Below are 57,671 nucleotides of genomic sequence, written 5' to 3' on the forward strand. Positions count from 1 at the left end.
CCGACGGCCCGTTGTCTCAGGATCAGCAGACTCAAGTCAAGACCACGCTGTCGCGCGGCCCGATGTTCTCCGAAGTTCGCTGATTCATGGGCAAAGTCAAGCAACGAACTGGTCTGGGGGCGCTTGCCTCGGCCGGCTCCGACGACGATTTTTCCGTCATCGACGCCATCGGCGGGCCTCGCGGCGTCATCGAATCGATGCTGCCGGGCGTGGTGTTCGTGGTGCTGTTCGTGGCGACCTCGAATCTCAATCTCACCATCGGTGTATCCGCTGTGCTGGCCGTCGTGCAGGTGATCGTCCGGCTCATTCAACGACAGTCCGTCATGGGGGCGCTCAGCGGCCTGCTTGCGGTTGGCATCTGCCTGATTTGGGCATGGCACACGCATCAGGCGCGCGACTACTATATGTTCGGCTTCATCACCAATGCGGTGTATGCGGTGTTGCTGGGTGTTTCCCTGCTTGTCCGCATCCCCGCGCTGGGTGCAATCATCGAGTTCTTCCGTCAGTTGCCCACCGAACATTTCAAGGCATGGCTTGACGGCTGGATGGGTGACAAGGAGCTGAAAAAGGCCTACACCACCATCACATGGCTGTGGCTGGGACTGTTCCTGCTGCGCCTTGCCGTACAGGTGCCGCTGTATGTGACGAACCGTGTGGGTCTGCTTGGAGTGACCCGGTTGCTGATGGGCATTCCGTTCTGGGCGCTGGCCATCTGGGTGAGCTATTTGGTGGTCGCCACGCCAATGCATCGACACAACACGCGCGTTCGCGCCGGTTCCGATGTTTCTGATGACGCCGCCGACGACGACGGCGCGGGGGAGTGAAGTTGTATGCAAGCTGAGGTTCGCATCGAGCGTTATGCCGATCAGGGGCGTTGCGTGGCCCATATCGACGGCCGTGTGGTGTTCGTGCGTTTCGCCCTGCCCGGCGAGTTGGTGCGTATCGCACTCGACGAGCCGCACGACCGCGACGAACGCTTCTGGACGGGCGAAGTCATCGAGGTTCTTGAAGCGAGCGAAGATCGCGTCGAGCCGGCATGGCCTATGGCTGGTCCGGTGGCCTTCGGCGGCGGCGTGGGCGGTGCGGATCTGGTGCATGTCTCGCTGCCGGGGCAAATCAAATGGAAGGCCGTCACCGTCAGCGAACAGATGAGCCGTCTTGGTCACGTGGACGTGACGGTGCCGGTCGAGCGGGTGCCCGGCGACGAGGAGAGTAAAGGCTTCAACTGGCGGACTCGCATCGAGATGATAGCCGACGAGGAGGGGCGACCTTCGATGCGCCGCCGCGGCACGCATGTGCGTGTGCCGATCGACACCATGCCGCTCGCCACGCGCACGCTGCTGGGTGTGGCCGATGCAAACCATGTGTGGAGCGGCGGTTTTGAGCCCGGCTCGCAAATCCGCCTATCGGTCCCTGAACCCCGTTCTTCGGCGCCGAACAATCCCTCCAATTACGCCATTCTCGTCAACGGCGAGATAATCGCCGGTTCACGCCAACTCACCGAGCAAGCCACGGTCGCCGGCCATGAATTCACCTACACGGTCGACGCAAACGGCTTCTGGCAAATGCACCGCGAAGCGCCCGTCATGCTCGCCAACCATGTGATCGACTTGGTGCGCGACGAGCTGCAAGGCGCCGTCTCGGCCGTGATCTGGGATCTGTATTCCGGCTCCGGCCTGTTCACGCTGCCGCTGGCCGCGCTCGCCGCCAAACGCACGCACATGCTGAGCGTGGAAGGCGGCAGCGTCGCAGTCAAAAGCCAGCAGCGCAATCTTCGCGCGCTGGGGCTGAACGACGTGGACGTGCGCTGCTCGGATGTCGCCCGCGCGCTGACCCGCGTCCCGGCGCATCTGTCCCGCCCGGACGTGGTGGTGCTCGACCCGCCCCGCGCCGGCGCACATGCCAAAGTCTGCCGTCAAATCGCAGCCGCCGGCCCGCGTTCGATCATCTATATCGCCTGCGATCCGGCCAGTCTGGCCCGCGACACAGCCACCCTCGCCGAACTCGGCTACACGCTGGCCGACATCCGCGCCTACGACATCTACCCAATGACCCACCACGTCGAGACGGTAGCTTTGTTCCGTCTCGCATAGCCATGTCAGGCGGGCGGAAGTGGCAGCCGCGCGGCTCTCCTGTGTTTCCTGCCTGTCTCGAATTGCGTTGAAACCCGATGCGGCAGATGCTGCAACACCGCCTGAGCCCAATAGCGAGTAGGGGGTAGGGATGGCCGGGAGAGCTGTGGGAGCATATAAGTCCGTATGGAGAATACGGACATTGCAGGTATGTTGTGTATGGTAAGGAGGTAGCAAATGCTGTGGATACAACGCGATGTGTATAAAACGTTAAGGACGGTAAGCGCTGTGACGCTGGCCGCGTTGATGATGGCGGTGGCGGGATGCCATCCGCACGATGTTGCGGTGGGCGACACCCATTCCAATCAGTCGTCTGTTGCCTCAAGCGGAGTGCAACGCGCTGATGTGATGGTAGGCGTGGTTGGCTTGGCTGATGCCACCACTGACAAGTTGCTGCTTGATGCCTACGCGGGCCAGGGTCTCAAAGCCTCGTATGTCTCGACGCGGGATACCGACGATCCGAACCAAACCGCCCAACAGGGCGTGAAGGATCTGGTTGACCGTGTGGTGAGCGCCATCGTCATCGTCGGTTTGGATGCCACTGTCGATGAGCAAGGCTGGAATGAAGCGCTCCAGAAGGCGCGCGATGGCGGTATTCCCGTCATCTTGGTCGAGCCGCTCCACGCGCCTTCGGACGAACGGCTCTATGCCGCCACTTTCACCATTCGTGACGGTTCCATCAATGCGGCTGCTCTCGATAAGGGCACAATGAGTGTTATCAACGATGCCTCCCATAGCCGGCAAATTACGATAAGCGCCAGCTCGTAAATAACCAAATATGGGCGATGCGGTCGGGTGTGCTGTGGTGATAGCGCGCCCGGCCGCATTCGCATTATCGAACCGGAAAGTTCATATGAAGGCGCTAGTGTGGGCAACATGAGCGCAACCGTATCCATGCCCGAAACCGCCGAACAAGGGCTAGACGCCAGCCAAATCGCCGCACGGGTGGAAAGCGGGCGGGTGAACCGCTCGCAAACTTCCACGTCACGCTCGATCAAAGACATCGTCCGCGCGAACGTGTTCACGCTCTTCAACGGGATCATATTCACAGCCATGGTACTGGTGCTTATCACCGGATCATGGAAAGACGCCGTATTCGGCTTCGTCATCCTGGTCAATATGGCCATCGGCATCGTCACCGAGCTCAAGGCCAAGCGCACGCTTGACAGGCTGTCCATTCTCGTCGCGTCGAACTATGTGGTGCGCCGCGAGGGGCGCGACGTCGAAGTCGCGCATAACGACATCGTTCTGGACGATCTGCTGTGGATTCGCTCCGGCGAACAGGTGCCCGCCGACGCGCTGATTGTCGAAACCTGGGGGCTGGAACTCGACGAATCCATGCTCACCGGCGAATCGCGCACCGTGCGCAAAGCTCCCGGAGAGCAGGTGTATTCCGGTTCCACCGCGATTTCAGGCATGGCCCTGGTCAAAGTCATCGCAGTGGGGGAGCACTCGTATGCGGCCACGCTGACGGCTCAGGCCAAGGTATACAAGAAAACCGTCTCCGACCTGAACAAGGGCATCAACACGATTCTGAAATTCATGACCTTCATCGTCGTGCCGCTGTGTGTGCTGCTCGTCTGGTCGCAGGTGCAAACCTTCGGCGGATGGGAGGCGGCGCTCGCCACCGGCAAATGGAGGCAGGCGACGGTTTCCGCCGTGGCCGGCGTGGTGGGCATGATTCCCGAAGGGCTGGTGTTGCTGACCTCGCTGAACTTCGCGGTGGCAGCCATGCGGCTCGCGCGCAAGAACACCTTGGTGCAGGAGTTGGAATCCGTCGAGACGCTCGCGCGCGTCGATTGCCTGAACCTCGACAAGACCGGCACCATCACCGACGGAGGCATTGCGCTGGGGCAGGTAGTGCCGTTGGATGGCAGCAGTGGCGAGACGGCCCAGCGCGCGGCCAAACAGGCATTGTTCGACCTGTCGAACGAGGGCCAACCAAACGGCACCGGCGCGGCCATTCTGGAGGGACTCGGCGAGCAAGGCTTCACTGCCGGTGCGGTGGATGCCCGCATTCCGTTCTCATCGGCGCGCAAATGGAGCTCGATCGTGTGCGGTTCCACCACATGGATCATGGGCGCCCCCGAAGTGATCGTTTCGGCGCTGGACGGCGACCACGCCAGCCTGTTGGAGCAGGTCAATGCATACGCCGACGACGGCAATCGCGTGCTGTTGCTGGTCAAACACGACGGTGAGGTGCCTGGCGACTATGAGACGAACCCGCATCTCGACCCCAGCTCGACCCCTGTGGCGCTGGTGATGTGTTCCGAGCGCATCCGCACCGACGCCGAAGACACGCTCGCGTGGTTCCGCCAGCAGGGCGTGCGATGCCGCGTGATTTCCGGAGACAACCCCGTGACGGTTGGTGCCATCGCCCGCAAGGTCAAACTCACCGGCGAACGCGAGCCGGTGGCGATGGATGCCCGCGAATTGCCCGACGACATCAACGAACTGGCGCGCGTGCTCGAAGGCGTGGACGTGCTCGGTCGCGTATTGCCCAACCAGAAAAAGGCCATCGTCCAGGCTTTGCACACCCAGAACCATGTGGTGGCGATGACGGGCGACGGCGTCAACGACGCCCTGGCCATCAAGGAAGCCGATCTTGGCATCGCCATGGGCAACGCCGCGCCGGCCACCAAGGCCATCGCCCAAGTGGTGCTGGTCGATTCCAAGTTCTCCCACCTGCCCGACGTGGTGGCCCGAGGCCGTCAGGTCATGGCGAATATGGAACGAGTCGCCGGGCTGTTCTTGGTCAAGACGGTGTATTCGGCGCTGATTGCGTTGGGTGTGGTGCTCACGCAGATTCCGTTCCCATACCAGCCTCGCCACATCACCTACATCGGCGCGCTCACCATCGGCATGCCGGCGTTCATTTTGGCCCTGGCGCCGAACACGCGCCGCTATATCCCGGGCTTTTTGAAGCGTGTGATCTATTTCGCCCTGCCAGGCGGCATCGCCACGGGACTGTCGGTGTTGTGCGCCGCATGGTTCCTGCCGGGTGTCATGGGTTGGGATGTGCAGCGTTCGGACGCGCAACTGACCACCTTGCATGGCGTGGTCACCATCATTCTATTCATGATGGGCATCTTCGTGCTGGCCCGCGTTGCCAGCCCGCTCAACAGTTGGCGCGGCATCTTGGTTGCCGCGTTCGCAGCGGCCGGTGTGTTAGGCGCCTGCATCCCGTTCGTGGCGAATTTCTTCGAGCTGATCATTCCCACCGGTGCCGTCCTGATTCCCACGCTGATCGCGCTCGCCGGCTCGGCCGTCTGCTTCGCGGTGTGTCTGGGAATCGCACATTGTCTCATATCGCAATCCGACACGCCAGGGGCGATGTAACCTCCCCGTACCATGTCAAGCGGATAATCACCCACGGACTAACCGCATCACCGTTTCGGAGGAATCATGTCTTTGACGGACAGCCAGCTTGCGACCCTGAATGCCGCCGGCAAGGAATACGACTATTACGCCATAGCGAATCTGCCCGGCATCGACCATCTGCCGTATTCGCTCAAAGTGCTGGTTGAGAATCTGGTGCGTAACATCGACGGCGCGAACATCACCGACGACCACGTCAAGGCGCTGCTCGACTGGGACCCGGCCGCCGAGCCGAGCCATGAAATCCAGTTCACCCCCTCGCGCGTGGTGATGCAGGACTTCACCGGCGTGCCCTGCATCGTCGATCTGGCCACCATGCGCGATGCGGTCAAAGACTTGGGCGGCGATCCTGAGGTCATCAACCCCCAGGTGCAGTCTGACATGGTGATCGACCATTCGGTGCAGATCGACAAATACGGCGTCGCCGATGCCGTCGAACGCAACATGGACATCGAATACCAGCGCAACGGCGAACGCTACCAGTTCCTGCGCTGGGGGCAGCAGGCGTTCAGGAACTTCCGCGTGGTGCCGCCGGGCACCGGCATCATCCATCAGGTCAATATCGAATACCTCGCCAAGGTCGTGATGACCAAGGCTCAGGCCGGCGGCAAGAACTTGGCCTACCTCGATTCCTGCGTCGGCACCGACTCGCACACCACCACTGTCAACGGCCTGGGCGTGCTCGGTTGGGGCGTGGGCGGCATCGAGGCCGAGGCGGCCATGCTCGGCCAGCCCATCTCCATGCTCGTGCCGCGCGTCGTCGGCTTCAAGCTCACCGGCTCCATTCCCGAAGGCGTCACCGCCACCGATGTGGTGCTGACCATCACCGACATGCTTCGTCAGCACGGCGTGGTCGGCAAGTTCGTCGAGTTCTATGGCGAGGGCATTGCCTCCGTGCCGCTGGCCAACCGTGCCACTATCGGCAATATGGGCCCCGAGTTCGGCTCCACCTGCGGCATCTTCCCGATCGACGGCGTTACGCTCGACTATCTGCGTCTGACAGGCCGTTCCGAAGAGCAGGTCGCGCTGGTCGAGGCGTATGCCAAGGCCAACAAGCTCTGGGGTGATACCTCCGATCCGAACTATGTCGAGCCGCAATACTCCGAATATCTCGAATTGGATTTGGGCACGGTCGTGCCGTCCATCGCCGGCCCGAAGCGCCCGCAGGATCGCATCACGCTCGCCGAATCCAAGCAGAAGTTCGCCGAAACGCTGCCGTCGTATGAAACCGACAAAACCGAACAGCAGCCGGTCGCCGTCTCCACCGACTTCCGTGGGGACTTCAACCTGACGAACGGCGACGTGGCTATCGCCTCCATCACCTCCTGCACGAACACCTCCAACCCCTCCGTCATGATCGCCGCCGGGCTTCTCGCGCGCAACGCGCATGCCAAGGGGCTTAGCCCCAAGCCGTGGGTCAAGACCTCGCTGGCACCCGGCTCGCAGGTCGTGGCCGATTATCTGAAAGCCGCCGGCTTGCAGGACGATTTGGATGCGCTTGGCTACCAGTTGGTCGGCTTCGGCTGCGCCACCTGCATCGGCAATTCTGGTCCGTTGCTGCCTGAAATCTCCGAGGCGATCAACGCCAACGACCTGACAGTCACCTCCGTATTGAGCGGCAACCGCAACTTCGAGGGCCGCATCAGCCCGGATGTCAAGATGAACTACCTGGCCTCGCCGCCGTTGGTCATCGCCTACGCGCTCGCCGGCACAATGGACTTCGACTTTGAAACCCAGCCGCTGGGCGTGGGCGCTGACGGCGCTGACGTGTACTTGAAGGACATCTGGCCCACCAACAGCGAGGTCGAAGCCGTGGTGAACGGCACCGTCAGCCGCGAGATGTTCCTGAAGGATTATGCCTCCGTGTTCGACGGCGACCGCCGTTGGAAGGGCCTCGACGTGCCGGAAGGCGAGCTGTTCGCTTGGGACGGGAACTCCACCTACGTGCGCCGCCAGACCTTCTTCGACGGTATGAAGGCGACGCCCGATCCGGTGCAAGACATCCACGGCGCGCGCGTGCTCGCGCTGTTGGGCGATTCGGTGACCACCGACCATATCTCCCCGGCCGGCGCGTTCAAGGCCGACAGCCCCGCGGGCAAATACCTGACGGAGCGAGGCGTCGAGCCGAAGGATTTCAACTCCTACGGCTCCAGGCGCGGCAATCACGAAGTCATGGTGCGCGGCACCTTCGGCAACATCCGCCTGAAGAACCAGCTGCTCGCCTCCGTCGGCGAAGAAGTCACCCCCGGCGGCTTCACCTACGACTTCCTCACGGGCCAGCCCACCACAATCTTCGAGGCGTCGCGTGACTACATTGCCCACGACGTGCCGCTCGTCGTGCTGGCCGGCAAGGAATACGGCACCGGCTCCTCGCGCGACTGGGCCGCCAAAGGCACGCTGATGCTCGGCGTCAAAGCCGTCATCACCGAGAGCTTCGAGCGCATCCACCGTTCCAACCTCATCGGCATGGGCGTCCTCCCGTTGCAGTTCCCCGCTGGCGAATCCTACGAAAGTCTCGGGCTCGACGGCACCGAAGTTTACGACATTTCCGGCATCGATGCCCTCAACAGCGGCACGACCCCCAAGACGGTTCACGTCACCGCCACCCGCGCCGATGGTTCGCTCGTTGACTTTGACGCCATCGTGCGCATCGATACCCCAGGTGAGGCCGACTATTACCGCAACGGAGGGATACTCCAATACGTCCTACGCAACCTCATGAAATAATCGAAGGACGGAGCGTCGGCTGCGTTGCTCCTCGGTCGACGTACCTTCGTACGCCTTCCCTCGGTGCGCCTTGCCGCCGCACGCGTCCTTCGATTATTTAACGGGTTAGGGCGGTGCGCCTTGAAACCGCACGCATCTTTCGGCTATTTGTCAAATAATCGAAAGAAAGATGGAGCGTCGGCTGGGTCGAACCGTTAAGCAGACAGTCCAGTGGACTGTCTGTAGGTGAGGTGAGCGGGCGCGCTATTTTGCGCCCGCGAAGGCTGGCGTAAGCCAGCTCCTCGGTCGGCGTACCTTTGTACGCCTTCCCTCGGTGCGCCTTGCCACCGCACGCGTCCTTCGATTATTTAACGGGTTGGGGTAGTGCGCCTTTTTCTAGTTCCGTTTCAGACCTGCTGTTGCCGATTCCGTTGGATTGAAGGAACCATACGAGACCTCTTCGTATCAAGTCGGCGTAAAATCGAAACTTGAACCGGCGTAAAATCGAAACTCAATCCGGCGTAAAATCGAAAGCGAGGTCATTGTGGGCGCTTTAACCCAGCAAGGATACCGTCCGCGAGTCGTGGATGCGAGGCTTGAAAAGCTATTGCATGCCTTCGGTGCCGTCGAAATCGTAGGACCGAAATGGTGTGGTAAAACATGGACCGCGTTGGCACATGCCGCCAGTGCGGATCGGCTGGATGACGCCGCCACTTACGCCGCTGCGCAGACCGATCCCAATCTTGTGCTCGCTGGTGAGGAACCGCATTTGGTGGACGAGTGGCAGGAGGTGCCCGCGGTATGGGATGCCTCGCGGCGTCATGTGGACGACAATGCCAATCGGAAAGGCCAGCTGATTCTCACTGGCTCAAGCCGACCAAAGGACACGGATCTCATCCATCACAGCGGCACGGGGCGTATCGCCAGACTGCACATGCTGCCCATGAGTTTGGCCGAATCAGGCGACTCCACAGGTGAAGTGAGTCTCAAAGGTCTCTTTGATGGCGAATTCAAACCGGCACGACGGAATACGAGTGTCGCTGATGTGGCCCGCTGGTGTTGCCGAGGCGGGTGGCCGTCAAGCGTGGGGATGGACGACGAATTCGCTCTGGAAACCCCGTCCGACTACATTCGAAGCGTGCTGGAAACCAGCGTTCCTCGCCTCGGCCTCAATCCCGAGATCATGCGTTCACTGATGAAAGCGTTGGCCGTGAACGTTGCGCAATCTCCCTCCTATGAGACCTTGGCGGGAGATATGGCCTATGGTGACGAGAGCCGCACGCCCAGCATTCCGACGGTGAAGAGATACATGGAAGAGCTCGGCCGTCTGTATCTTGTGCATGATTTGAGTGGCTGGGAGCCGCCATTGAGATCCAAAGCGCGTGTGCGCACCAAGCCGAAACGCTATCTGGCCGACCCATCGTTGGCGGCGGCGCTGGTCGGGGCCGCTCCGTCCGTGCTGGAACGCGATACGCAGACGTTGGGAAATCTATTTGAAACGTTGGTGGTGCGCGATCTTTGCGTCTACATGAGCGGCATGTCCGGTGCCGGCAATCGCATCTCATACTATCGCGATGAGAAAGGACTGGAAGTTGATATTATCCTGGAGCTTTCCGACGGGCGTTGGGCTGCCGTTGAAGTCAAGCTCAGCGATTTGAAAGCCACTGACGCGAATGCCGCCAAACTGCTCGCGTTCAAAGACAAGATTTGCGGCAATGCCATGTCCCAGGTTCGTCAGCCGGAGTTCATGGCCTTCGTCGTCGGCCGAGGCGAAATCGCCTATCAGCGCGAGGACGGCATTTTCGTCCTCCCCATCGCAACACTCGGTGCCTAGCAGTGCATATGGCGCGAATACTTGTCACCTGCCTATCCCGAGCTACAGATATTTATTTGGACTAGCTGTAGGCGGCCTTATAGGTTTTAAGCCGCATTTCATCCATTGCAGGGGATATGCTCGTATCATTGTTTTGTGATATGTCCCGTAAAGCTTTGAGGTTGAGAGATGAACGATTCCAACATTGAAGAGTTAAACTTAAACATGTGCAGAACCTCACAACATAACAAAATTTTCGCCTGCGCAGCAGCATTGTTGCTGACTTGCGGTTTGTTCTTGGCAACGCCGATTAAGGCACACGCGACGCAAGTCATAACAAGCATCGACTCAACGATGACAATAACGATGCGACAGTCATCCGATGATGGTTCCACAGACGAAGATGCATCTGGTGACGGATCAACGACCGGTGACTCCACTTCAAGCGATGAAAAAAGTTCAAACGAGAATGTAAAATCATCCGCTGCCTCCTCAAAAAAAGACGGCAGTCTTCCTCGCACAGGCGTCTGTCTCCTTGCAGTCATTGGAATGATTGCATTTTGCGCAGGTTCTGCCTATTGTTTGCTCGAGAGTAAAAAGCGTTCTTTTGTTCAGGGCGCATATGCAAGAAAAACTTCGCGTGGCGTTTACATGCGACCGCAAAACCCAGACGGTGCTAAAAGGCGAGTGATAGTGGTAGCTGTTGCCGCCGTTCTTTTGGCTGGGCTTTGCTTCTGTGCCTTTGTGTTAAAAACAGACGCACTGGCTGAAACAACCGACTCCATGATAAAGTGCGACTCTTCGGTCAAGATTGATGAGTCTGGCAATGTTGTGTCTTCGGGTGTGACTGTCGAAAATAACTCTGCAAAAGTTGTCGGCATCGAAAACGCGGTAGCTCCAACGGAATTGAGCGGCTGGCAAGCAACGTTTGCAAGCCGCACGGTGCCATCAAAGTCAAGCGTGAGTGGCACATGGGACGGAACAACAGTGCCTTCAGACATTGTGGCTGAAGTAAAGTCTAACGGAAGCGCGACGCTTACCTTCCAGCTGGAAGTTACTTATGATAACGAAGACGGCAAAACCGACACCAAGGAGCTTGATTACAGCCTGTTCTCTTTGGAAGAGGGAGAGTGGGTCTATGACAAGACGCAGAAGACTCCAGAAGTCATCTGCACGGGCACGCTCATTAAAGACACAGATTACACTGTTGTCTATGGCGAAAATGTCAACGCTGGCGAAGGCACAGTGACAATCACAGGTATAGGGTCTTATTCTGGGTCAAAAGATTTCAAGTTCACAATCGCAAAAGCGAAATTGACGGTAACAGGTATCAAGGTTAACAGCAAAACCTATGATGGCACAACAAGTGCAACATTTAACTACGATGACATTTCAGTTGCTGGGAAAGTTGCTGGTGACACAGTTTCAGCGACTGCAACAGGCGCTTTCCCGAGTGCAAACGTTGGAACACATGCGCTCGCTTTGACGCTGGCTCCATCGGGAACTGATGCTGGAAATTACGAGATCGACACGACTGCGAGCCAGGCAAGCGCTCAAGGCGTAATTACCCAAAAAACTGTGAAGGTTTCTGGAATTACTGCGTCGAACAAAACTTATGACGGCTCAACTAACGCAACGTTGGATGTCACAGGTTTAACATGGGATGGAATTGAAGAAGGTGACACGCTTTCACTGGTTGCTGCAAATGTGACAGGAGCGTTTGCAAGCAAAAACGCTTCTGATACTGCTCAAACTGTAACAATCGCTTACGGGGAAGGCGCGCTTGGTGGCACAAGTGCCGGGAATTACACCCTTGCAGCAGCGGGCAATGATGGCAGCCAAGAAACAACGAATGCAACAATCAGCAAAGCCGCGCTTACGTTCATATGGGACTACGATGCAACTGTTCCTGAATATGATGGCACGTCACACACGCCCACACTCACTGTGACTGGTGCTGCACCAGGTGAGACCGTTACGCCAACCGTTACATACACCAAGAAAGGTAACACAGCAGCTGTTGCAACACCGAAAGACGCTGCGACCTATGTTGCGACTGCAACAATCACAGCGGCTGAAGAAGTGAATTATTCGCTTCCTGCAAACACAACAGAAGAGTTCGAGATCGCAAAAGCGAAATTGACGGTGAGCGGCATCAAGGTTGACAACAAAACTTACGATGGTACCAAAACGGCAACATTTAATTATGGTGATATGAGTGTCGCTGGAAAGGTTGGCAACGATGAAGTTTCAGCGACTGCAACAGGTGCCTTCCCAAGCGAAAACGTTGGCACACATACGCTCGCTTTGACGCCGGCACTAACAGGAACTGATGCTGGAAATTACGAAATCGACACGACTGCGAGCCAAGCAAGCGCTCAAGGTGAAATCACAAAGGCGACTGTGACGATTGAGTGGAGCAGGACTGATTCGTTTGAATATAACGGAGAAGATCAGAAGCGCGAAGTCACGAAGGTAACAGGTGTAAACAACGAAACGCTTGGCGTTGAGCTTGAAGTTCAGAAGGATGGCGAAGCTGTAAACGAACATAAAAATGTTGGAACGTACGTATCTGTTGCAACTGCTGTTACAGGCGCAACTGCTGTAAATTACGACTTACCAACAGCAGAAACTGCCATTAAACAAAGCTTTGCAATTAACAAAGCAGCCATTACCGTTTCTGGCATTACGGCAAGTAACAAAACCTATGATGGCAACGTAGATGCTAGCCTTGACTACAGCGATGTAGTCCTTGCGGGTTGCGTTGATGCAGACAAGGACAAACTTTTGCTAACAGCTACTGGCGCTTTTGATGACACCGATGGCAAGGGTAAAGACGTTGGCACAAACAAAACGGTCAATATCTCAGGTCTTACCCTATCAGGAGATACAGCAGTTCTTGCAAATTATGAGCTTGCTGCAGCAAGCAGCCAGCAAACAAGCACAAGTGCAAATATCACTGCAAAAGAGGTGACTATAACATGGGAACCAAGTGGTGACGCAAGATATGCATATGACGGCTCGACTCACACCCCAACTGTCACGGTAGGTAACGTTGTTGGTGGTGAAACCATAAGTGCGACGTTTGCCTATAAGGATTCTTCCAGTGTTGCTCTGACTTCTGCTCCCTCAGTAATCGGAGTTTATACTGCCACTGTTACGGGCTTAAGCGGTGCAACCGCTTTTAATTACGCACTTCCTGCAACTGAACTGGAGAAAGAATTTGACATTTTTGAACTCGGCGAATATTGGCTGGCTCCAGCAAACGCACAAGACCCTGAAACGGCCACATGTAAAGGCCAGTCTAAGGTAGATGAGGACATGCAGGTTCTTCACGGAACAATAACTCAAACTTCTACTGGCAAAGACAAAGATGCCGTTACGGCTGAATACACAAACTACATGAATGGTAAAGATGCAGAAGGCAACTCTAAGGAAATGCGCCTCTACACGAAGTGGAATGGCGAAGACGCTGGCAGCGGTGCTAATCAATGGGTTGAATTCCGCATTATCCAAGTGGGCGCACATGACGACGATGGCTCTGCCGTAACTTTTATGGCAACACATTCACTGCCTACCGCTAAGCAGATGAATGACTCTGCAACGAACTCGGGTGGCTGGGCAAGTTCCGCTATGCGCACTTCGGTGTTTGCCGAGGGCGGTTATGTTCAAGCGGGGCTTTCTGGTTTGAAAGACGTTGCCAAAACTATCAACAAAGTGGCTACTTCAGGTAGTCATGGTAGCTGGGTGGAAGGCAGTACTACCCAAGACAAATTCTGGCTCATGTCATATAGCGAGCTTGTTGGTGAAAATACAGCACCAATTACTTCGTATGGTTGGTACAAAAACGAAGGATCACAGTACGACTGGTGCAGGACCAATGCAGTAGCTAACTTTATGACCTCCAACGTTGCTTTTGCGGGTATAGATAAAACTCGTGACGGCAGTTCGTACTCTGTGGGCTACAGCGACGTGGGGTGGTGGTTGCGTTCGCCGAGTGGGATCTTTTCCTACAGCTTCGGTTGCGTGTACACTGACGGCTGCCCGAGCTACTACTCCAGTGCCTCCGACGGTCTTGGCGTTGTCCCTTGCTTTGCTTTGTAAATGTTGAAGTATCATCAATCTTTTTTAGATTGAGTAAAGAGTCGATACAAATCGGCTCTCTCTTTTATGTGGCGGTATTACGGATGCCTGTTTTTAACAGATACGCTAGAAAATAAGTGGAATTAAATAACTTCGAGTGCAGGAAATTCCTGAGAGTCCCAAAACAGCACTAATACTAATCAAAACCACCAAAACTGAATATAACAGCAAAACTAGATTTTAAGGAGGAACAAAATGCCTAAATATGTAAACCCAACAAAAGTAATCACAGGCCCCAATACGCGATGGAGTTATGCGAATGTGTGGGAACCTAAATCTATCATTTAGGTGGCTCGTTCCTATATGTGTACGGCGTTTTCGTTTTGGAGTGGCTTGATTTGGAGTAAGTCCCAAGTGGGGGGGCGCCATCCGTCTGGAGGGGGGCGCCGCTAGGCGTGACTTGGCGACGCTCGTTGCGTAGGGAAGGTTTATGAGACGGAGTGTTGTCCTGAGGTCGTTCGCGGCTATAGTGATGGTGAGAGTACCGACGTGGGAGATATAGATGAACAGGGCATTGATCGTGGTGGATGTGCAGCCGACGTTTTGCGAGGGCGGTGAGCTTGCGGTCGAAGGGGGCAACGCGGTTGCCGAGCGTATCGCGCGATTCGTCGATGCGCATCGTGACGAATATGCGTATATCGCCACCACGCAGGACTGGCATATCAAGCCGGGGTCCCACTGGGCCGCCAATCCCGATTTCGTGGATACGTGGCCTGTGCACGGCAAGGCCGGCACACCGAACGCGAATCTGCATCCCGCCATCGCCCGGTTGGGCATCGAACACCATTTCAAAAAGGGCCAGTATTCGTCGGCCTACTCGGGTTTCGAGGGCATTGAGGACAACACCGACCGCATTCCCACGCGCGAGCAGGTCGAAGCGGATACCTTGGCCGGCAAAACGCTGGCCAACGCGCTGAAAGCCGCCGGCGTGACGCATGTCGACATCATCGGCCTCGCGGAATCCCACTGCGTCAAGGAAACCGCGTTGGACGCAAGAACACTGGGGTTTGAAGCCCGGGTGTTCAAGGATTTGACCGCACCAGTCAGCGAGGAACTGGGCATTGCGGCGCGTCGTGACATGGCACAAGCCGGTGTCGTGCTGGCATAATCGCTCCATGCATCTGAATTGATGTGTTTTACTTGCGAATACAGTGTAGGGGGTCTTGCGCGGCCGACGCCATCGGTGGAAGAATGGGAGCAGGCTCGGAGCCGAGCCGAATCAATCCAACATACGAAGGAGTGTGTCATGCAACCCATTAAGGCTATTCAATTCGGCTGTGGAAAGATGGCGAAATACACGGTTCGTTACATGGTGGAGAACGGCATACAGATTGTCGGTGCCATTGATGTGAACCCCGATGTGGTCGGCATGGATGTCGGCGAATTTGCAGGGGTTGGCACTCTCAATGTGCCGATTCGTTCCGACGCGGAGGCTGTTTTGAACGAATGCGACGCCGATATCGCGGTCGTCACGCTGTTCAGTTTCACTGGCGAAATCGAGAAGATGTGCGAGCAGTGCCTGAGCCGTGGCATCAGTGTCATCACCACCTGCGAGGAGGCCATCTATCCGTGGACCACCGCGCCCGGTGTCACCAATCGCCTTGACGCCATCGCCAAGAGCACCGGTGCCACGATGGTGGGTTCCGGCATGCAGGATATCTTCTGGATCAACATGGTCGCTCAGGTCGCGGCCGGTTGCCATTCCATCACGAAGATTACTGGCGCGGTCAGCTATAACGTCGAGGATTACGGCCTGGCGCTCGCCAAGGCGCACGGCGTCGGCTTGACAGCCGATGAGTTCGAAGCCGAGCTGGCCCATCCCGAAACCATTGTGCCTTCGTATGTCTGGAATTCCAACGAGTCCCTCGCTCAGAAGCTGGGGCTGACCATCAAGAGCCAAACCCAGAAGAGCGTGCCGTACTTCAGCGACGAGGACATGTACAGCGCCACTATGGGCGAGACGGTTCCGGCCGGCAAGTGCATCGGCATGTCCGCGGTCGTGACCACTGAAACCAACCAGGGCATCACGCTGGAAACCGCCTGCATCGGCAAGGTGTACGGCCCCGACGATGGCGACATGTGCGATTGGACGATCGCCGGCGAGCCGAACGTCGAATTCCACGTGGTCAAGCCGGCCACGGTGGAGCATACCTGCGCCACCATCGTCAACCGCATTCCCGACGTGCTCAATGCGCCCGCCGGCTATGTGACGGTCGATCAGCTCGATGAGATCAGCTATATGACCTACCCATCCGCCCTGTACGTCGACTGACGGTAGTCCTAAGCGACAAAGGCCGGCGGTCAAGCCTCATAACGACTTGCCCGCCGGCCTTTACCTGTATTCGTTCATCCGCCCTATTGCATGCCTTGCGTATGTGAGTGTCTACCGCATCTCCCTGTTGAATCCCGCTCATCGATTGCGATATAGCGTTTATGCTATGCTCGGTATATGAAACTCATTGACGAACTCAAAGCCGAGCGTGTCAAGCGCGGGCTGAGCCAGAATACGGTTGCCGAAGCGATGGGCACGACGCAATCCGCGCTTTCGCGCGCCGAACGCAATGGCGGCAACCCCACGCAAGACTTCCTGCAGCGCTACCACAGTGCCCTGCAAGCCATTGGAACCAATGGCAGTGTGCTGGAAATCGCCACGCTGAAAACAATCATTTCCGCTGTTGCCCGTAAATATGGCATCGCGGAGATGTATTTGTACGGTTCGTTCGCCCGTGGTGATGCTCGTCCTGATTCCGACGTGGACTTGCTGTATGTGCTGGAACCGGGGGTGCGGCCCGGAATGATGCACATGCATGATTTCCGGCAGGAACTTGAGCAACAGCTGGGCCGTGAAGTGTCGCTTATCTCCTTGCGATCGTTGGAACGTCATGCGCAAACCAGCCGTGCCAGCCGGCGGTTCTATAACCATATTCAGCCGGATATGGTCAAGGTGGCATGATGAGCGAACATATGCACGCCGATCAGCGATTCCGCGACGACACCAATCTGCTTCGGCTGGCGGAACATCTGCGCAACGCATTGGATGATGCCAGCGAGATGCGTTCGGGTGAGGAACTTGAGATGAACCGGCAGTTGTTCAACTCCGTAAGTATGGAAATGATGCAGGTGCAGGAGTCCGCCCGTCGCCTGTCGGAATCATTCCGTCTCGAACATCCGGAATTGCCCTGGAATGAACTGCGCGCCTTACGCAACGTCATCGTGCATGAATACGATGAAGTCGAAGCCGAGGCGTTATACGAGTCGGCCACTTGCGACACCCGAATCCTGCTCGACAAACTCCAACCCTATGTGGATGCGTTGCGCGATTAGCGAGTGATGCACAAATCGTGTGCACCGCAGCAAAGCGCGTCGGCGTTGGTGCGCTGTTCCTTGATTAGTTCCATGCCGTGAATGGTCAAGCCGGCCACGGTGGAGCATACCTGCGCCACCATCGTCAATCGCATTCCCGACGTACTCAATGCGCCCGCCGGCTATGTGACGGTCGATCAGCTCGATGAGATCAGCTATATGACCTACCCATCCGCCCTGTACGTCGACTGACGGCAGTTGCTTGGGTTTTTAGCGGCAAAGGCCGGTTGCCAAACCATTATGAGGCTCGGCAACCGGCCTTTTATGTATATTCGTTCATCCGCTCACGTGTTTGATGTATGCGAGCGGATGGTGCGTTTCCTTGTTGAGTTTCCACTCATCATTGCGGCATTGGAGCCGAACAACGTCAACGATCTGCTGCGGATCGCGATCGACATGGCGGCGACCGCACTGCCGCTGCCGCTGAAATTGCGTCCTACTGCTCTTAATATGAAGACGGCTGAATAACCTGCGGCATGAAGTGTCTGTCGTCGTAATCCTCGGACCGCGACGACAGACACATAATGCTGCGAAACGGACTATTGACGGGTTACGTTGCGGATCCAACGGTACTTGCGGTAATGAATCAAAGCCGGAACCATCTTGATGCACTCGTCGGTGTTGAGCAGTGCGTATACCGCCAGTACTGGCAGTTTGAATACGAAAGCCGCCAACAGGCCGACCGGTACGACGATGAGCCACATGACAATCGCGTCGCAGACGAGGCCGAATTTCGAATCGCCTCCAGCCGGGAAAATGCCCGCGATGGTCAGGTTGGACATGCACCCGCATGCCGCGTAATACGCGCAGATGAACAGCATGACCGACAGATAATGCGTGGCTTGGGGAGTCAAACCGGCCCACTGCAACACAAGGGGTCGTGCTGCGATGATGAGCAGCCCCGTTCCCACACCGACCAAGGCCACGAGTTTGCAAAACCTGTCGCCCATGATTTTCGCCTCTTTGAACGCATTGCGGCCAAGCAGATTGCCCACCATTATGCCGCCAGCATTGCCCAGGCCGAGACTTAGGCAGACCAGCAGATCCTTGACGATATTGGTGATGGAATTGGCTGCCACTGCGTCCGATCCAAGATGTCCCATGATCACTGTGTACATGGTGAAGCCGCAACCCCACACCAGCTCATTGCCGAGCACGGGGAGGCTATATCGCCAGAAATCCTTTTGCAACGACACATCCGGATGAGTCATCAGTGTCAGTCGCAATCGCGGCCTGCCGTTGCGTGAGGCCACCATGACAGACCATGCCAGTTCGATCGCACGTGAAATCACCGTGGAAATGGCGGCTCCGTAAATCCCAAGTTTCGGCAATCCCAAGTAGCCATAAATCAGTACGGCGTTTAGCGCGACATGTACAATCACACCGACGGTACTCACCATCATGCCGGTTGCGGCGGCACCGACGTTCTTCATCAAACATAGATAAATCTGCGACAAGCCGATGAACAGATAGGAGACCGACGAGATCCTCAGATACTGCGCTCCAATCGTTACCAGCGCGGCATCATTCGTCATGATTGACATCAGCGCGTCCGGCAACAGCAGGGTGGCGGCGAAGAACAGCAACGATAATCCACCGGCGTACAACATGATGAACGCCAGTACTTTTTCCACTGCGTTCGTATTGCCGGCACCCCAGTATTGTGCGATGAGAATGCTCATACCGAGTGTCAGTGCGGCGAGGCACAGACTGAAGATGAACTGGAATTGTGTGGCGAGCGCTACCGCCGACAGTTCGTCTTGCCCGACTCCCGCCAACATCAACGTGTCGGCGCAGGATGAAAGCGCCAGCATGAGCTGCTGGAACGCGATGGGCAGTGCCAACGTCATGGTCTGACGTAGAAAGTCGCGCCAGGTCGCAGTGGTTTGCATGAGGGGCTCCATTGTGGAATATGGCTGGAATATATCTGGGATGTGGTTGGAACGGCATGAAAAAATCGACGCCGGATTGCAATCGTGCCAAGATTGCCGCAATACGGCGTCGAGGATTTAAAGTCGCGGCGTGCGGGAGACGGGCGATTGCTGCCCTTCGCGCCCGGTTAGTCGCCGAGCGAATCCTTCCACGCGCGGTACTCGGCGGCCTTGCCCTCCCAGTATTCGCGGTCGGTGTCCGTGATCTTGCGAATCACATGGCAGGGATTGCCTACCGCCACCGAATGCGAGGGGATGTCTTTGACCACTACGGAACCGGCTCCGATCACCACGTCGTCGCCGATGGTGACGCCGGGGCCGACCACGACATTGCCGCCGAACCAGACGTCGTTGCCGATGGTGATGGGGCGTGCTCCCTCCGGCCCGGAGGAACGTACCGCGGCGTCGATCGGATGGTAAGGCGTGTACAGGCCGATGCGCGGTCCGAAGAACACGCGGTCGCCAATGGTGATCTTCGCCACGTCGAGGAAGATGCAATCCATGTTGGCGTAGAAGTTGTCGCCGATGTAGGTATTGCAACCGTAGTCGCAGTTGAACGGCGGCTCGAGGAAGCAACCCTTACCCATCGATCCAAACAGCTCGCGGAACAAGTCCTCGCGCTCCTTGAATGCGTCGTACTTCGACGTGTTGATGGCCTGCACAAGGCGTCGCTTGCGCATGTTCATCTCCTGCTGCTGCGGATTGTCGGCAACATACAATTCACCGGAAAGCATGCGCTCCCATTCGTCTTTTGCCGGCTGGATGGTGTTCTCTGTCATGATGGTGCTCCTTCTGAGTTGTGCGTCAATCGATTGATTGATGAATGCCGACTACCATTCAATACGCTTATCGTTCGGCGACACCACATTTTGTTGTATTATCGTTCCTAGAATTTGCACTATTTACCAAATTGAGTTGGTGTAGGACAAGATGAAGCGATTGACCCAGTCTGAATGTCTGCCTTACGAATTCATGCCGATCACCGGTTGGGGGCGTTTGCCCAACGGTGCGGAAATAGTGCAATACGATGCTCCAATGTTCTTTTCATTCACCGAACACTCATTGCTGCGCCAATATCCGAATATGCGGGCGGAGTGTCATTGGCATATCGACCTTGAATTCACGCACATCATCCATGGCCATATGTGGTATTTCGTCAATGGTGAGATCGTCCGGCTTGAGGAAGGACAGGCGATTTTCGTCAATTCACGTCAACTGCATTACGGTTTTACCGAAGATGGCACCGACTGCGAATTCTCATGCACGTTGCTCAACCCCGCACGAATGAGCGCGCCCACTGCGGTGTATGAACGATTCGTAATGCCGCTTGTAACGGACGAGACGATGCCCTATGTGGTTCTCAGCCCAGATGATGTCCACGGAAACGGACTGATTGCCCAGATCATGCGATTGCATGATGCGAAATTCGGGCAATTGAAACATGCGACGCTTCCAGCCGCAAGAGGCATGGCATTGGCTAATGACACCGCTTCACTGACTGTGCTCAGCTGCTTCTATGCGATACTGCACGAGCTGACCACGATTGCCCAGGAGCGTGGCGATGGTACGGCTGAACGCATCAAACGGCACCCACACGTCGCAACGCTCGCCATGATGGTCGATTTCGTGCAACAGCATTACGTACATCAGATCACATTGGCGCAAATCGCAGCGGCCGGGTCGGTAGGGCGAACTACATGCGCTGCGATCTTTCGCGAACTGCTCGGTCAGACTCCGATCGAATTCGTCAATGATGTGCGGGTTCGCGCGGCAGCGGAACTATTGGCGACCACTCAATTGCCCGTCTCCGCAATCGCGACGCAGACGGGGTTCTCCTCATCAAGTTTCTTCACACGAACATTCCGCAGACTCATGCATATCACACCGTTGTCCTACCGCAACGGCATGCTCAGCTCCAACAATATGGACAACTCCTGATGTTTGTGATGTCTGTACACGGCATGCCCTGACGCTCGTTTGCCTGAATCTACAAGGATTCCTCTGACAAGTCGGATCGCTCCACCAAGCGCGCCATTTGCACACGCCCCATATCGAGCTTGTCCGCATGCCAGATAGAGGCTTTGGGCTGTTGCAGAGCATCGCGTAGTTGCGCGATTAGTGTTACCACGTTGCCGATGATGGCCGTGCGGATGGTGGCGTTTCGGTTCGAACGGCGGGCAAGGTAAGCGGTCATGGCCATCAGCGTGAGCAGCGGGTCGAATGGGAACACCAGCATCAGGGCGCAGGCAATCCAGAACGTCAGCTCGGGGTACTGGCTGCGAGCCAGCAGAAGAAAACCTGCCGCCACGGCGACGAATGTGCTGAACACGGCCCAGATATACCCCACGGAATCGGGGGCGAAGTTTTGCGCAAAAAATGATGTTTGCGCCAAGCACATGAAGCTGGCAAGCGGCATCATGACAATGGAGCACCATGCACGGGTGGACACGGGCACATCGTCCGAATCGGGCGTCGCCGATGCCGATGATGGCGCATGCCCCGTGATTAAAGAAAGACGATGTGCCTAACGAATACAAGAAGGCATTGGCCCAGGCCAAGACGTATTCCGACACGATGCACATGAGCAAGCAGGGCATCTACGACCAGCTCACATCCGAATATGGGGGCAAGTTCAGCGCCGAAGCCGCGCAATACGCCGTGGATAACCTTCAGGCCGACTATAACCAGAACGCTCTGGAGCAAGCGAAGGATTATGAGAAGAGCATGAACATGTCATCCGAGGCCATCCGAGATCAGCTCACATCCGAATACGGGGGCAAGTTTACGCAAGAGGAAGCCGACTACGCGATACAGCATCTGAACGACTGATCGAGACATCGCCCTATAAGTGACGGGAGCTTTGGGAGTTCGCTCACTTGTAGGGCGCATTTATTTTGCTGTGATTATCTTTCTTGTGCCTGGCTGATCGGGTGCTGGCTTGTCTGTAGTGCAGGTGTGCGTATTGTGTCCATTACGCCCTGGGTGGAGCGCATTCATGGAAATTTCAGGAAGTCTCCTTTATGATGAGACCGTACATTACGCGCTGAAGGAGCGATTATGACATTCGGCCAACAGCCCGGCAGCAACGGGCAATACAACACCCCCGATTACAACGCGGCTCAGGTCCAATACGCCCAAGGATATACGCAAGCCGCGGCGGCCACCATCGATGCGACGGCCGCATATTCCTACGAGCAGGCTCGCCGTGTTTCCGTCACTCGCGCCTACGGCGAAATGACCATCGGCCTGATTGTCACCACCGTGGTCGCCGTGCTCACCCAGGCCACCGACGCACTGCTGAAGTTCCTGAGCGTTACGGGCATGATCGGTCTGATCGCGCTGTGTGTGGTTCCCATTGTCATGGCCGTCGTGCTTGGCGTTCGCATCGCGAAGATGAGCGTGACCACGGCTCGTGTCATGTTCTATCTGTTCGCGGTGATCATGGGATTCGTCCTGAGCGTGATTTTCATGGTGTATGATCTCGGCTCCATCGGGGTCGCTCTGGGCATCACCGCGGCGTTCTTCTTCGCGTTGACGATGTTCGGCATGACCACGAAGTTCAATATGCTCAAGGCCGGTCCGATTCTCATGGTCGCTCTGATCGTACTGATCATCTCGCAAATCGTGCTGATGTTCGTGAATGTGGGAGCCATGACCCAGATCATGTGCGCGGTCGGCTTGGTGCTGTTCGCCGGCATGACCATCTACGACGCGCAGAGCACCCGCGCGCTGTTCACTCAGTACGAGGCGCAGGGGCCGGAGATGATCAAGAAGATCTCCATTCTGTGCGCCCTGAACCTGTATCTCGACTTCGTGAACATGTTCCTGTACATCCTGCAGCTGCTCGGCAGCAAGGACTGAGCGCAACTTTTTGCCGCATCATGCGGCCGCACAAGGCCCGGTCATGAGAATATATGGCCGGGCTTTGCCATGCCGTTACATGGATGCATTAGCGTAGGCCGCATGGGGAAAAGTAAACCGCTGGGCATCGTCTGTCTGTTGCTGTGCGCCATGATTTGGGGTTTCGCGTTCGTGGCGCAGGTGCAGGGCATGGACGTCATGTCGCCGCTGTTCTTCAACGCGGTGCGCTTTGCGTTGGGCGCGCTGTCGCTGGCCCTGCTTCTGTTGGTACGTTCCCGTCGCAAAACGAAGCTGCCCGAGCTCGCAACAAATCAAGCCGATGGTATCGCGTCAATCGCGAAAGAAGACGTTGCGCTTCAGACAACGCCCATGCGTTGGGCGACGCATCCCGTTGCGGTGAGCATCGTCTGCGGTGCGGTGCTGTTTGGTGCCAGCACCTTGCAGCAATATGGCATTCTGTATTGCAAATCGGCCGGGCGCTCCGGGTTTTTGTCCGCTCTGTACATCGTGATGGTGCCGTTGCTCGCCTTCGTGTTTCTGCGTCGGCGCATCAATATCCTCATCGGCGCGGCCGTGGCGCTGGCTGTGGCCGGTTTCTATTGCCTGTGCGTCACCGACGGATTCGGCTCGCTGGGCGTGGCGGACGTGATATTGGTGCTGTCCGCCGTGCTGTTTGCCGCCCATATTCTCATCATTGATACGCTCGGTTCCAGAGTCGATGCGATTGTGCTCTCGTTCGGCCAAATCTGCACCGCAGCGGCGTTGAGTTTCGCGGGGGCTCTGATGGACGGTTCGGTGGATTGGGCGGGCGCGCTCAACTCGTGGGTTCCGCTCGCCTATGCCGGCATCGGCTCGGTTGGTATCGCGTATACGTTGCAGGTCGTCGGTCAGCGGTGGGTGCCGCCGACAAGTGCGAGCCTGTTGATGAGTTTGGAATCACTGTTTTCCGTTGTGGGTGGGGCACTGTTGCTGGGCGAGGTGATGACCCCGCGCGCCTACGTTGGCTGCGCGCTCATTTTCCTGGGCACGTTGCTGGCCCAGATTCGCATTCCCTCGCGCCTCTTCAATGGCCGGGCTTCCTAACGTGTGGTGGGTTTCGGCGTCTCTTCGGCCTGAGGAGCAGTGTTGATGTCACGGTGAATGTGCTGCATCTGAACCTCGACGTTCTGCAGGCTTTTCGCGCAGTCGAGCAGCGTCTGGGAATGTTCGCTGAGTTTGGCGTCGGGCAAATCGCTTTTATAGCGCAGCGCATGTTCGAGGCTCGCCCAGTAATCCATCGCGATGGTGCGGAACTGCACTTCCACCGGCGTGTAATGCGCACCCGAGGAAAGGAACACCGGCACCGCGTAGATTACATGCAGTGAACGATAGCCGTTCTGCTTGGGTTTCTTGATGTAATCCTTGACGCGCAGCACCTGAATGTCCGATTGCGACGACAGGTAGTTGGATACCGAATACACGTCGTCCCGGTAATTGCAGATCACGCGAATGCCGGCCACGTCGAACAGATTGTCCTTGACGGATTTGACTGATATGGGCAGTCCTTTGCGTTCCAGTTTGCCGATAATCGAATCGACCGACTTCAAACGCCGCTCCATGTGATGAATCGGGTCATGGCTGAACCTGACTTGAAACTCGTCGTCGAGCACCTCCAGCTTGGTGCTGATCTCATACATGGCGCCCTCATACACCTGCATTTGGTCGATGAACTCGGGAATCTGCGCGTTGTCGAAATGCTCGTCCGAGATGTCGAACGTCTTCAGACGCGCGCGCAGGTCTGAGGTGTTGAGTCTGTTATGTCTATCAAGTATCACGTCATTCAATATACCTGTTCGCTGTGCGCCAAACTGGGATATGTCTGAGAGCGACCTTATGACTCGACCCGCCGATACAGTGGGGCGTTATGAACGAAGACATGATGAGCGAGGCGGAGCGCGCCTCGGCGAGCGCGACGGCTTTCACCGGGCGGCGTGGCAAGGGGATATTCCATGTTCACACGCTCGGTTGCCAGATGAATGTGCATGATTCCGAGCGCATCGCCGGCGTGCTTGAAGCGGACGGCTACGTGCCCGCCACTGAAGAGCAGGTCGAAGCTCATGACGTCGATCTCATCGTGCTCAACACCTGCGCGGTGCGCGAGAACGCCGCCGAACGCATGTACGGCACCATCGGATTGTGGGCCGAGCTCAAGCGGCAGCACCCGAATCTGCAAATCGCGGTGGGCGGTTGCATGGCTCAGCTCGACCGTCAGAAAATCGCGAAAAAGGCACCGTGGGTGGCGGCCGTTTTCGGCACCAAGAACATCGGCTCGTTGCCGCATCTGCTTGATCAGAACCGCGTGGCCGGCACCCCGCAGGTCGAAGTGGCGGACAAGCTTGAGCTGTTCCCCAGCCAGTTGCCCACCGATCGCGCTTCGAAAGTCAGCTCTTGGGTGTCGATTTCCGTGGGATGCAACAACACCTGCACATTCTGCATCGTGCCCACCACGCGCGGCAGGGAGAAGGACCGCCGCCCCGGCGACGTGCTCGATGAAGTGCGCGCCTGCGTGGCGGGCGGCGCCAAAGAAGTCACGTTGCTTGGGCAGAACGTGAACTCCTATGGGTTCGGCATCGGTGACAGGTATGCCTTCAGCAAGTTGCTGCGTGCGTGCGGGCAGATCGAAGGCCTTGAGCGCGTCAGGTTCACCTCGCCGCACCCGGCCGCCTTCACCGACGATGTGATCGCCGCGATGGCCGAGACGCCGAACGTCATGCACCAACTGCACATGCCCCTGCAATCCGGTTCGGATCGCATCCTGCGCGCCATGCGCCGCTCCTACCGTTCGGCCAGATTCATGGATATCCTGAGCAAGGTGCGTGACGCCATGCCGGACGCGCAAATCTCCACCGACATCATCGTCGGGTTCCCGTCCGAGACGGAAGAGGACTTCCAAGCCACGCTCGACGTGGTGCGTCAGGCGCGCTTTGCCAGCGCCTTCACATTCATCTATTCGCCGCGCCCCGGCACGCCGGCCGCCGAGATGGAACAGTTGCCGCATGACGTGGTGCAGGAGCGTTTTGAGCGTTTGGTGGCCTTGCAGGAAGAAATCACCCAGGAAGATCTCAAGGCCTTTGAGGGTCGCGACGTCGAGGTGATGATCACCGGCACGCAAGGCAGAAAGGATGCCGCGACGCATCGCGTCACCGGGCGCGAGAAAACCGGCGTGTTGGTGCATATCGGTGTCCCCGAGGGGTGCGAGGAGCCGCGCATCGGCGATTTCGTCACCGCCACCGTCACCCACGCCGCCCGTCATAACCTCATCGCCGATCCCGATCCGAAAGCCGGGCAAACCTACCATGTGCGGCACTGAACGAGTCATTTCCATCGTCGGTCCGACGGCCTGCGGCAAAACGGCACTCGGCATCGCCATAGCCAAGCGGCTTGCCGAGCAGGGGGAACGGGCCGAAATCGTCAACGCGGATGCCTACCAGATGTATCGCGGCATGGACGTCGGCACCGCCAAGCCAAGCCTTGAGGAACAGGCCACCGTGCCGCATCATCTCATCGATATCATCGACCCCGACGAGACGATGAGCGTGGCCCGTTTCCAGCAGCTTGCCCGCGAAACGATGGCCGACCTGCAATCGCGCGGCATTCGCCCGATTCTCGTCGGAGGCTCCGGCCTATATGCGCGCGCCGCCATCGACGACATTACCTTTCCCGGCACCGACACCGAAGTGCGTGCGCGTTTGGAGGAACGTGAGCGAGTGGAAGGCGCGGGGGCGCTGTTCGAGGAGCTGAAGGCCAAAGACCCCGAAGCGGCGGCGCGCATGGATCCGCGCAATCCCCGCCGCACGATCCGCGCGCTGGAAGTCATCGAATTGACCGGACGGCCATATTCGGCCAGTCTGCCGCATTATCGCTACGTCATCCCCACCGTGCAAATAGGCCTTGATCTCGACCGTGCCGAACTCGACCGTCGCATCGATATTCGCACCACTCGCATGCGCGAGCAGGGGTTCCTCGACGAAGCGCGCCGTTTGCGCCCAAGCATGGGATTGACAGCCTCCAGGGCGCTGGGCTATCAGCAGATGTTCGATCTTCTCGACGGTTTATGGGACGAGCGGGAAGCATGGGCCGACGTGGCGCAGAAAACCAAGCGGCTGGCACGCAAACAGATGGGATGGTTCGGCCGCGACCCGCGCATCCACTGGTTGCAGGCGACCAACCCCGCCTTGCTCGACAACGCCATGGCCATCATCTCGCACGCAACCCGCGGCGATTACGACGCCATCGACGCGCAGGCCGACGCCTACGCCCAGCATCACTTGGGCGACATCAACCACTGAAAACCATCGGCGGCGGGAACGGGGCGTCTATCAGTGCGCCGGCCCCTGCTCAAACCCGGCGATCAGGAACACGCGTGTCGGGTTGGCCGGGCGCACAATGGCGTCGAACAGCCGCTCGAATGCGCCGGTGTCGCCCCGATACGCCGCTTGTTTGGCGGCTTTATATGATTCGCGCGTGACGCTTGCCCAATCCAGATCCCAGCCCGCATCGTGCGCCAGACGCGCCCCGAACATGCGCAACACCATGGCGTTGCCGCCCTTGAACGGATGCAGATATCCCAGTTCGTCGAAAATATGCACGAACTCGCGCACGAACACATCCCTGTCCAGCGCGTGCAGATTGCGCTTGTCAGCTAGCTCGACGGCGATGTTGTGCGCGCCCGTCTCGATGAGATTCGCGGGGAAGAAGGCTTCGGGATTATGCGCGCGAGTGCTGTCGCTGGACACGGCCCGCGTGGTGTCGGCCGTGCGCAAACGCCCCGCGTCCGCAAACACGCCGTCGAACAGACCGCGGTGGATGGCCACGAGCTCGTCCAAATCCCCGGAAGGTATCCAAGGGCGCTCCGCCAGCAACACGGTGCGCGCGAATATGCCGGGCGCCTTGTCGCTGTGCTTGTCATCAAGACTGCCGTCGGACAGCTTGCTGTTCGCCGCTGTGGCGGCTTGCCCATCCGCTACGTCAATCAAGGCCGCCACATCGATATGCCCAGCCCTGTAGTCGGCGGCGGCGCGCATCGTCGCCTCGCCGGGTGTCATCGCTTCCAATGCGCAGTTCTTCAGCGCGAATGCGACCGCGCTCGCTCGTTCCGCAGGTGTCATATCTCCCTATCGTAAACCAGACGCTTTATACTCGCATCATTACCGGTGCCAGCGACGGCTCGTAGTAGAATCAAACCCGTTATGGCACAATCAGAATCCTCATCAAAATCCTCGTCCCGCCCTCGCAAGAACGGCGGGGCGTCTTCGCACGACGGCAACACCAAGGTTCAGCCAGAGCTTGATATGCCGGCGGAACCCGCGTGGAAAAAAATCCTGTTGGCGATTCCGCGTGCATTCGGCTCCGGCGTGCGCGCCATCACCGGCGTCGGCGAATACGATCCCGCCTATCGCCGTGACGGTCTGTGCTTCCTGATGCTGGTGTTCGCGGTGCTGTTCTGCGCCTCCGAATGGTTTCATGTTCACGGCGTGTTCGGGCAGTTCCTGCATGCCGTGGCTTCCGGCGCGTTCGGCGTGATGAGTGTGGTGCTGCCGGTGTTGCTCGTCGTTGTGGCCGTCCGTCTGATGCGCAACAGCGGCAAGGAATCGAACAATCCCCGTGTGATTACGGGCTGGGTGCTGTTGCTGTGGTCGATCTGCTCGATCATCGATATCGTCGTAGCTTCGAAAAGTGCCGGTTTCGATATCGCCGTGCTGCAAAAAGCAGGCGGATTGCTCGGCTACGTTCTTGGCTCGCCATTGGCGTGGGGGCTTTCCGACGTGTTCGCGATCATTGTCTTTGTCGTCATCGCGCTGTTCGCCATGCTGCTGATTTCAAGGCTTCATGTCACTGATTTGCCTGAGTTGTGGCGTCGTCTCGTCGCCAAGGCGCAGGGCAGATCCTATCAGAACGCCGCCGAAGAGGGTGACGAGCAATTCCCCAACGAGGTGCGCATCGGCGATGGCACATTGTCATTCGCGGACGGCGTGCCTGCCCATGATGGTTCCGACGAAGAGGACACCAACCAAGCCGGGGAGTCGAAGCGAGGAATTCTCTCGCGGCTATTCGGCAGAAAAAATAAGGAAGCCTCCGGCTCGTCGCTTGAACGTTATCAAGGAGACGACCCGTTTTCCCAAGCGGCATCGCGCCATGGGCAGTCCGCCGAGATGCCCGTGCAGGAAAGTCAAGACGCTCAAGACACCAAGGAAGATACGTCCGACAGAACGTTGCCGATGTCCACCGCCGCGCCCTCGCAAACGCAAGGAAACGACCCTTGGGCACCAACCGCGCAGAATGATGCGCCCGCGGCGACACTCGCTGTGGGATCCGGTTCCGGCGCGTATGGCAGTGACAGCGATGAAAGCGATGCCGTTTCGTCCGCTTCAGGTGAGGGTGAAAGCGGTGATGCCGAGTCGCCGTACCATCTGCCCAGTCTTGACATGCTCGCAAAAGGCAAACCGCACGCCGCGCGCACCCCGTCCAACGACAGGGTGATTCGCGCGCTGACCTCCACGTTCCAGCAGTTCAAGGTGGATGCCAAAGTCGTCGGTTTCCTGCGCGGCCCCTCCGTCACCCAATACGAGGTCGAGCTCGGTTCCGGCGTCAAAGTGGAGAAGGTCACGAACCTCCAGCGCAATATCGCCTATGCGGTGGCCAGTTCCGACGTGCGCATCCTCTCGCCGATTCCCGGCAAATCAGCCATCGGCATCGAGATTCCGAATGAGGACCGCGAAATCGTGTGCCTGGGCGACGTGCTGCGCAGTCAGGAGGTCGTCAGCGACCCCAATCCGATGATCTGCGGCATCGGCAAGGATGTCGAAGGCCATTTCGTCACCGCCGACCTCACCAAGATGCCGCATCTGCTGGTCGCCGGTGCCACCGGCTCGGGCAAGTCGAGCTTTGTCAACTCCATGCTCACCTCGATCATCATGCGCGCCACACCCGAACAGGTGCGCCTGATCATGGTGGATCCCAAACGCGTGGAGCTATCTGCCTACGCGGGCATTCCGCACCTGCTGACCCCGATCATCACCGATCCGAAGAAGGCTGCCCAGGCGCTCGAATGGGTGGTCAAGGAGATGGATTCGCGCTACTCCGACTTGGAATTCTTCGGGTTCAAGCATGTCAAGGATTTCAACAAGGCCGTGCGCGAAGGCAAAGTCCATGCACCCGCCGGCTCGAATCGCAAGGTCGCGCCATATCCGTATATCCTGGTTGTCGTCGACGAGATGGCCGATTTGATGATGGTGGCGAAGAACGACGTGGAAAGTTCCATCCAGCGCATCACCCAGTTGGCGCGCGCCGCCGGCGTGCATCTGGTACTCGCCACCCAGCGCCCCTCCGTCGATGTGGTGACAGGCTTGATCAAGGCCAACATCCCCTCGCGTCTGGCATTCACGACTTCCTCGGCAACCGACTCGCGCGTGATTCTCGACACCACGGGTGCCGAAACGCTGATTGGCCAGGGTGACGGCTTGTTCCTGCCGATGGGCTCAGCCAAGCCGATTCGCGTGCAGGGCTCGTGGGTCAACGAATCCGAAATTCGTCAGGCCGTGGAGTTCGTACGCACCCAGCGCAAGCCCAAATACCGCGAGGACATCGAGCAGATGGCGCGTGAGGCCGACAGCAAGACGATCGAACCGGACGAGGAAATCGGTGATGACATGGACGTGCTGTTGCAGGCCGCCGAACTGGTGGTCACCACGCAGTTCGGTTCCACTTCCATGCTTCAACGCAAGTTGAGAGTTGGTTTTGCCAAGGCGGGGCGCTTGATGGACTTGCTGGAATCGCGTGGCGTGGTCGGTCCCTCCGAAGGCTCGAAGGCGCGCGAAGTGCTCGTCCAACCCGCTGATTTGCCGGCGGTGCTGGCTTTCATTCGTGGCGAAACGAGTTCGATTGAAACTTCCGATGCCCAATCTCAGGGCGATGACGTGTAGTAAGGGTAACGTGAACGATTATGAGTGAAACACATGAGCAATTCCATCCCGACACGGATGTTCAAGGTACTGTAAATCCGATCAGCGAGCATGCCGAGAGCGTGTCATTTGAATCGGTCATTGCAGGCGCGGCGCCCCAATCCTTCGAACCGGTGGCGTCTGCGCAGAAATCAGTGACGTCTGCGCAGGAACCGGCGGTGTCTGCGCAAGAGCCAGTGGTGCCTGTGCAGGCACCGGTGACGTCTGTACAGGAGCCGGTGGTGCCTGTGCAGGAACCGGTGGTGTCTGCGCAGGAACCGGTGGCATCTGCGCAGGAACCGGTGGCATCTGTACAAGAGCCGGTGGTGTCTGCGCAGGAACCGGCGAACAAACCCTCGCTGTTGGACAGCTGGAACGCCGTCCCGAACCTCGTCACCTATTCGCGCATCGTGCTCGTGGTGGTTTTCCTCGGGCTGTACATCGCCGCCGGCGCGTGGGGGCTGAGCAACCTTCCGATGCGTTGGGCGGCCGCGATCCTCTTCATCATCGCCGCTTCCACCGATAAGCTCGACGGCTGGATGGCTCGCAAATACAATCAGGTGACCGAACTGGGCAAACTGATGGATCCGATCGCCGACAAACTGCTCACCTGCGGCGCGCTGGTCGTGGCCAGTGCGTTCGGCGAGTTCCCTTGGTGGGCCACTGCGCTGTTCCTAGTGCGCGAGATTGGCATCACGGTGATGCGCTTCGTCGTGATGGAACGCCCGAGTGGCAAGGTCATCGCCGCCGCGCGTCCAGGCAAGCTCAAAACGGTGTTCCAGTACGTCGGTTTGTCGATGTTGCTGTTGCCGGTGTGGCAGTTCTGCCCTGATGCCATCGAGGTCGCGAAGTTGCCGATGTGGCTGAATGGCTATCTGTTCGTCACCTATGTGCTGCTGTATCTGGCGCTGTTCCTGTGCCTGTATTCCGGCTACCTGTATCTGCATAACACGTTTGGAGGTTTGCCCAAGAAGTCGGCGAAGCCTAGGCATTCACGATGACTGCCCTACAGGAACAGGACGCTCTGGCGGCGGGGATTCTTAAATCCTGCGCCTCGCGGGGGTACAAGCTCGCCTGCGCGGAATCGCTGACGGGCGGCCTGCTCGCCGACGCTTTCGTGCGCATTCCCGGCGCGTCGAACGTCTTCCTCGGTTCGGCAGTCACCTATGACATCAAAGCGAAAGCCTCCATTCTCGGTGTGGATGCCGCCTTGCTGGGGCGTGAAGGTGCCGTACACCCCGAAGTCGCACGTCAGATGGCTGTTGCGGCGGCACGGCTTTACAACCAGAGCGAATACGCAAATCAAGTGATGTCGATTTCGACCACAGGGGTAGCCGGACCCGGCCCGGACGGCGACAAACCGGCCGGACTGGTCTATGTCGGCGTGGCGTTGCCTGATGTGCTGCCCTTTCGGATGGACGATCTGCAGTTGCCTGCCGACACGTCATACGCATCCGATATGAGGACCCGGGTGGATGGGGTGAACAGCGTCGCTTTTGAGTTGCGTTTGCAAGGCTCTCGGGAACAGATACGCGCCGGCGTTGTCCTGCATGCATTGCGCATAGTGAGGCAACTCACAGTGTTTTTATAGGAATAAAACCACTCCTGCCCATTGTTGTGGTGTTGTATAGAGTAACGACATCACACAGGTAAGGGGATGGATTATGGAAACGATGACCCGTGTTCGCTCGACTGTTGAATCGGCAACCTCTGCACCGATGGTGCGTCCGGGTGCCGCCCGAATGCGTGAATTGACCCCAGCCCAACGCCGTGCCGTCATGTTCGCCCAGCAGCAGGTGCTCAAGGCGCGTGCCGCCAAGAAGGCCAAGGACGAGGCCATTGAAGCACGGCGTCGCATGTGGGATGAAAGTGAGGCTGACATTGCCGCCGCGCAGAATGCCGCCCGCCGCGAAGAAAGCCGTCATGTAGCGAATCCCACATTGCGCGGAGCCATCGGGTATGTCTTGCGGGACCTGCGTTCGCGCGACCATAGAACCTTGCGCGAGGTCAGCGAAAAAGCCGGCGTGTCGCTTGGGTACCTGTCCGAAGTGGAACGCGGGCAGAAGGAGGCCAGTTCCGAGTTGCTCACGTCCATTGCCGAATCTTTGGGTGTGAGCGCGGCCCAGTTGTTGCGCATGGTCGCCGACAGGCTCGATGTGCTTGCCGCCTGATGTATTCCATTCGTTTGTAGTTATGCAGAATCCCGATTCCGTTAGGGGTCGGGATTTTTCGCATGAAACACTACACTGGGGTCTCATGCGTGAACGGGAATTCTGGCAGTTGCTCGAAGAGGTGTTCGGGCGCACTTATGGGCGTGCGTTGTCGCGTGACCAGCAGCTGCCCGCGTTGGGGAACATGACCGTCGTCGAGGCGCTCGAATCGGGCCAGGAGCCTCGCGTCGTATGGAACGTGCTGTGCGATCAGATGGAAGTTCCGGATGCGAAGCGTTGGGGGGCGCGACCATAACGCTCCTCCCATGCCGCACCGTGTGGGCTGAGGTGCTTCGGCGTGTCGCCATCGCAATTCGAACAAATGTTCGCATTTAGGGTTATAGTTATCCACAGCGAGTATCACCGGCAGATGCACGGTTGTCACTTGCGCATGGTGCAAAAACCGTTGTCCCCATTGGGATATGAGGTGACGACGACACTGACGCCGAGAGGGCTTCGACCACAATGGTCGTCTGTCCTTGACCGCGCGCAGGGCGAGTACGTACCGTGAGAAGCGAACAGTCGTCTGTCCATTTGGCAAAAGGAGAAGATCATGGCACACAACACCGGCGCCACGTCATCGCAGCACGAGCTCGATCCACGGCGCAAGGCCGCCCTTGACACCGCATTGGCGCAGGTCGAGAAGAGTTTCGGCAAAGGCTCGGCCATGCGGCTTGGCGACAGGCCCGAACAGGATGTTGAGGTCATTCCCACAGGCTCGCTCGCCCTGGACATGGCTCTTGGCATCGGCGGTCTTCCCAAGGGTCGCATCGTCGAGGTGTACGGCCCCGAATCCTCAGGCAAGACCACGCTGACGTTGCATGTGGTGGCGAATGCGCAAAAGGCGGGCGGCGTGGCCGCGTTCATCGACGCGGAACACGCGCTCGACCCGGTGTATGCCCGCAAACTCGGTGTCGACACCGATTCGCTGATCGTCTCCCAGCCCGACAACGGCGAGCAGGCCCTGGAAATCGCCGACATGCTCATCCGTTCCGGCGCGCTGGACGTCATCGTGATCGATTCCGTGGCCGCGCTGGTACCCAAAGCCGAAATCGAAGGTGATATGGGAGACAGCCATGTGGGCTTGCAGGCCCGCCTGATGAGCCAGGCCTTGCGCAAGATGACGGGCGCATTGGCCCAGGCCGGCACCACGGCCATCTTCATCAACCAGTTGCGCGAAAAAATCGGCGTGTTCTTCGGCTCGCCCGAAACCACCACCGGCGGCAAGGCGCTGAAGTTCTATTCCTCCGTGCGCATGGATATTCGTCGTATCCAGACCATCAAGAACGGTGAGGATGCGGTGGGTAATCGCACGCGCGTCAAGGTAGTCAAGAACAAGATGGCACCGCCGTTCAAATCCGCCGAGTTCGACATGCTGTATGGCGAAGGCATTTCCCGCGAGGGTTCCGCGCTGGATATGGCCATCCAGGTCGGCGTGGTCAAGAAATCCGGTTCTTGGTTCACCTATGAGGGCGACCAGCTTGGTCAAGGGCGCGAGAATGTGCGTAACTTCCTGAAGGACAACCCCGGCATCACCGAGGAAATCGAGAACAAGGTCAAGGCGGCGTTCGGCCTGATCGAGCCGATGGATCAGTTCGCCGAAGGCGAGGAGGCGACGGACGCCGCCCAAACGGGCGAGCAAACCGAATCCGTTGCGCCCGCCGAGGAGAACAAGGCGGACAAGTCCTCGAAGGCCGCGGCTCGCCCCAAGGCGTAAGCTGTATTGACATGATCAGCGCCGAGACCTTTCTTCAGGGGCATTGCGTCGTTGTCGATGATTCGACCGACGAAGACACGCACGAGGATTCCCATCGTGTGAACCGCAACAGGCGCGGCTCGTCGTCCGACGATTTCGACCCCCGGGATGTCGATGCCTGCCGCGAGGCGGCGCTGCGTCTGTTGGATGCCGCTCCGCGTTCCTGTGGTGGGTTGCGGCAGCGGCTGGTAGGCAAAGGGTATGACGAGCGGGCGGTTGATGCCGTCATCAAGCGTTTGCTCGAACTCAAGTTGCTTGATGATCGTGCCTATGCCGAATCGGCGGTGCGCTATTGCCTGAACCGTTTGATGGGCGAGCGCGGCGCGGTGATGGAGCTGCGGCGCAAAGGCATCAATTCCACGCTGGCGTCCCGTGTCGTCGACGAGGCCGCCCATCAGGGACTGTTCGAGGAATCGGCTTGGGGACTTGGCCGCAGGATCTACCGCAAGACGCAGGGGCTTGATCGTCAGGTGCGTTTGCGCCGCTTCTGGGCGGCGGGAGGGCGCAAAGGTCATGATCCCGAAACGTTGCGCCGTGTCGCGCATGAGCTGATGGATGAATAGGTGAGACCCCTTATACCCCGGGTTCTGTCATGCGCTTGACACGCACGGATGACCATCCATCTCGACCTGACGTCGCCGCCAGGCTCTAGCGGCCTACCCGATGGCACGGGCGAGCAGCCCTTAAAGCCATCTGCTTGGCCTTGCTCCCGATGAGGCTTGCCATGCGACCCACTGTTGCCAGGGGCCCGGTGGTCTCTTACACCGCCGTTTCACCCTTACCTCCCGGCGTGGCCGGGGGCGGTCTGTTCTCTGTTGCGCTATCTCTCAGGTTGCCCTGGGCGGACGTTATCCGCCATCGTGCTCTGTGGAGCCCGGAAGTTCCTCAGCCATTGCCAATGGACATGACCGCGGTCATCAAGGGGTCTCAAGGTTTTCACTATACCAGTGCAGAGCGAATGGAAAAAACAGATGAAAATCACGGCTTTTCTACGAGCATCCAGCCGATGCTCGTCTACAATGAAAACTACCCGGCCGGTGAAGATGCCGGTCGAAACGCCAAATAGCGGCTGGCGCCGCTTGAGTTACTAGGAGGTTCACATGGAAATCGTCGTTACCGGACGTCATACGCAAATCAAACAAAGGTTCCGTGATGTCGTCGAAAGCAAGATGAATCGTGTGACCGCCATCGCACCCGATGCGCAGCGTGCACAGATCGTGCTTACCCATGAGGGTAATCCCCGCCAGGCCGATACCGCCAAGCGCGTGGAAATCACCGTTATCGCGGGTCGCACCGTGGTGCGCGCCGAAGCATCCAGCGCCGATGAGTTCAGCGCCCTTGACATGGCCCTTGACAAGCTGACGCTACGTCTTCGCCGCACGCGTGATCGTCGCAAGGATCATCGTCGTGGTTATGAGAACCCGGTGCCGGTTGATTTGGGCGCCATTGAACCCGAGACCCTTGAGGCCGAAGCCGACAACGAGCCGGACAACAGCCCGGCCGCCGCGGTGTCTTCGGAACTTGGCCCGGGGGAGTCGGTTGAGGTTCAGGTGGGCGACACCCCAATCGTGATTCGTCGTAAGCTGCATATCGCCGATCCGATGAGCATCGATGAGGCGTTGTATGAGATGGAATTGATCGGACATGATTTCTTCCTGTTCGTCAACAAGGAGACGGGTCGTCCCTCTGTCGTCTACCGCCGCCACGGTTGGAGCTACGGCGTGTTTGAAATCGACACTCCCGAAAACGTCAACTGACAGCATGAATTTTTCATGAAGCCCGCGCCCGATGACGCGGGCTTCGTGTTGCTTCCTTGTCTTATCGGCAAGGTCGCGTAAGATAGTCGGCAGTGTGTCCTGACGCATATCCGATATGCGTTTGCAGGGCTAAAAAGAACTCGACCAATCCGAGGAGCAGAACGTGGTAGATATCGTCGACAAGGCACTACGTATAGGCGAAGGCCGTCAGATCAAGAAGTTGGAAAACGTGGCGAAGGCCGTCAACGCTTTGGAAGATGAGATTTCGGCGCTTTCGGATGAGGAGCTTAAGGCGCAGACGCCCAAATTCAAGCAGGAGCTGGACAACGGCAAGAAGCTGGACGATGTTCTGCCTGAGGCATTTGCCACGGTGCGTGAAGTCTCCAAGCGCACACTGGGGCAGCGCCACTTCGATGTGCAGCTCATGGGCGGTGCCGCCCTGCACTGGGGCAATATCGCCGAAATGAAGACAGGCGAAGGCAAGACCTTGGTCGCTACCCTGCCGGCATATCTGAACGCCTTGGAAGGCAAGGGCGTGCACGTGGTCACCGTCAACGACTACCTCGCCAGCTACCAGAGCGAGCTGATGGGGCGCATCTATCGCTTCCTCGGCATGAGCGTCGGTTGCATCATTACCGACCAGAAGCCGCCGGAGCGCCGCAAACAATACAACGCCGACATCACCTACGGCACCAACAACGAGTTCGGCTTCGACTATCTGCGCGACAACATGGCGTGGGAAAAAGGCGAACTGGTGCAACGCGGCCACCATTACGCCATCGTCGATGAGGTTGACTCCATCCTGATCGACGAGGCACGTACCCCTCTGATCATCTCCGGCCCGGCCGAGGGGGATGTCACCCGTTGGTACCGCCAATTCGCCAAGCTGGTGTTGAAGCTCACCCGTGACGAGGATTACGATGTCGACGAGAAGAAGAAGGTCGTGGGCATCAAGGACGCGGGTATCACCAAGGTCGAGGACTTCCTTGGCATCGATAACCTGTATGAGCCTTCCAACACCGCTCTGATCGGCTACCTCAACAACGCCATCAAGGCCAAGGAACTCTTCCTGCGCGACCGCGATTACGTCGTCACCCACGGCGAGGTGCTTATCGTCGACGAGCACACTGGCCGTATCCTGCCGGGCCGTCGCTACAACGAGGGTCTGCACCAAGCCATTGAAGCCAAGGAAGGCGTGGAGGTCAAGGCTGAGAACCAGACTTTCGCCACCATCACGTTGCAGAACTACTTCCGCATGTACGACAAGCTCGCCGGCATGACCGGTACCGCCGAAACCGAGGCGGCCGAGTTCATGAGCACCTACAAGCTGGGCGTGTTGCCGATTCCGACCAACAAGCCGATGATCCGCGAAGACAAGGACGACTTCATCTTCCGCACCAAGAGGGAGAAACTCGCCGCCATCGTCAAGGATGTCGCCGAACGCCACGCCAAGGGTCAGCCGGTGCTGCTCGGCACCGCGAGCGTGGAAAGCTCCGAGGTCGTTTCCACGCTGCTCGATGTGGCGAAGATTCCCCATCAGGTGCTCAACGCCAAGCAGCACGACAAGGAAGCCGCCGTCGTGGCCGTGGCGGGTCGCAAGGGCTCCGTCACCGTGGCCACCAACATGGCCGGTCGAGGCACCGACATCATGCTCGGCGGCAACGTCGAGTTCCTCGCCGATGCCAAGCTCAAAGCCGAGGGCTATTCGCCCGAGGACACGCCGGAGGAATACGAGAAGCGTTGGCCGGGCACTTTGAACGAGGTCAAGGCGCAGGTCAAGGACGAGCATGAGGAGGTCACCGAGCTCGGCGGCCTGTATGTGCTGGGCACCGAACGCCATGAGTCCCGCCGTATCGACAATCAGTTGCGTGGTCGTTCCGGTCGTCAGGGAGACCCGGGCGAATCCCGCTTCTACCTGAGTCTCGAAGACGATCTGATGCGTCTGTTCAACACCCAGCTCGTCGCCCGCGTGATGTCCAAGGGCTTGCCTGAGGGCGAGCCGATTCACGCCAAGAGCGTGTCCAAGGGCGTGCGCACCGCGCAGAAGGCCCGCGAATCGCAGAACTTCGAGATTCGTAAGAACGTGTTGAAGTACGACGATGTGATGAACAAGCAGCGCACCGTCATTTATGCCGAGCGTCAGGCCGTGCTGAAGGGCGAGAATATCCACGAGGATATCGAGCGCTTCATCACCGACACCGTCACCAGCTATGTCAAGGGTGCCAACAATGGTTCTGACAAGCCCAAGGATTGGGATTGGGAGGGCCTGTTCAAGGCGCTCAACACCGTGATTCCCACTGATGTGACCGTCGACGAAGCCCAGGAAGCCGCTCAGGGCAAGAAGGCGGAGAAAGCCGTCGACGCCGTGTGCGAGGTGATCGTCGAGGACGCCAAGGAGGCATACGCCGGTTTCGAGAAGACGCTTGGTGCCGATGGATTGCGCCAGCTGGAACGCCGCGTCGTGCTCGCCGTGCTCGACCGCAAGTGGCGCGAACACCTCTATGAGATGGATTACCTGAAGGATGGCATCGGCTTGCGCGGCATGGGTCAGCGTGACCCGCTGGTGGAATACCAGCGCGAAGGCTACCAGATGTACAACTCCATGATTGAGGCCATCAAGGAGGAGACGGTTCAGCTGCTCTTCCATGTGGATATTCAGCAGGTCGCCGAAACCGAGGATCTCAACTCCGAAGCCGACGAGGATGCCGCCGTCGACGCCACCGAGGCCAAACTGGGCATCGCCACGTCCGGCGACGAGAACGACACCGAGGCCGAAGGCCCCGATGAGAACGGCGGTGAGGTGACCCTTGACGAGGACGGCAACCCGGTGATCGTCGGTCCGGCGCCATCAAGCCACGCGGAAGGCAAGGTGCCGGCATCCAAGAAGCCGAAGAACGAGGAGCTCAAGACTCCGTGGGCCGATGGCCGCACGTTCCCCGACACCGCGAAGAACGCGCCCTGCCCCTGCGGTTCCGGCCGTAAGTACAAGATGTGCCACGGGCAGAACGAGAGCGCCGAATAGTCGCTTATCGTTCGACAGCAAAACGACCGCCGCGCCTGAAAACAACAGGTGCGGCGGTCGTTTGTATAACCTTAAGCATGGCCAAACATATCGTGATGTGGACGTTCGACGGAGGCGATACATCCGCTCGCTACAATAAGCCGCATCACTATACCAATTATTCAGGCGCGTGTGGGCGCCAAGGAGAGCATCATGGCCGACATCACTTTCAAGTCGATTCTCACCAAGCTGGTCGGGGGAGCACATCTGAGCGCGGCGGAATCCGAGTGGTTCGTCGATGACTTGATGAGCGGCAACGCCGACCCCGCCGCGGTGGGCGCGGTGTTGGCCACCCAGCAGCAACTCGGGCTCACAGCCGATGAGGTGTCTGGTGCCGCCAAGGCCATGGTGTCCCATGCCGTGCCGTTGAACGTGTCTGGAGAAACCACCGACATCGTCGGTACCGGTGGTGACGGTGCCGCCACGGTGAATCTGTCCACCATGGGTGCGGTGGTCGCCGCCGCCACCGGCGTGAAGATCGTCAAGCACGGCAATCGCGCGGCTTCGTCCAAGTGCGGTGCGGCGGATTGCTTGGAGGCCTTGGGATTGCCGCTGGAATTGAGCCCTGAGGCCGTGGCCGAAGTGGCAGAGGAAGTCGGCATCACGTTCGCGTTCGCCAAGACGTTCCATCCGGCCATGCGTTTCGTCGGTCCAGTTCGCGCCGCCTTGGGCATTCCATGCGTGTTCAATGTGCTTGGCCCCTTAACCAATCCGGCCAGTCCGAAGCATATGGCCATTGGTTGCGCCGACCGCGCCATGAGCCCAGTGATGGCCGCCGTGTATGCCGTCAACGGGCAGACCGGCATGGTCTATACCTCCAGCGAGGGCCTTGACGAAATGGCGCCGACCGGCCCGATTTCCGTGTGGGAGTTCAACGGCGGCAAGGTCGTCGAGACCGAATTCGACCCGACCGTCGAGCTGGGGCTTGCCAAGGTCACCATCGCCGATCTCAAGGGCGACCTTCCTGCATACAACGCACAGGCGGCTCGGGACTTCTTGGTGGGCAAGGACGTGTCGTTCCGCACCACGGCCCTGCTCAACGCAGCTTCCGCCATCGTGGCGGACGGCCATCAGGTTCCCGCAGGCGGTACGTTGGCCGAACGGTTCAAGGCCGCTTATGCCCTCGCCGAAGAAGCCGTCGATTCAGGCAAGGCCGCGGCGCTGCTGGACAAGTGGATCGAAACCGCCAAGGCCAAGGCCTGACAGTCCTTTGTTTCATGTGTTTGCCTGTGACAGATATCGTCAACGATATCTGTCACAGGCAAACACAATGTTTCAGTACGTTTGGGTTCATACCCGCGCGCCGTCATCGAAATAATCCTCACGAGTCTCGTTGTGCCCCTTATGCTGCACGATAAGACCCGCCGCGCCAATCAGCGTGCACACCCCGAACACCGTGCCGAGAATACCGGCAAATGCCGGCAGGAACGCGGTGGCGATAATACCCGCGATGCCGATCAGCAACAACGCCCAGAACAGCAGTTTCGAGCGTTTGATAAGACCAATTGTCGGATTGGGTTCGGTGAAACCGTCATCATATTGATCCATCACATCATCGGTATCCAGCCAGCTGGAACCGGTGAAATCACGAGGTCCGTGGTCTGCGCCGGTGGACGAGAACGCCTCGGGGGAGAGGTCGCGCGCGTTGACCACGGCTTCCTTGTCGCGCCGCTCGGCGTGTTTCTCGAAGCGCTTGGCGCTGCGCGAGGCAGCCACGTCCGCAAGATCGTCCTTATGTTCGGCCTCGAACGCCGCCCAAGCCTCATCCAATTCAGCTTGATTGCTCTCGTCATCCGGCGTGTGGTTTGGCCGCACGCCGTCGTCGTTGGTATTGTTGAGGTCAGTCATACACACCACTGTAATCTACCGCGCGTATCGCGCCGGAAGGGAAACGCCAAGTGCTGTACTGGTTCTTCGTCAAGGGGTTCGGCTCCATTGCACGTCATCGTTTGGGACCGAGCGTCGAGGGATTGGACAATATTCCCCGCAAGGGCGGCGCAATCATCGCCGCGAATCATCTGGCCGTCATCGACGACGCGCTGATTCCCATCACCTGCCCGCGCATGGTGCATTTCATGGGCAAGGCCGAATACTTTGAAGGCAAAGGCATCAAGGGCAGATTCAAGAAGTGGTGGTTCACCTCCGTCGGCGTGTTCCCCGTGGATCGCTCAGGCGGCAATAAGTCGTTGGGTGCCCTTGAACACGCCCGCGAAATCATCGAGGAAGGCCACCTGTTCGGCATTCATATCGAAGGCACGCGCAGCCCTGACGGCCGCTTGTACAAGGGGCACACCGGTGTGGCGCGTCTCGCCTTGGAAACCGGCTGCCCGATCGTGCCCACCGCCATCATCGGCTCGCGCGAACTGCAGGAACCCGGCACCGTCATTCCGAAAAAAGGCAAAACCCAGGTGCTGTACGGCAAGCCCATCGAGGTCACCAAGAAAGCCGCCGAGGACATCACGCACGACGACTTGCGCTCGCTCACCGATCAAGTGACGGTCGCGATCGGAGCAATGAGCGGCCAGGAATACGTTGACGAATACGCTCAGAAAGTCAAAGAGCAACTCAAGGCCCAGTAAACAAGGCAACAAGCAGCCCAGTAAGCAGGGCAACAACCCAAGTGGCTCACACGACGGTAAGAGTCACCACGGTTGCGTTGCCGTCGCTGTCGCGCACACGCACCTGCGCACCGGGGTCGGGATCCTGCAAGCGCACGTTGTGCGTGAGATCGCCCAACGGCGCTGATTTCTTCACTTGCAGGCCGAGATCGGTCAGTATCTTCGAGGCTTCGTCATAGCTCTTGCCGCGCACATCCGGTATGGTCACGGTCTGCGGCCCCTTGGAGACGACCACATCGACCGAATCGCCCCAGTGCAGTTGCGTGTCCTTCTTCACCGAAGTGGAAATTACATTGCCCGCGGCGACGGAATCACTGAACTCCTCGCTGTAATTGGCTTTGAGTTTCAGATCGTCCAGCGCCTGCTGCGCCTCATCCTTGCTGCGTCCCGCGATGTCGGGCATGGTCACGGGCATCAGGCCTTTGCTCAACGTCACGACGACCTCGGCGCTGTGCTTGACGGTGGTGCCGGGGTCGGGGGAGACACTCAGCGCCGCGCCTTCGGGAACCGTCAGCGAATATGCATCCTTGGCCTCGTCATGCTTCACATTGGTCAGTCCCGCGTTCTTCAAGGCTTCAAGTGGATTCTTGCCGTTCTCGCTATTCGAGTCAAGGATATCTTTTGGAATCGTCGCCATCTTCACGCCTTTGGAGACGACGATGGACACGGACTGTCCGTTGCGCTTGCCCACGTGACTGTCCACGCCGGCCTGCTTGTCATTGATGGTTGCGGAGACGATGTGGTCTTGCTCGATGGTGTCGCTGTAATTCTGCTCGACGCTATAGGGAATGCCTGCGACCTTGAGCGTGCTTTCGTAGGACTTCCAATCCGCGCCCGTCAACGGGCACTCCTTGTTCTTCTCGCAGGAAATGTCATTCGGTTTCGGCAATGTCCAATAACTTCCCGGCCCCAGGAAATACCACCATGCACCGCCGCCCAGCGCAGCGGCGAAAAGAACCGCGATGATGGAGATAATCAGTGGCTTGCGGCTCTTGGGCTTGGCTTTCGAGCCGAAAGTCGCTTCCGTCTTGCCCGCGTGGCCATCGGTTGGAACTTGGGCACCATTTGCTTCTCCAACGGTCTGCAATACCTGTGTGGAAGCGGTGCTGATGGATGTGGTCGGGGTTTGGTGTACAAGCGTGTCATGCTTGGTGGCCTGCATTACGGAGGTCGAGGACGCCCCATCGTCGTGACGTTCGGTGAGACTCGGCGGCTTCGGTGGAGCGGCCAGTGAAGCATCGTCGCTGTCGACAGCTTTGCGATATTGCCACGCCTCAATGGGCAGGACGCTGCTGAGCTGGCGCAGTTCATCCAACGCTTCGGAGGCATCCTTCGGCCTGGCGTCGATGGAGCGCTCGGTCAGATGCGTGATGAACGAAGCCACCGTCGAATCGATGCCTGGGCAGGGGGTGGATATGGAGGGAACGTCCTCATGCACATGCTTGAACACCAGCGTCACCGGATTGTCCGACGTAAACGGTACTTCACCGGCCAGCATCTCCCAAGCCATGATGCCCACGGCATACAGGTCGCCCTGCGGCGTGGCTTCGTTGCGTTCGATGGTTTCGGGCGGCAAGTAGGCCGCCGTGCCCAACAGCATGCCGGTGGACGAGAGTGTGGCGGAGGAAGCGACCTTGGCCAAGCCGAAATCGGTGATCTGCACGCGCCCTCGGTCGTTGAGCATGATGTTCTCGGGTTTGATGTCACGGTGCACCACGTTCGCCCGGTGCGCCGAAGCAAGCCCATCGAGTGTTTCGCCGATGATGCGCAGTGTTTCGCGCACACTGAAGGTGCGCTGGCGGTTCATCTCATGGCGCAGGTTCACCCCGTGCACGTATTCCATCACCAAATAGGCCAAGCCATTGGTTTCCCCGGCATCATACACCTGCACGATGTGCGGGTTGGCGATTTGCGCCGCGGACTGTGCCTCGCGGCGGAAGCGTTCGATGAACTGCTCGCGGTGCGGGCCGTCCGCCAGCTGGGCATGCATCACCTTCAACGCCACGGTGCGGTTCAATCGCTCGTCCGTGGCTTCATAAACTGTCGCCATACCGCCTTGCGCAATCTGATGCGCGATGCGATAGCGTCCCTCGATTAGCTGATCCTGAGGCAATTGTGTGTCGTTGCTCATACTAGACTGATGAATCCTTGATGGCTGCTGGCTTATCCGTTGCCAAGTCTAGCGTCTGGCCATGTCCGGCACGAAACCGGCACACGCTTCGGTGAGGATAATTTCCTGGCAGTGCCCTAATGCGCAGGATTCAATGGCCTCAAGTGTCTGATCCCACAGGAGAGCGATGCGTTGGCGAGAGCGCTCGATGGCGCCGGTATGGGTGAACAGATCGATGACGCGGCGTACCTGCATCTCGTCGCGGGTTGGTGAGCGGAAGATGGCGATGAGTTCGCCACGATCCTGCTTATCGGCCAATTCGATGGCATCCGCCAGCAGCACGGTGCGTTTGCCTTCGCGTATGTCGCCACCCACCGGCTTGCCGCTGGTTTGGCTGGAACCGATGACGTCGATGAGATCGTCTTCCAGTTGGAAGGCAAGTCCGAGCGGCTCGCCTATGGCCAGAGCCGTGCGCCGTGCCGTTGCGGCTGGGATACCGGCGGACAGCATAGCCAGCTCGACCGGCGCGATGGTGGTATAGCTTGCGGTTTTCCAACGGAATACTTCCAGGGATGAGCCGGCCAACGCCTCGGCGTCGTCCAGGGGGGCCCTCTCCACCGCCAAGTCAAGAATCTGGCCGATTTCCACCTCGCGCTGCATGGTCAGGAAGGCCGTGGTCAGTTCTGAGGCGTTGGGCAGTCCACTCGCTGCTTGATTGACGATGCCGACGCCCGCGGTGGCGAGCAGGTCTCCCAACATCAGCCCCAGTCCACGGCCCACGGCCATGCTGCCGGTGTCATGTTCCAGAGCACGATGGGCGCTGGGTTTGCCGCGACGCAGATCCGCCTCGTCGATGATGTCGTCATGCACGAGCGCGGCCGTCTGGAAGACCTCAAGCGCACAGGCGATATCCAATATGGTGTCATGATGGCTGGGCGCGCCACCGAACGACGTATACGCCGCCAAGGCGAGTAACGCGCGCAAACGCTTGCCGCCTTCGCTGCTGGCCAGCGCCTGACGAATCACGGCATCGAGCACCGCATGGCAGGAGGAAGGCATCGGGGAATGCTCCGGCATGGCTGACCATTCGCGCACCAGTGAGGCGATGCGGGATTCAACCGCCAGACGGTTGTCGTCGGTTATGCACATGCCTTCTAAGTTATCCTCAGTGCAATACGAACACAAGAATCCAGTATTTCCAAGGGCTTAGGGGGCTTCGACCACATAGGTCGAAAAACGCTCGGTGATGCGGCGAAAACCGTCATACTGGTTGCACATCGTCTGCTTAAGACGATGATCAGTCCAATTAATCAAGGAGGAAGACATGACATCGACAACGAACCATGCGTCGCGGCACGCGCACGAACGTCCGACAGGCAAGACGGCCAAGGGGCCGGGGCAGCGGCAAGACGCGCACAGCAGGGGTCGCCGCCGCAAAGACGATGGGACGCGCCGTCCAAACAAGCGTCTTGGCCGCGCCATCCATATCGACTGCCCCGAAGAATGCGAACTGTTTTTTGCCAATCTGGAGCCGTTTACGCAAAACCGCATGAGAAAGCTGCGCGAACAGCTGCGGCGCAATCGGCGCGATATGGGGCCTGAACAAGCGAACGCCGAGTGGATTCAAGAGCCGCTGAACGCCTGGCTCAGTCAACTTGATACTCGCACGATCGATCTTGACGAGGAGAATATGGCCGCGTTGGCCGTCGGGCTCAACGAAGTGATGTCCATACGCGACGCGCTGATCATTTCGCTGATTGTCGATGAAACCGCTTGCGATGCCGACATGCTGATGGACATCGTTTCGCGTCCCTGCACGAGACGGGTGTCAAAATCCGTGCACCATTTGCTTAGCGAAGCGTTCGACGATGAGCTTGGTCCTGATCGCGCCCGTTGCCAGGCCGGGCTGATGATGCTCAACGCCATGGCCAAGATGGTTCCCAAGCCGATGCGTGCCCAGCCGCTGGCCGTCATCGCCTACGTGCTGTGGTGGGTGGGCGACAGCAGAGCCTCTTCATATGCGTTACAGAGTCTGGAAGTGGACAGGGACTGCTCGTTGGCCGCGATTGTGCTTAGGACCCTTGATTGCGGGATGGAACCGGCGTGCTGCGACGAATGAATCAGGTGCGGCGTCGCTTTCGGGGAATAATCGTCCGCATCAGGTGGTTAACTCACATGAGTTAGCGATTTGCCCTTGCCAGAAGTGTGCCTATATGGTATATGCGGCTGGGTTGGATATCCGGGTATTTTCCGCGAGGAGGACTAGTTTGGCCACCAAGAGCACGAAGGCCGGCGTGGGTGACGATCAGGCAACGGACGAGACCAAGGCGACCAAGGCCGCGTCCAAGACAAAAACATCGACGGCGAAGGCGAGCAGCAAGAAGGCTTCTTCGTCGGCAAACGCCAAGACAGCCACCGCAGGCAAGGCGGGGGGCAAGAAAGCCGGTGCAAACAGCAAGGCCGCGAAGAACAAGGAAGCCGAGGAATCCACCAAATCCAAAGTCAAGATTGACGAGGAAGAAGAGGATATCGACGTTTTCGACGACACCGACATCGATTTGGACGACGACAAGGCCGATCTGGACGGCGACCTTGACGTTCTCGACGACGAGGACGATTCCGTTTCCGACAACGATGAGGACGAGGATGACGAGTCCGAAGACGATGTCGATGAGGAGGATGAAGACGAGGACGACGAGGAAGAATCCAAGTCCGAAACGCCGCAGGAAGACAAGCAGCAGGGCGCTTTCGTGGTGCGCGACGACGATGATGAGGATGACGAGGAGGGCGCTCCGCGCCGACGCACCAAGGCCGGCAATCCGAAACGTCGCGTGGTTAACCCCGGTGCCACCGCCGATCCCGTCAAGGATTATCTCAAGCAGATTGGTCGCGTGAGCCTGCTGAATGCCGAGCAGGAAGTCGATCTTTCCGAACGCATCGAGGCCGGCCTGTATGCCCAGCACCTGCTGGACACCGAAAGCGACGATATGGACTTCAAGCGCAAGCGCGAGCTGAAGTGGGCCGCCAACGACGGCAAGAAAGCCAAGGATCACCTGCTGGAGGCGAACTTGCGTCTGGTGGTCTCGTTGGCTAAGCGTTACACCGGTCGCGGCATGCTCTTCCTCGATCTGATCCAGGAAGGCAACCTCGGTCTGATTCGAGCCGTCGAAAAGTTCGATTGGAAGAAGGGCTTCAAGTTCTCCACGTATGCCACATGGTGGATTCGTCAGGCCATCACCCGCGCCATGGCGGATCAGGCGCGCACCATCCGCGTGCCCGTGCACATGGTGGAGGTCATCAACAAGCTGTCGCGCGTGCAGCGTCAGATGTTGCAGGATCTTGGCCGCGAGCCCACGCCTGACGAGCTGGCCCGCGAGCTGGACATGCCGGTCGAAAAGGTGCAGGAAGTGCAGAAGTACGGCCGCGAGCCGATTTCCCTGCACACTCCGCTTGGTGAGGACGGCGATTCCGAGTTCGGCGATCTTATCGAGGACACTGATGCCATCGCACCGTCCGACGCGGTCGCTTTCTCGCTGCTGCAGGATCAGTTCAAGCAGGTGCTTGAGACGCTTTCGCCGCGCGAATCCGGTGTGATTAAGATGCGTTATGGCCTGGAGGACGGCCAGCCCAAGACATTGGACGACATCGGTCGTGTATATGGCGTGACGCGTGAGCGCATCCGCCAGATTGAGTCGAAGACCATGTCGAAGCTGCGTCACCCCTCCCGTTCGCAGACGCTGCGCGACTTCCTGGATCAGTGATTCATGGCCGCAGAAGACTACGGAGCTAAGGATTTATCAGTTCTTGAAGGGCTGGATGCCGTTCGCAAGCGCCCGGGCATGTATATCGGCACCACCGATTCGCAAGGCCTGATGCACTGTCTGTGGGAGATCATCGACAACTCGGTCGACGAGGCTTTGGCGGGGTTCTGCGACGATATCGTCGTCACCCTGCACACGGACGGCTCGATTACGGTGGCCGACAATGGCCGTGGCATTCCCGTGGACAAGGAGCCGAAAACCGGTCTGTCGGGCGTTGAGGTGGTGCTCACCAAATTGCATGCCGGCGCGAAGTTCGGCAACTCCTCCTATAACGCGGTCGGTGGTCTGCATGGCGTGGGTTCGTCCGTCGTCAACGCTTTGAGCTCTCGTCTCGATGTTGAGGTGGATCGCGGTGGCAAGACCTATCACATGGCCTTCCATCAGGGGCATCCAGGTGTTTATGAGGATGCCGATGCCGCCAATCCCTCGCCGGATTCGCCATTCAAGCGCAGTCGCAAGAACAGCCCCACCGAACTTGAGGTGATTGGCAAGGTCTCGCCCAAAACCACCGGCACACGCATCCGCTATTGGGCGGATCCCGAAATCTTCAACAAGACGGCTCAGTTCTCCTACGAGCAGCTCGTTGACCGCGTGCGCCAGACCAGCTTTCTGGTGCCGGGACTCAAGATCACCGTCGTGGACGAGTCCATCGCCGAAACCGGCGACATGGCCGTGGACGAAATGCGCGAGGTGGATGCGCCGAGCGTTGTCGAGTCGACGGACGGGCAGGATTTCTCGACTCCGGTCGCTCACGTTCCCTCCGCACAACCTCGTACCCACGCCCGCATCGAGGAATTCCTGCATACCGGCGGCGTCAAGGACTTCGTCGACTTCCTGTCCACAGGCGAGCCGGTGTCGGACATCTGGCGCATCCAGGGCGAAGGCACCTACGAGGAGGAGACCCAAGCCGTCGGCGCAAACGGCGAACTGCACGCGCAGATGGTCAAGCGCACCTGCGGCGTCGATATCGCGTTGCGCTGGGTCAATGGTTATGACACCGTGATGCGCAGCTTCGTCAACATCATCGAGACGCCCGGCGGCGGCATGCATGTGGATGGCCTGATGAATTCCATTACCAAGCAGGTGCGTAAAACCGTGGAGGCCAACGCGCGCAAGCTCAAGGTGAATCTAAAGGATTCCAACACGCGCATCGAGCGTGACGATATCATGGCGGGTTTGGTGGCCGTGGTCACCGTGCGCATCGCCGAACCGCAGTTCCAAGGCCAGACCAAGGATGTGCTGGGCACCGCACAGGTCAAGCCGATCGTCACCCGCATGTCCGACAAGCAATTCGGTGAGATGATCTCCGGCTCCAAGCGCGGCTACAAGGACCAGTCGGGTCGCGTGCTGGAGAAAATCGTCGGCGAAATGCACGCGCGCATTCAATCGCGCAAGGCCAAGGAGGTCACGCGTCGCAAGAATGCGCTGGAATCCGCCTCGATGCCGGCCAAGCTGTCGGACTGCCAGCCCGGCAACGACGATGTGGCCGAACTGTTCATCGTCGAGGGCGACTCCGCGCTCGGCACCGCCAAGGCCGCCCGTAATGCCGGCTTCCAGGCGTTGCTGCCGATTCGAGGCAAGATCCTCAACGTGCAGAAGGCCTCGATCACGCAGATGCTGTCGAACAAGGAATGCGCTGCCATCATTCAGGTGGTGGGTGCCGGCTCCGGCCAGAGCTTCGACATTGAGCAGTCGCGATACCACAAGATCATCATGATGACCGATGCCGACGTGGACGGCGCGCACATCCGCATTCTGCTGCTCACGCTGTTCTACCGCTACATGCGCCCGCTGATCGAACACGGCTATGTCTACGCCGCCGTGCCGCCGCTGCACCGCATCGCGCTGGCCGGCTCGCACAAGGGCGAATACATCTACACGTATTCCGATGACGAGTTGGCCGGCAAACTGGCCGATCTGGAGGCCAAGCGCATCACGTACAACGACGACATCCAGCGATACAAGGGCTTGGGCGAGATGGACGCCGACCAGCTGGCCGACACCACGATGGATCCGCGCACGCGCATGCTGCGCCGCATCCGCATGGAGGACGCCGAGCAAGCCAGCAAGATCTTCGACCTGCTCATGGGCGACGACGTGCCCCCGCGCAAGGCCTTCATCGTCGACAACGCCGACGATTTCGACCGCTCCAAAATCGACACCTGATTCACCCCGTTCGCCGCGCTTTATGAAGAAATGTACACTGACGACCACTCATCGCGCGTTTCTTCAGATGCGGTTTGTTTTTGGAAAAGGACGTGCGCTAGGTGCCGTTCACGTTCAGTGTACGTTCTTTCACAAGTAGCTGCGTTTCAGATGCGGTGCCGAATACAGTTGCCAAAGCAGGCAAACAGGGGAGTGGTCAATCTGCACTACTGATTGTGTCTTAATGGCTGAAGGGCATGGGGTGGCCGCATATTATCACATCTGCGGTGATTAGCTGTTGTCTGCCGCTATGATTTTGCCAATGCGATGTGGAATATTTGTCACAAGTGCGTTGCCCATGCAAAAAGCGCGATGCCCGTCTGTCATGCCGTCATCGGTCCAGCCCTTTGGAAAGCCTTGGAGCCGGTCAAGCTCGTCGGGAACAAGACGACGTAGACGCCCGTTTTGCTCCACAACATGCTTGGTTCTGCTTGCGCCGCGCCCACCTTCGCCGGTAAGGATTGTGCGGCTTGGTTTGTCTAGAGCATCCGGGAAAGCTACTGGTCCTTCGGAATATATATAACTGAATCCTAGTTTTGTAGTGCGTTCTTCTTTTTTCCCTCCTTTGAGATATTTCCAGGATTCAAGATCCTTGCCGCTGATGAAAAATTCCTCGGGAACTTCATTGATTGGTACCAGTACATCCCCAAGCATTTTACTTGGTCCGGAATATACGGGCTTTACTCGGTAGGAAAGCACTTCTCCGTTCTGCATGACACCGGCATCTTTGAATCGGGAAATCGTCATGCCGACGCCGAAGTCCTTGGTGGATGTATAAGGGTCGTCGCTGATGGCGAATAACTCGGGTTTAAAACGTTCGTCTAGTTTGATTGGGAAGGCTCTTGCCTCGACGCCGCTGGTGAACAGTCTTTGTTCCAGATTCCATTTCGAGGCATCGTATTCTGCGTAAATATAGACGCGGCGACGGCGTTGAGGCATTCCATAATCTGCGGCATTGATGACACGCCATTCAACGGAGTATCCAAGTCGATATAGGCAAGACAAAATAATTGCGAAGTCGCGACCGCGCTGAGAACTTGGTGATTTGAGTAGGCGATCGACATTTTCGAGCAGCACATACTTCGGGTGGCGCATTTCGAGCAGGGTGTTGATGCTCCACCAAAGCACGCCTTTTTTGCCTTCTATGCCAGAGGCAAGCGCGAGTGGCTTGGCCACGGAATAATCTTGGCAAGGGAATCCGCCGACTAGCATGTCAAATTCGGGAAGGCTGCGCCTCCCTTCTTTGATTTCGTCGAGTACGACAGCGATATCTTCATTTACGCAACTGCCCTTGCCAAAGCGTTCCTCATAGCAGCGCCACGCAAATTGCCTGCTTTCCTTTCCGTCGGGCTCCCATTGATTCGCCCAGACAGTGCGGAAATTACCGGCTGAATCCATGCGAAAACCTGGGTGTCTAGAATCATCGTACCCGTCGAGTCCCAAGCGGAATCCGCCCACACCGGCGAATAGCTCCGCAACTCGAATTTCTTTGCTCATAGCGCCCCTCATAACATTGATCCGAACATATGTTCTAAAAACATAAGTCAGATTATATTGAATCACGTGACAAAGATCAAATTGATTATTGCGCTTCGGTCGGTGGTTTGAATCGTCTGTCTATCCGAAAAGAACAACTGCAGCGTGTTGAAGATTACAAGAGATGCTTTATCTGCTCATACATATAGTTCTTATTGAGCCACCATGCCTGTTTGGTGATATAGGAATCGGTATATTTGCTATGGTCTGCCGGTCGGTTGAGCCAATGGACTGGTGTTGGTAGCTGGCGGGAATTGTTGTGGAGGTGTCTTTTGTCGTTGCTTACCGTGTAAAAAGGCGGGCAATATTGAGATACTCGCGCATCCGGGCGAAGATGGAGGATTCGTCGCGCAGATTCCTTGACGAAATTGTTGTATACTTTTCTACCTTGGTAGTTCAGAATGATTCCTTTGCGGATTTTTTCTGTATCTTCGTTCCATACTGAAGCGATGTCACCGTTTAGATCAGCGGCAGGCACGCTCCAGAAAGTTGCTCCTAAGAACCGGATTCCCGAAGGGGTCCTATCTTTTCTGTCTGAATTCGTATTATCGAATACGAGCAGTAGGAAGCGCTGTGTTTCCAAGAAATTATAGAGATCAGATTCCTCCCAACTCTGCGAAATCAGCTCCTCGAAGTTCGGTATTCCTTGGACTTTAAAATTCTGTTGGGGCTGACCGTTGAACAGCGTTATGGTTTTAACTCGCACCTTGCCGTTATTAAATTCTTCAATGTTCAGTTTGTCAAAATCGTCATCCATTTCAGGAATCGCAGAATTGCTCAACTTCAGCATCCGGCAAACGAGCATATAGACCAAATTCTTGGGCGCTTGTGCATGAGACCAACGAATGTTGAATTTGTCTGCTATCTCCTGCATGCTTTTTCCTCGATAAGGGTTGAAGTAATCAAGGATGATTTCCTCGTCAGTTTTAGTCGACAGGAGCTCAGCGTCTTGAATCAGGCTTTGCGCTGAGTGATTTTTCAAAATGTATTCTTGCAGAATCTCGGTCATGAATCTCTGCGTGAAAGAATATGCCCGGCTCTTCGTGTATTCTCCGTTCGGTTGAGTCGTGAGCTGTGTATTGTCTTGTCCCTTTGTGCAGGCGGCAAGGTATTTTGTCAGGCTCTCGGTGTAGGCATTCATCTGACTTGAGCTAATGAAACGTTGAATTGTATTCCAGTCCTGCTCTATGAGCGCTTTGTGCTTATCGCTCAGACAAATAAGGGAATCGACAGGGAAGTCCGGCTCGTCGAACTCCTCTAAAGCGAGCATATTCGCAAATTCGACTTTGTACAGTCTTTTGTCTTCCTCTTGACCCTTCAAAGAGGTGTCGCGGCGTAAATACTGCACAATCTCAAGGAATTTGTTCTTCTTCCAGAAAGAACTTTCCTTGAAAGTGACGTCTTCTTCGTTCCTGTAATTGATGATATTCAGAACAAGTCGTTCGCCTGCTTTGAAACGGCGCTTGTGCTGCTTGTCAATGCTTGTATCTACGGGGGTGACTTTTAGTTCAACGTCCGCTTCTGGAAAATCCGGAGCGGCGATGCTGTCGGCGGGATGGTCAAACCATATTTGCTCGATTACGTTGCCCGGATAAGATTTATTGGCAAGGTTCCGTGTATTTTCGGAATCGATTTCGCCCATCGTTAGCCCGATGGCTTCATCTGCGTGTTTCTGTATGGCGGTTTTAGTTCGATATGGATTTGCTCCGAAAAAAGGTGATTGGAGTCTTTCAACGGTTTTGTGGTCTTCTTTTTCGAACTGTTGAAGATTGAGTTCATCTATCGGAATCCAAGAAATCTGCCGCCCATCGTTAAAGAGAGAAGAGAATAAATCCGGGTAGCAGAGGTATGAGAATGTCTGGTATCGCCTTTTTCGGATAGTGCGGGTGGAACTGTTCATTTTCGGACCAATTGACAGTTCATCCTTATATATTCCCATCAGCAAATGCTCCAGTATGTCTTTGGGGTCTTCTTCCCCTTGCATGATTTGCTTCGGGAATTCGAATAAATCGCTTTGAGGGCTGGGTAAGCATAAAACGTTGCGATTCTTATCTAGGCAAACGGCTTCGATGATTCTCGTCGTTCCACTTGGTGTTGCCATAACTTATCCTCTAGTCAATCGCGCATAGAACATTACCAATATAGTAAGTCTTCTATTAATTGCTATGGCAAGTGTTGAGCAAAAGTTAGACGGACAAGTACTTTTGCAAAAGGAGGGTGCGTGTCGGGGCTTTTGATTCGATAGACTGATGACATCGTTATCATGCTGAATGTCTGGGAGGAGACGAGCCATGGCGAGCTTGCTGCTGGCGGTGATCTATGTGGCGTTTGTCAGCCTTGGGCTGCCCGATGCCATGCTTGGCGCGGCCTGGCCCGCCATGAGCCCGGATCTGGGCGCGCCGCTGTCGTGGGCCGGTGGCATTTCGATGACCATCTCCGCCGGCACCGTCGTCTCCGCGCTGTTGTCCGACAGAATGACCCTGCGTTTCGGCGCGGGCAAAGTCACCGCGGTGTCCGTGGGACTTACCGCCGCGGCGCTCGCCGGCTTCTCGTTCGCGCCGAACTACTGGGTGCTGCTCGCCATCGCCATTCCCTACGGCTTGGGCGCGGGCGGCGTGGATGCCGCGCTGAACAACTACGTCGCCATCCACTACGAGAGCAAGCACATGAGCTGGCTGCATGCCATGTGGGGTTTGGGCATGCTCACCGGCCCGTATGTGATGGGCTTCGCGCTCGGTCACGGCCAGGGCTGGGGTTGGGGATACCGCTATATCGCCATTATCCAGATTGCGCTGACGGCTCTGCTCGTTCTCAGCCTGCCATTGTGGAAGCAACGCAACACCATCGCTTCGCAGTCGCCAACCGAGGAAGCCCCCTCCCGCAAACCTCTCGGATTCTTCGAGGTACTGCGCATTCGCGGTGCCAAGGAAATCCTCCTCATGTTCTTCTGCTATTGCGCCATCGAAGCGACGTCCATGCTGTGGGCCAGCAGCTACATGGTGCTTGCGGACGGCTTGGACAAAACCACCGCAGCCATGTGGGCCAGTTTCTTCGGCATCGGCATCACCGCAGGTCGATTGCTCAGTGGCGTGCTGACCATGAAATTCGACGACCCGACGATGATCCGCATCGGCCAGAGCGTGCTGCTCGTCGGCATCGTGTTGCTGTTCGTCCCGTTGCCCGCGCATGTCGCCACCATCACGGGACTGATGCTCATTGGTCTTGGTTGCGCGCCGATCTATCCGTGCGTCATTCATTCGACGCCCGCGTATTTCGGCGAGGACAAGTCGCAGGCCATCGTCGGCATGCAGATGGCCTGCGCCTATATGGGTTCGATGGTCATGCCTCCGCTGTTCGGACTTATCGCCCAGAACATCACCATCACGCTGTTCCCGTGGTATCTGCTGGTGTTCCTCGCGCTGATGGTCGTCATGCACGAATCCCTGCGTCGCAAGTATGCGAAAGCGGCAGCATAGCGGTCAGCCAGCCAATCAGCGAAAAGTGCGGGCGCGCCAAGGCGGTTCGTTTCTCGACGCTCGATGCCATCTGCCGTGTGCTTGAATGCCAGCCAGGTGATGTGCTTGAATGGATGGGCGACGATGGACGTTGACATTGTGCGCCGCGCCGCCACACGGGCCGCTTTTATTTTGGCGAGCCGGTTTACTATGCTTGGTCTCCATGCTTGAAGAGAATGAAGAGCGTGAGAGGATACCTGATTCCGTTCGTGGGCGTTTGCAATCCCTGAAGGATGCGCGTGGTTCGATCGTCGTGGTTGGTTCGATGAACGCCGATTACACCGTCGCCACGAAACGTCTGCCCGCACCGGGTCAGACCGTAAATGGCGGAAGCCTGAAGGTATTGCCCGGCGGCAAGGGATCCAACCAGGCTTCGGCGGCGGCGCGTTTGGGCGCCAACGTGTGCATGCTCGGCGCGGTGGGCGAGGATGAGAACGCCAATTTCCTGCTGAGCAAACTCGACGAATCCGGTGTGGACACCGCCGATATCCTGCACGAGGAGGGTGCCAGCGGCACCACCATCATCACGGTGGACGCCGCGGGCGAGAACACCATCGTGTATTCGCCCGGCTCCAACGCCAAGGTGAGCGCCGGTTATGTGCAGTCGCATCGAGACGTGATCGCCGGTTGCACAGTGCTGGGGTTGTGCTTGGAAAGCCCGCTCGCCACCGTTATCTCCGCCGCGCAGACAGCGCATGATGCCGGGGTGACCGTCTTGTTCAACGATTCGCCGTTCATGGACGAATTGCCGCACGAGCTGGTCGAAGCGGTTGATATTCTGCTCGTCAACCAGCATGAGGTCGCGCAACTGCTCGGCATGCCGGACGAGGACGTTTCCACGCTCGACTGGTATGAGACGGTGAGTCGCTTCTCCGATTACGGATTCGACCGTGCGGTGGTCACGCTGGGCACCTCCGGCTCCGTGGTGATCGAAAAAGGCACCTGGCATCGCGTTTCCGCAGTGCAGGTCAAATCCGTGGATACCACCGGCTGTGGCGACGCCTTTATGGGCACATTGCTCGCTGGCCTTGCCGCGGGTAACACGCTGTTGCAATCCGCGCAAATGGGATCATATGTCTCCGCATACGCCGCCACCAAGCTCGGCGCGCAGTCGGCTTATGGCACCGTGGGTGAGATCGTCGGTTATTTCGATGGTGCCGAGTCTGCGTCGGTCTGAGCCACGGATTGCACACCCGAAGCCGCTGCCCAGACGAGCATCAACCAACGAACGTGATGGGGGCCGCCAACTCCGTGCCGGAGCCGTCGCGGCGCATATCCGGTTTGGGAAGTTCGACGGGGGAGCCGCCATCGGTGGAAGCGCGTAGCGGATACGACCCCACCCAAGCGAAGATCAGCGTGTCCTGACCTTTGAGGAAGCGTTGCGAACGCACGCCGCCCGTGGCGCGTCCCTTGGTTGGGTACATCTCCAGCGGCGTCACCTTCGCGGCGCCGTTTTCCGTGCCGGCAAGCGCTTCGGAATCGCCGGCCACGGTGAGCACCACCGCGCCTGAGGCGGAGGTCAGGCCGTTGCCGCCTTCCTCATACACCCACGTGATCTTGCCGGCGGGAACCACATTGAACGCCGCCACATGGCAGCCTTCCGCCAGCTTGATGCCGGCCATGCCGCCAGCGGTACGCCCCTGCGGGCGCACGTTCTTCGCTTCAAAGGTCAACAACGAGGAATCCGACGAAACGAACACCAAGCGGTCGTCGTCCGCGGCCGTGGCGGCGAACACCACTTCGTCGCCATCCTTCAGTTCGATGATGGGCCAGGAA

General features: G+C 58.1%; 44 protein-coding genes, 1 other RNA gene and 3 pseudogenes (1 of these 48 running past the window's edge). 36 read left to right on the top strand and 12 right to left on the bottom strand.

The window, feature by feature from the left end; translation table 11 throughout:
- Positions 1-86 precede the first annotated feature (86 nt).
- The 13 genes and pseudogenes from G1C94_RS04355 to G1C94_RS04415 all read left to right on the top strand — a co-directional run bounded on the left by G1C94_RS04355 (position 87) and on the right by G1C94_RS04415 (position 18,003).
- Positions 87-824, top strand: coding sequence for a DUF3159 domain-containing protein (locus tag G1C94_RS04355; RefSeq protein ID WP_172145164.1), 738 nt, complete (start codon positions 87-89; stop codon positions 822-824).
- 6 nt (positions 825-830) lie between these two features.
- Positions 831-2,093 carry a class I SAM-dependent RNA methyltransferase gene (locus tag G1C94_RS04360; protein WP_172145167.1) on the top strand — a complete coding sequence of 421 codons (1,263 nt, stop codon included), beginning with the start codon at positions 831-833 and terminating at the stop codon, positions 2,091-2,093.
- A gap of 216 nt (positions 2,094-2,309) precedes the next feature.
- Complete coding sequence (locus tag G1C94_RS04365) at positions 2,310-2,900, top strand: sugar ABC transporter substrate-binding protein (RefSeq protein ID WP_172145169.1); 591 nt, start codon at positions 2,310-2,312, stop codon at positions 2,898-2,900.
- 108 nt (positions 2,901-3,008) lie between these two features.
- On the top strand, positions 3,009-5,471 hold the full coding sequence (locus tag G1C94_RS04370; protein WP_172145171.1) for a cation-translocating P-type ATPase: 2,463 nt from the start codon (positions 3,009-3,011) through the stop codon (positions 5,469-5,471).
- A gap of 66 nt (positions 5,472-5,537) precedes the next feature.
- Positions 5,538-8,237, top strand: a complete 2,700-nt coding sequence (gene acnA / locus G1C94_RS04375; RefSeq protein ID WP_172145173.1) for an aconitate hydratase AcnA — start codon at positions 5,538-5,540, stop codon at positions 8,235-8,237.
- Positions 8,238-8,799: 562 nt separating this feature from the next.
- Positions 8,800-10,050, top strand: a complete 1,251-nt coding sequence (locus G1C94_RS04380; RefSeq protein WP_335341214.1) for an ATP-binding protein — start codon at positions 8,800-8,802, stop codon at positions 10,048-10,050.
- 168 nt (positions 10,051-10,218) lie between these two features.
- Complete coding sequence (locus G1C94_RS04385; protein ID WP_172145177.1) at positions 10,219-14,133, top strand: YDG domain-containing protein; 3,915 nt, start codon at positions 10,219-10,221, stop codon at positions 14,131-14,133.
- 541 nt (positions 14,134-14,674) lie between these two features.
- On the top strand, positions 14,675-15,280 hold the full coding sequence (locus G1C94_RS04390) for an isochorismatase family protein (RefSeq protein WP_172145179.1): 606 nt from the start codon (positions 14,675-14,677) through the stop codon (positions 15,278-15,280).
- A 138-nt stretch (positions 15,281-15,418) separates the two neighbouring features.
- Complete coding sequence (locus tag G1C94_RS04395) at positions 15,419-16,444, top strand: NAD(P)H-dependent amine dehydrogenase family protein (protein WP_172145180.1); 1,026 nt, start codon at positions 15,419-15,421, stop codon at positions 16,442-16,444.
- Positions 16,445-16,621: 177 nt separating this feature from the next.
- Positions 16,622-17,125 carry a nucleotidyltransferase domain-containing protein gene (locus tag G1C94_RS04400; protein WP_172145182.1) on the top strand — a complete coding sequence of 168 codons (504 nt, stop codon included), beginning with the start codon at positions 16,622-16,624 and terminating at the stop codon, positions 17,123-17,125.
- Positions 17,122-17,496, top strand: a complete 375-nt coding sequence (locus G1C94_RS04405; RefSeq protein ID WP_253902312.1) for a HepT-like ribonuclease domain-containing protein — start codon at positions 17,122-17,124, stop codon at positions 17,494-17,496. The genes G1C94_RS04400 and G1C94_RS04405 overlap by 4 nt, the downstream gene beginning before the upstream one ends.
- An 81-nt stretch (positions 17,497-17,577) precedes the next feature.
- Positions 17,578-17,727, top strand: a pseudogene (locus G1C94_RS04410) (dihydrodipicolinate reductase); the annotation flags it as partial.
- Between the two features lie 72 nt (positions 17,728-17,799).
- The gene (locus G1C94_RS04415; protein ID WP_172145185.1) at positions 17,800-18,003 is read left to right on the top strand and encodes a hypothetical protein; all 204 of its coding nucleotides are present in this window, start codon (positions 17,800-17,802) and stop codon (positions 18,001-18,003) included.
- 71 nt (positions 18,004-18,074) lie between these two features.
- Here G1C94_RS04415 and G1C94_RS04420 read toward each other — a convergent pair whose 3' ends face one another.
- Both G1C94_RS04420 and G1C94_RS04425 read right to left on the bottom strand, forming a co-directional pair.
- Entirely contained in the window at positions 18,075-19,427 is a 1,353-nt protein-coding gene (locus G1C94_RS04420) for an MATE family efflux transporter (RefSeq protein ID WP_172145188.1), read from the bottom strand.
- A gap of 167 nt (positions 19,428-19,594) precedes the next feature.
- Complete coding sequence (locus tag G1C94_RS04425) at positions 19,595-20,245, bottom strand: sugar O-acetyltransferase (RefSeq protein WP_172145191.1); 651 nt, start codon at positions 20,243-20,245, stop codon at positions 19,595-19,597.
- Positions 20,246-20,396: 151 nt separating this feature from the next.
- Here G1C94_RS04425 and G1C94_RS04430 point away from each other — a divergent pair, with 151 nt between their 5' ends.
- Positions 20,397-21,404, top strand: coding sequence for an AraC family transcriptional regulator (locus G1C94_RS04430; protein ID WP_253902313.1), 1,008 nt, complete (start codon positions 20,397-20,399; stop codon positions 21,402-21,404).
- A gap of 49 nt (positions 21,405-21,453) precedes the next feature.
- On the opposite strand, the gene G1C94_RS04435 is transcribed toward G1C94_RS04430, so the two are convergent.
- Positions 21,454-21,885, bottom strand: a complete 432-nt coding sequence (locus G1C94_RS04435; protein WP_253902314.1) for a hypothetical protein — start codon at positions 21,883-21,885, stop codon at positions 21,454-21,456.
- A gap of 101 nt (positions 21,886-21,986) precedes the next feature.
- On the opposite strand from G1C94_RS04435, the gene G1C94_RS04440 reads away from it, so the two are divergent.
- The 3 genes from G1C94_RS04440 (at position 21,987) to G1C94_RS04450 (ending at position 24,410) form a co-directional block, all read left to right on the top strand.
- Entirely contained in the window at positions 21,987-22,295 is a 309-nt protein-coding gene (locus tag G1C94_RS04440) for an Ltp family lipoprotein (protein WP_216656858.1), read from the top strand.
- A gap of 228 nt (positions 22,296-22,523) precedes the next feature.
- Complete coding sequence (locus G1C94_RS04445; protein WP_172145193.1) at positions 22,524-23,327, top strand: Bax inhibitor-1/YccA family protein; 804 nt, start codon at positions 22,524-22,526, stop codon at positions 23,325-23,327.
- Positions 23,328-23,453: 126 nt separating this feature from the next.
- Positions 23,454-24,410: a DMT family transporter gene (locus G1C94_RS04450; RefSeq protein ID WP_172145273.1), complete on the top strand. Its 957-nt coding sequence runs from the start codon at positions 23,454-23,456 to the stop codon at positions 24,408-24,410.
- Here G1C94_RS04450 and G1C94_RS04455 read toward each other — a convergent pair.
- Positions 24,407-25,150, bottom strand: a complete 744-nt coding sequence (locus G1C94_RS04455) for a GTP pyrophosphokinase (RefSeq protein ID WP_172145195.1) — start codon at positions 25,148-25,150, stop codon at positions 24,407-24,409. The two genes, G1C94_RS04450 and G1C94_RS04455, sit on opposite strands and share 4 nt — an antisense overlap.
- An 80-nt stretch (positions 25,151-25,230) precedes the next feature.
- On the opposite strand from G1C94_RS04455, the gene miaB reads away from it, so the two are divergent.
- Together miaB and miaA are read left to right on the top strand one after the other, a co-directional pair.
- A complete protein-coding gene (miaB, locus tag G1C94_RS04460) occupies positions 25,231-26,676 on the top strand; it encodes a tRNA (N6-isopentenyl adenosine(37)-C2)-methylthiotransferase MiaB (RefSeq protein ID WP_172145197.1) in 1,446 nt (481 codons plus the stop codon).
- Entirely contained in the window at positions 26,663-27,655 is a 993-nt protein-coding gene (miaA, locus tag G1C94_RS04465) for a tRNA (adenosine(37)-N6)-dimethylallyltransferase MiaA (RefSeq protein WP_172145199.1), read from the top strand. Before miaB ends, miaA begins: the two co-directional genes overlap by 14 nt.
- Positions 27,656-27,685: 30 nt before the next feature.
- Here the strand turns inward: miaA and G1C94_RS04470 are convergent, their stop codons facing one another.
- On the bottom strand, positions 27,686-28,411 hold the full coding sequence (locus G1C94_RS04470) for a Fic/DOC family protein (protein WP_172145276.1): 726 nt from the start codon (positions 28,409-28,411) through the stop codon (positions 27,686-27,688).
- Between the two features lie 144 nt (positions 28,412-28,555).
- Here G1C94_RS04470 and G1C94_RS04475 point away from each other — a divergent pair, with 144 nt between their 5' ends.
- The 7 genes and pseudogenes from G1C94_RS04475 (at position 28,556) to G1C94_RS04505 (ending at position 35,835) form a co-directional block, all read left to right on the top strand.
- Positions 28,556-31,288 carry a DNA translocase FtsK gene (locus tag G1C94_RS04475; protein WP_172145201.1) on the top strand — a complete coding sequence of 911 codons (2,733 nt, stop codon included), beginning with the start codon at positions 28,556-28,558 and terminating at the stop codon, positions 31,286-31,288.
- Between the two features lie 341 nt (positions 31,289-31,629).
- A complete protein-coding gene (pgsA, locus tag G1C94_RS07795; RefSeq protein WP_172145279.1) occupies positions 31,630-32,307 on the top strand; it encodes a CDP-diacylglycerol--glycerol-3-phosphate 3-phosphatidyltransferase in 678 nt (225 codons plus the stop codon).
- On the top strand, positions 32,304-32,897 hold the full coding sequence (locus tag G1C94_RS04485; protein WP_172145203.1) for a CinA family protein: 594 nt from the start codon (positions 32,304-32,306) through the stop codon (positions 32,895-32,897). Before pgsA ends, G1C94_RS04485 begins: the two co-directional genes overlap by 4 nt.
- A 73-nt stretch (positions 32,898-32,970) precedes the next feature.
- Positions 32,971-33,477 carry a helix-turn-helix domain-containing protein gene (locus G1C94_RS04490; protein WP_172145205.1) on the top strand — a complete coding sequence of 169 codons (507 nt, stop codon included), beginning with the start codon at positions 32,971-32,973 and terminating at the stop codon, positions 33,475-33,477.
- An 85-nt stretch (positions 33,478-33,562) separates the two neighbouring features.
- Positions 33,563-33,803: pseudogene (locus G1C94_RS04495) on the top strand (DUF3046 domain-containing protein).
- Positions 33,804-34,069: 266 nt separating this feature from the next.
- Positions 34,070-35,233, top strand: a complete 1,164-nt coding sequence (recA, locus tag G1C94_RS04500; RefSeq protein ID WP_172145207.1) for a recombinase RecA — start codon at positions 34,070-34,072, stop codon at positions 35,231-35,233.
- 11 nt (positions 35,234-35,244) lie between these two features.
- Positions 35,245-35,835 (top strand): regulatory protein RecX, encoded by a 591-nt coding sequence (locus G1C94_RS04505; protein ID WP_172145210.1) that lies wholly within the window; start codon positions 35,245-35,247, stop codon positions 35,833-35,835.
- Here the strand turns inward: G1C94_RS04505 and rnpB are convergent.
- Positions 35,833-36,202, bottom strand: an RNA gene (rnpB, locus tag G1C94_RS04510) — RNase P RNA component class A. The two genes, G1C94_RS04505 and rnpB, sit on opposite strands and share 3 nt — an antisense overlap.
- 170 nt (positions 36,203-36,372) lie before the next feature.
- On the opposite strand from rnpB, the gene hpf reads away from it, so the two are divergent.
- From hpf to trpD, 3 genes are all read left to right on the top strand, one after another.
- Positions 36,373-37,029: a ribosome hibernation-promoting factor, HPF/YfiA family gene (gene hpf, locus G1C94_RS04515; RefSeq protein ID WP_172145213.1), complete on the top strand. Its 657-nt coding sequence runs from the start codon at positions 36,373-36,375 to the stop codon at positions 37,027-37,029.
- A 163-nt stretch (positions 37,030-37,192) separates the two neighbouring features.
- Positions 37,193-40,051 (top strand): preprotein translocase subunit SecA, encoded by a 2,859-nt coding sequence (gene secA / locus G1C94_RS04520; protein ID WP_172145216.1) that lies wholly within the window; start codon positions 37,193-37,195, stop codon positions 40,049-40,051.
- A 192-nt stretch (positions 40,052-40,243) separates the two neighbouring features.
- Positions 40,244-41,293, top strand: coding sequence for an anthranilate phosphoribosyltransferase (trpD, locus tag G1C94_RS04525; protein WP_172145219.1), 1,050 nt, complete (start codon positions 40,244-40,246; stop codon positions 41,291-41,293).
- 87 nt (positions 41,294-41,380) lie between these two features.
- Here the strand turns inward: trpD and G1C94_RS04530 are convergent, their stop codons facing one another.
- Positions 41,381-41,938, bottom strand: coding sequence for a hypothetical protein (locus tag G1C94_RS04530; protein ID WP_172145222.1), 558 nt, complete (start codon positions 41,936-41,938; stop codon positions 41,381-41,383).
- A 50-nt stretch (positions 41,939-41,988) separates the two neighbouring features.
- Here G1C94_RS04530 and G1C94_RS04535 point away from each other — a divergent pair, with 50 nt between their 5' ends.
- Positions 41,989-42,669 carry a lysophospholipid acyltransferase family protein gene (locus G1C94_RS04535; RefSeq protein WP_172145225.1) on the top strand — a complete coding sequence of 227 codons (681 nt, stop codon included), beginning with the start codon at positions 41,989-41,991 and terminating at the stop codon, positions 42,667-42,669.
- Positions 42,670-42,715: 46 nt separating this feature from the next.
- On the opposite strand, the gene G1C94_RS04540 is transcribed toward G1C94_RS04535, so the two are convergent.
- The gene (locus G1C94_RS04540; protein ID WP_172145228.1) at positions 42,716-44,839 is read right to left on the bottom strand and encodes a protein kinase domain-containing protein; all 2,124 of its coding nucleotides are present in this window, start codon (positions 44,837-44,839) and stop codon (positions 42,716-42,718) included.
- Positions 44,840-44,887: 48 nt separating this feature from the next.
- Positions 44,888-45,967: a polyprenyl synthetase family protein gene (locus G1C94_RS04545; RefSeq protein WP_172145231.1), complete on the bottom strand. Its 1,080-nt coding sequence runs from the start codon at positions 45,965-45,967 to the stop codon at positions 44,888-44,890.
- A 175-nt stretch (positions 45,968-46,142) separates the two neighbouring features.
- Here G1C94_RS04545 and G1C94_RS04550 point away from each other — a divergent pair, with 175 nt between their 5' ends.
- The 3 genes from G1C94_RS04550 (at position 46,143) to G1C94_RS04560 (ending at position 50,805) form a co-directional block, all read left to right on the top strand.
- Positions 46,143-46,937, top strand: a complete 795-nt coding sequence (locus G1C94_RS04550; RefSeq protein WP_172145234.1) for a DUF4192 family protein — start codon at positions 46,143-46,145, stop codon at positions 46,935-46,937.
- A 94-nt stretch (positions 46,938-47,031) separates the two neighbouring features.
- Complete coding sequence (locus G1C94_RS04555) at positions 47,032-48,579, top strand: RNA polymerase sigma factor (protein ID WP_172145237.1); 1,548 nt, start codon at positions 47,032-47,034, stop codon at positions 48,577-48,579.
- A gap of 3 nt (positions 48,580-48,582) precedes the next feature.
- Positions 48,583-50,805, top strand: a complete 2,223-nt coding sequence (locus tag G1C94_RS04560) for a DNA gyrase/topoisomerase IV subunit B (RefSeq protein ID WP_172145240.1) — start codon at positions 48,583-48,585, stop codon at positions 50,803-50,805.
- A gap of 270 nt (positions 50,806-51,075) precedes the next feature.
- Here the strand turns inward: G1C94_RS04560 and dcm are convergent, their stop codons facing one another.
- The gene (dcm, locus tag G1C94_RS04565; protein ID WP_172145243.1) at positions 51,076-52,341 is read right to left on the bottom strand and encodes a DNA (cytosine-5-)-methyltransferase; all 1,266 of its coding nucleotides are present in this window, start codon (positions 52,339-52,341) and stop codon (positions 51,076-51,078) included.
- Positions 52,342-52,495: 154 nt separating this feature from the next.
- A complete protein-coding gene (locus G1C94_RS04570; RefSeq protein WP_172145246.1) occupies positions 52,496-54,481 on the bottom strand; it encodes a Sau3AI family type II restriction endonuclease in 1,986 nt (661 codons plus the stop codon).
- Positions 54,482-54,671: 190 nt separating this feature from the next.
- On the opposite strand from G1C94_RS04570, the gene G1C94_RS04575 reads away from it, so the two are divergent.
- The 3 genes and pseudogenes from G1C94_RS04575 to G1C94_RS04585 all read left to right on the top strand — a co-directional run bounded on the left by G1C94_RS04575 (position 54,672) and on the right by G1C94_RS04585 (position 57,072).
- Positions 54,672-55,856 carry an MFS transporter gene (locus G1C94_RS04575; protein WP_172145249.1) on the top strand — a complete coding sequence of 395 codons (1,185 nt, stop codon included), beginning with the start codon at positions 54,672-54,674 and terminating at the stop codon, positions 55,854-55,856.
- Positions 55,857-55,879: 23 nt separating this feature from the next.
- Positions 55,880-55,990: pseudogene (locus tag G1C94_RS07675) on the top strand (helix-turn-helix domain-containing protein); the annotation flags it as partial.
- Positions 55,991-56,058: 68 nt separating this feature from the next.
- Positions 56,059-57,072, top strand: a complete 1,014-nt coding sequence (locus G1C94_RS04585) for a ribokinase (protein ID WP_172145255.1) — start codon at positions 56,059-56,061, stop codon at positions 57,070-57,072.
- Between the two features lie 40 nt (positions 57,073-57,112).
- On the opposite strand, the gene G1C94_RS04590 is transcribed toward G1C94_RS04585, so the two are convergent.
- Positions 57,113-57,671 carry the end of a DNA gyrase/topoisomerase IV subunit A gene (locus G1C94_RS04590; RefSeq protein ID WP_172145258.1) on the bottom strand. 2,108 nt of this gene lie beyond the right edge of the window, so the window shows 559 of its 2,667 coding nt (coding positions 2,109-2,667); its start codon lies off the right edge, out of view; the stop codon is at positions 57,113-57,115.

It is taken from the genome of Bifidobacterium panos (genome assembly GCF_012932445.1).
In the GTDB taxonomy this organism is placed as follows: domain Bacteria; phylum Actinomycetota; class Actinomycetes; order Actinomycetales; family Bifidobacteriaceae; genus Bifidobacterium; species Bifidobacterium panos.

Coding starts and splice junctions, on each gene's coding strand:
- dcm (WP_172145243.1), bottom strand. CDS start 52,341: ATGAGCAAAGAAATTCGAGTTGCGGAGCTATTCGCCGGTGTGGGCGGA.
- G1C94_RS04360 (WP_172145167.1), top strand. CDS start 831: ATGCAAGCTGAGGTTCGCATCGAGCGTTATGCCGATCAGGGGCGTTGC.
- trpD (WP_172145219.1), top strand. CDS start 40,244: ATGGCCGACATCACTTTCAAGTCGATTCTCACCAAGCTGGTCGGGGGA.
- G1C94_RS04420 (WP_172145188.1), bottom strand. CDS start 19,427: ATGCAAACCACTGCGACCTGGCGCGACTTTCTACGTCAGACCATGACG.
- G1C94_RS04425 (WP_172145191.1), bottom strand. CDS start 20,245: ATGACAGAGAACACCATCCAGCCGGCAAAAGACGAATGGGAGCGCATG.
- G1C94_RS04400 (WP_172145182.1), top strand. CDS start 16,622: ATGAAACTCATTGACGAACTCAAAGCCGAGCGTGTCAAGCGCGGGCTG.
- G1C94_RS04530 (WP_172145222.1), bottom strand. CDS start 41,938: ATGACTGACCTCAACAATACCAACGACGACGGCGTGCGGCCAAACCAC.
- G1C94_RS04485 (WP_172145203.1), top strand. CDS start 32,304: ATGACTGCCCTACAGGAACAGGACGCTCTGGCGGCGGGGATTCTTAAA.
- G1C94_RS04555 (WP_172145237.1), top strand. CDS start 47,032: ATGGTATATGCGGCTGGGTTGGATATCCGGGTATTTTCCGCGAGGAGG.
- G1C94_RS04445 (WP_172145193.1), top strand. CDS start 22,524: ATGACATTCGGCCAACAGCCCGGCAGCAACGGGCAATACAACACCCCC.
- G1C94_RS04385 (WP_172145177.1), top strand. CDS start 10,219: ATGAACGATTCCAACATTGAAGAGTTAAACTTAAACATGTGCAGAACC.
- G1C94_RS04585 (WP_172145255.1), top strand. CDS start 56,059: ATGCTTGAAGAGAATGAAGAGCGTGAGAGGATACCTGATTCCGTTCGT.
- G1C94_RS04550 (WP_172145234.1), top strand. CDS start 46,143: ATGACATCGACAACGAACCATGCGTCGCGGCACGCGCACGAACGTCCG.
- G1C94_RS04435 (WP_253902314.1), bottom strand. CDS start 21,885: ATGATGCCGCTTGCCAGCTTCATGTGCTTGGCGCAAACATCATTTTTT.
- miaB (WP_172145197.1), top strand. CDS start 25,231: ATGAACGAAGACATGATGAGCGAGGCGGAGCGCGCCTCGGCGAGCGCG.
- acnA (WP_172145173.1), top strand. CDS start 5,538: ATGTCTTTGACGGACAGCCAGCTTGCGACCCTGAATGCCGCCGGCAAG.
- G1C94_RS04560 (WP_172145240.1), top strand. CDS start 48,583: ATGGCCGCAGAAGACTACGGAGCTAAGGATTTATCAGTTCTTGAAGGG.
- G1C94_RS04570 (WP_172145246.1), bottom strand. CDS start 54,481: ATGGCAACACCAAGTGGAACGACGAGAATCATCGAAGCCGTTTGCCTA.
- G1C94_RS04540 (WP_172145228.1), bottom strand. CDS start 44,839: ATGAGCAACGACACACAATTGCCTCAGGATCAGCTAATCGAGGGACGC.
- miaA (WP_172145199.1), top strand. CDS start 26,663: ATGTGCGGCACTGAACGAGTCATTTCCATCGTCGGTCCGACGGCCTGC.
- G1C94_RS04370 (WP_172145171.1), top strand. CDS start 3,009: ATGAGCGCAACCGTATCCATGCCCGAAACCGCCGAACAAGGGCTAGAC.
- G1C94_RS04355 (WP_172145164.1), top strand. CDS start 87: ATGGGCAAAGTCAAGCAACGAACTGGTCTGGGGGCGCTTGCCTCGGCC.
- G1C94_RS04415 (WP_172145185.1), top strand. CDS start 17,800: ATGTATATTCGTTCATCCGCTCACGTGTTTGATGTATGCGAGCGGATG.
- G1C94_RS04545 (WP_172145231.1), bottom strand. CDS start 45,967: ATGTGCATAACCGACGACAACCGTCTGGCGGTTGAATCCCGCATCGCC.
- G1C94_RS04505 (WP_172145210.1), top strand. CDS start 35,245: ATGATCAGCGCCGAGACCTTTCTTCAGGGGCATTGCGTCGTTGTCGAT.
- G1C94_RS04365 (WP_172145169.1), top strand. CDS start 2,310: ATGCTGTGGATACAACGCGATGTGTATAAAACGTTAAGGACGGTAAGC.
- G1C94_RS04490 (WP_172145205.1), top strand. CDS start 32,971: ATGGAAACGATGACCCGTGTTCGCTCGACTGTTGAATCGGCAACCTCT.
- G1C94_RS04470 (WP_172145276.1), bottom strand. CDS start 28,411: ATGACACCCGGCGAGGCGACGATGCGCGCCGCCGCCGACTACAGGGCT.
- G1C94_RS04475 (WP_172145201.1), top strand. CDS start 28,556: ATGGCACAATCAGAATCCTCATCAAAATCCTCGTCCCGCCCTCGCAAG.
- hpf (WP_172145213.1), top strand. CDS start 36,373: ATGGAAATCGTCGTTACCGGACGTCATACGCAAATCAAACAAAGGTTC.
- G1C94_RS04430 (WP_253902313.1), top strand. CDS start 20,397: ATGAAGCGATTGACCCAGTCTGAATGTCTGCCTTACGAATTCATGCCG.
- G1C94_RS04395 (WP_172145180.1), top strand. CDS start 15,419: ATGCAACCCATTAAGGCTATTCAATTCGGCTGTGGAAAGATGGCGAAA.
- G1C94_RS04575 (WP_172145249.1), top strand. CDS start 54,672: ATGGCGAGCTTGCTGCTGGCGGTGATCTATGTGGCGTTTGTCAGCCTT.
- G1C94_RS04405 (WP_253902312.1), top strand. CDS start 17,122: ATGATGAGCGAACATATGCACGCCGATCAGCGATTCCGCGACGACACC.
- recA (WP_172145207.1), top strand. CDS start 34,070: ATGGCACACAACACCGGCGCCACGTCATCGCAGCACGAGCTCGATCCA.
- G1C94_RS04390 (WP_172145179.1), top strand. CDS start 14,675: ATGAACAGGGCATTGATCGTGGTGGATGTGCAGCCGACGTTTTGCGAG.